The 57,671-nt window shown below is 37.9% G+C and carries 62 protein-coding genes, 1 tRNA gene, 1 pseudogene and 1 other annotated feature (2 of these 65 cut by a window edge); of the genes and pseudogenes, 24 read left to right on the forward strand and 40 right to left on the reverse strand.

Annotated features, from left to right (window positions below; all coding sequences use genetic code 11):
- Positions 1 to 2,797, reverse strand: the 5' portion of a protein-coding gene (locus IEV52_RS12585) for a S8 family serine peptidase (RefSeq protein ID WP_188402870.1). It extends 623 nt beyond the left edge of the window; only the first 2,797 of its 3,420 coding nucleotides appear in the window; the start codon lies at positions 2,795 to 2,797; its stop codon lies beyond the left edge, outside the window.
- A gap of 1,035 nt (positions 2,798 to 3,832) precedes the next feature.
- Between IEV52_RS12585 and IEV52_RS12590 the strand changes: the two genes are divergently transcribed.
- A complete protein-coding gene (locus IEV52_RS12590; RefSeq protein WP_188402871.1) occupies positions 3,833 to 4,120 on the forward strand; it encodes a tyrosine-type recombinase/integrase in 288 nt (95 codons plus the stop codon).
- A gap of 167 nt (positions 4,121 to 4,287) precedes the next feature.
- On the opposite strand, the gene IEV52_RS12595 is transcribed toward IEV52_RS12590, so the two are convergent.
- Both IEV52_RS12595 and IEV52_RS12600 read right to left on the reverse strand, forming a co-directional pair.
- Positions 4,288 to 4,363 (reverse strand) — tRNA-Val (locus IEV52_RS12595).
- A 151-nt stretch (positions 4,364 to 4,514) separates the two neighbouring features.
- Entirely contained in the window at positions 4,515 to 5,072 is a 558-nt protein-coding gene (locus IEV52_RS12600) for a phosphatidylglycerophosphatase A family protein (protein WP_188402872.1), read from the reverse strand.
- 140 nt (positions 5,073 to 5,212) lie between these two features.
- Here IEV52_RS12600 and IEV52_RS12605 point away from each other — a divergent pair, with 140 nt between their 5' ends.
- From IEV52_RS12605 to IEV52_RS12620, 4 genes are all read left to right on the forward strand, one after another.
- Positions 5,213 to 5,944, forward strand: coding sequence for an alpha/beta hydrolase (locus IEV52_RS12605; RefSeq protein ID WP_188402873.1), 732 nt, complete (start codon positions 5,213 to 5,215; stop codon positions 5,942 to 5,944).
- Positions 5,945 to 6,003: 59 nt separating this feature from the next.
- On the forward strand, positions 6,004 to 6,519 hold the full coding sequence (locus IEV52_RS12610) for a YjcG family protein (RefSeq protein WP_188402874.1): 516 nt from the start codon (positions 6,004 to 6,006) through the stop codon (positions 6,517 to 6,519).
- A 5-nt stretch (positions 6,520 to 6,524) separates the two neighbouring features.
- Entirely contained in the window at positions 6,525 to 6,959 is a 435-nt protein-coding gene (locus IEV52_RS12615) for a GNAT family N-acetyltransferase (protein ID WP_188402875.1), read from the forward strand.
- 89 nt (positions 6,960 to 7,048) lie between these two features.
- Positions 7,049 to 7,744, forward strand: a complete 696-nt coding sequence (locus IEV52_RS12620; RefSeq protein WP_188402876.1) for a DUF421 domain-containing protein — start codon at positions 7,049 to 7,051, stop codon at positions 7,742 to 7,744.
- Here the strand turns inward: IEV52_RS12620 and IEV52_RS12625 are convergent.
- The 5 genes from IEV52_RS12625 to IEV52_RS12645 form a co-directional block, all read right to left on the reverse strand.
- Positions 7,728 to 8,630, reverse strand: a complete 903-nt coding sequence (locus tag IEV52_RS12625; RefSeq protein WP_188402877.1) for an MBL fold metallo-hydrolase — start codon at positions 8,628 to 8,630, stop codon at positions 7,728 to 7,730. The two genes, IEV52_RS12620 and IEV52_RS12625, sit on opposite strands and share 17 nt — an antisense overlap.
- Positions 8,631 to 8,672: 42 nt before the next feature.
- Positions 8,673 to 8,903, reverse strand: coding sequence for a hypothetical protein (locus IEV52_RS12630; protein WP_188402878.1), 231 nt, complete (start codon positions 8,901 to 8,903; stop codon positions 8,673 to 8,675).
- A gap of 118 nt (positions 8,904 to 9,021) precedes the next feature.
- Complete coding sequence (locus IEV52_RS12635) at positions 9,022 to 9,300, reverse strand: hypothetical protein (protein WP_188402879.1); 279 nt, start codon at positions 9,298 to 9,300, stop codon at positions 9,022 to 9,024.
- Positions 9,301 to 9,363: 63 nt separating this feature from the next.
- A complete protein-coding gene (locus IEV52_RS12640; protein WP_188402880.1) occupies positions 9,364 to 10,254 on the reverse strand; it encodes a hypothetical protein in 891 nt (296 codons plus the stop codon).
- 134 nt (positions 10,255 to 10,388) lie between these two features.
- Complete coding sequence (locus tag IEV52_RS12645) at positions 10,389 to 11,498, reverse strand: BMQ_0737 family morphogenetic spore coat protein (protein WP_188402881.1); 1,110 nt, start codon at positions 11,496 to 11,498, stop codon at positions 10,389 to 10,391.
- Between the two features lie 119 nt (positions 11,499 to 11,617).
- On the opposite strand from IEV52_RS12645, the gene IEV52_RS12650 reads away from it, so the two are divergent.
- Together IEV52_RS12650 and IEV52_RS12655 are read left to right on the forward strand one after the other, a co-directional pair.
- Positions 11,618 to 12,649, forward strand: a complete 1,032-nt coding sequence (locus tag IEV52_RS12650) for a hypothetical protein (protein WP_188402882.1) — start codon at positions 11,618 to 11,620, stop codon at positions 12,647 to 12,649.
- On the forward strand, positions 12,646 to 12,795 hold the full coding sequence (locus tag IEV52_RS12655; protein ID WP_188402883.1) for a hypothetical protein: 150 nt from the start codon (positions 12,646 to 12,648) through the stop codon (positions 12,793 to 12,795). The genes IEV52_RS12650 and IEV52_RS12655 overlap by 4 nt, the downstream gene beginning before the upstream one ends.
- Positions 12,796 to 12,830: 35 nt before the next feature.
- Here the strand turns inward: IEV52_RS12655 and cysC are convergent, their stop codons facing one another.
- The 3 genes and pseudogenes from cysC to sat all read right to left on the reverse strand — a co-directional run.
- Positions 12,831 to 13,436, reverse strand: a complete 606-nt coding sequence (gene cysC / locus IEV52_RS12660; protein WP_188402884.1) for an adenylyl-sulfate kinase — start codon at positions 13,434 to 13,436, stop codon at positions 12,831 to 12,833.
- A gap of 41 nt (positions 13,437 to 13,477) precedes the next feature.
- Positions 13,478 to 13,717 carry a hypothetical protein gene (locus IEV52_RS12665; RefSeq protein WP_188402885.1) on the reverse strand — a complete coding sequence of 80 codons (240 nt, stop codon included), beginning with the start codon at positions 13,715 to 13,717 and terminating at the stop codon, positions 13,478 to 13,480.
- A 33-nt stretch (positions 13,718 to 13,750) separates the two neighbouring features.
- Positions 13,751 to 14,158, reverse strand: a pseudogene (sat, locus tag IEV52_RS12670) (sulfate adenylyltransferase); the annotation flags it as partial.
- A 241-nt stretch (positions 14,159 to 14,399) separates the two neighbouring features.
- Here sat and IEV52_RS12675 point away from each other — a divergent pair.
- Together IEV52_RS12675 and IEV52_RS12680 are read left to right on the forward strand one after the other, a co-directional pair.
- Positions 14,400 to 15,146, forward strand: a complete 747-nt coding sequence (locus tag IEV52_RS12675) for a sulfotransferase domain-containing protein (protein WP_268234788.1) — start codon at positions 14,400 to 14,402, stop codon at positions 15,144 to 15,146.
- Between the two features lie 134 nt (positions 15,147 to 15,280).
- Positions 15,281 to 16,606, forward strand: a complete 1,326-nt coding sequence (locus IEV52_RS12680) for a glycosyltransferase family 2 protein (protein ID WP_188402888.1) — start codon at positions 15,281 to 15,283, stop codon at positions 16,604 to 16,606.
- Between the two features lie 168 nt (positions 16,607 to 16,774).
- Here IEV52_RS12680 and IEV52_RS12685 read toward each other — a convergent pair whose 3' ends face one another.
- Genes IEV52_RS12685 through wecB form a run of 4 tightly spaced genes read right to left on the reverse strand, consistent with a single transcriptional unit; the run spans position 16,775 to position 20,532 of the window.
- The gene (locus IEV52_RS12685) at positions 16,775 to 17,653 is read right to left on the reverse strand and encodes an NAD-dependent epimerase/dehydratase family protein (protein ID WP_188402889.1); all 879 of its coding nucleotides are present in this window, start codon (positions 17,651 to 17,653) and stop codon (positions 16,775 to 16,777) included.
- Entirely contained in the window at positions 17,650 to 18,456 is an 807-nt protein-coding gene (locus tag IEV52_RS12690) for a dTDP-4-dehydrorhamnose reductase family protein (protein ID WP_308464580.1), read from the reverse strand. Before IEV52_RS12690 ends, IEV52_RS12685 begins: the two co-directional genes overlap by 4 nt.
- A 5-nt stretch (positions 18,457 to 18,461) precedes the next feature.
- The gene (locus IEV52_RS12695; protein ID WP_188402891.1) at positions 18,462 to 19,448 is read right to left on the reverse strand and encodes a polysaccharide biosynthesis protein; all 987 of its coding nucleotides are present in this window, start codon (positions 19,446 to 19,448) and stop codon (positions 18,462 to 18,464) included.
- Positions 19,441 to 20,532: a non-hydrolyzing UDP-N-acetylglucosamine 2-epimerase gene (gene wecB / locus IEV52_RS12700; protein WP_188402892.1), complete on the reverse strand. Its 1,092-nt coding sequence runs from the start codon at positions 20,530 to 20,532 to the stop codon at positions 19,441 to 19,443. The genes IEV52_RS12695 and wecB overlap by 8 nt, the downstream gene beginning before the upstream one ends.
- 179 nt (positions 20,533 to 20,711) lie before the next feature.
- Here wecB and IEV52_RS12705 point away from each other — a divergent pair, with 179 nt between their 5' ends.
- Positions 20,712 to 21,770, forward strand: coding sequence for a glycosyltransferase family 4 protein (locus IEV52_RS12705; protein WP_188402893.1), 1,059 nt, complete (start codon positions 20,712 to 20,714; stop codon positions 21,768 to 21,770).
- Between the two features lie 32 nt (positions 21,771 to 21,802).
- Here IEV52_RS12705 and IEV52_RS12710 read toward each other — a convergent pair whose 3' ends face one another.
- The 3 genes from IEV52_RS12710 to IEV52_RS12720 are packed head-to-tail and all read right to left on the reverse strand — an operon-like array spanning position 21,803 to position 23,766.
- A complete protein-coding gene (locus IEV52_RS12710; RefSeq protein WP_188402894.1) occupies positions 21,803 to 22,531 on the reverse strand; it encodes a glycosyltransferase in 729 nt (242 codons plus the stop codon).
- 15 nt (positions 22,532 to 22,546) lie between these two features.
- The gene (locus tag IEV52_RS12715; protein ID WP_188402895.1) at positions 22,547 to 23,470 is read right to left on the reverse strand and encodes a glycosyltransferase; all 924 of its coding nucleotides are present in this window, start codon (positions 23,468 to 23,470) and stop codon (positions 22,547 to 22,549) included.
- Between the two features lie 59 nt (positions 23,471 to 23,529).
- Complete coding sequence (locus tag IEV52_RS12720; RefSeq protein ID WP_188402896.1) at positions 23,530 to 23,766, reverse strand: hypothetical protein; 237 nt, start codon at positions 23,764 to 23,766, stop codon at positions 23,530 to 23,532.
- Positions 23,767 to 24,008: 242 nt separating this feature from the next.
- Between IEV52_RS12720 and IEV52_RS12725 the strand changes: the two genes are divergently transcribed.
- Complete coding sequence (locus tag IEV52_RS12725; protein WP_188402897.1) at positions 24,009 to 24,392, forward strand: hypothetical protein; 384 nt, start codon at positions 24,009 to 24,011, stop codon at positions 24,390 to 24,392.
- Between the two features lie 117 nt (positions 24,393 to 24,509).
- Here the strand turns inward: IEV52_RS12725 and fabI are convergent, their stop codons facing one another.
- The 3 genes from fabI to IEV52_RS12740 form a co-directional block, all read right to left on the reverse strand.
- Entirely contained in the window at positions 24,510 to 25,289 is a 780-nt protein-coding gene (gene fabI, locus IEV52_RS12730) for an enoyl-ACP reductase FabI (protein ID WP_188402898.1), read from the reverse strand.
- 107 nt (positions 25,290 to 25,396) lie between these two features.
- Positions 25,397 to 25,543 carry a hypothetical protein gene (locus tag IEV52_RS12735; protein ID WP_188402899.1) on the reverse strand — a complete coding sequence of 49 codons (147 nt, stop codon included), beginning with the start codon at positions 25,541 to 25,543 and terminating at the stop codon, positions 25,397 to 25,399.
- Positions 25,544 to 25,631: 88 nt separating this feature from the next.
- Positions 25,632 to 27,476: a monovalent cation:proton antiporter family protein gene (locus IEV52_RS12740; protein WP_188402900.1), complete on the reverse strand. Its 1,845-nt coding sequence runs from the start codon at positions 27,474 to 27,476 to the stop codon at positions 25,632 to 25,634.
- Between the two features lie 149 nt (positions 27,477 to 27,625).
- Here IEV52_RS12740 and IEV52_RS12745 point away from each other — a divergent pair, with 149 nt between their 5' ends.
- Both IEV52_RS12745 and prpE read left to right on the forward strand, forming a co-directional pair.
- The gene (locus IEV52_RS12745) at positions 27,626 to 28,783 is read left to right on the forward strand and encodes an FtsW/RodA/SpoVE family cell cycle protein (RefSeq protein ID WP_188402901.1); all 1,158 of its coding nucleotides are present in this window, start codon (positions 27,626 to 27,628) and stop codon (positions 28,781 to 28,783) included.
- A 64-nt stretch (positions 28,784 to 28,847) separates the two neighbouring features.
- On the forward strand, positions 28,848 to 29,588 hold the full coding sequence (prpE, locus tag IEV52_RS12750; protein ID WP_188402902.1) for a bis(5'-nucleosyl)-tetraphosphatase PrpE: 741 nt from the start codon (positions 28,848 to 28,850) through the stop codon (positions 29,586 to 29,588).
- Positions 29,589 to 29,606: 18 nt separating this feature from the next.
- On the opposite strand, the gene IEV52_RS12755 is transcribed toward prpE, so the two are convergent.
- The 4 genes from IEV52_RS12755 to IEV52_RS12770 are packed head-to-tail and all read right to left on the reverse strand — an operon-like array spanning position 29,607 to position 32,356.
- Positions 29,607 to 30,503 (reverse strand): RluA family pseudouridine synthase, encoded by an 897-nt coding sequence (locus IEV52_RS12755; RefSeq protein WP_188402903.1) that lies wholly within the window; start codon positions 30,501 to 30,503, stop codon positions 29,607 to 29,609.
- A 1-nt stretch (position 30,504) separates the two neighbouring features.
- Positions 30,505 to 31,299 (reverse strand): NAD kinase, encoded by a 795-nt coding sequence (locus IEV52_RS12760; protein WP_188402904.1) that lies wholly within the window; start codon positions 31,297 to 31,299, stop codon positions 30,505 to 30,507.
- Between the two features lie 14 nt (positions 31,300 to 31,313).
- Positions 31,314 to 31,961 carry a GTP diphosphokinase gene (yjbM, locus tag IEV52_RS12765; RefSeq protein WP_276208330.1) on the reverse strand — a complete coding sequence of 216 codons (648 nt, stop codon included), beginning with the start codon at positions 31,959 to 31,961 and terminating at the stop codon, positions 31,314 to 31,316.
- Positions 31,958 to 32,356 carry a UPF0738 family protein gene (locus IEV52_RS12770; protein ID WP_188402906.1) on the reverse strand — a complete coding sequence of 133 codons (399 nt, stop codon included), beginning with the start codon at positions 32,354 to 32,356 and terminating at the stop codon, positions 31,958 to 31,960. The genes yjbM and IEV52_RS12770 overlap by 4 nt, the downstream gene beginning before the upstream one ends.
- Before the next feature lie 124 nt (positions 32,357 to 32,480).
- Between IEV52_RS12770 and IEV52_RS12775 the strand changes: the two genes are divergently transcribed.
- The 4 genes from IEV52_RS12775 to IEV52_RS12790 all read left to right on the forward strand — a co-directional run bounded on the left by IEV52_RS12775 (position 32,481) and on the right by IEV52_RS12790 (position 35,361).
- Positions 32,481 to 33,062, forward strand: a complete 582-nt coding sequence (locus IEV52_RS12775) for a CYTH domain-containing protein (RefSeq protein ID WP_188402907.1) — start codon at positions 32,481 to 32,483, stop codon at positions 33,060 to 33,062.
- A 164-nt stretch (positions 33,063 to 33,226) separates the two neighbouring features.
- Positions 33,227 to 33,898, forward strand: coding sequence for a lytic transglycosylase domain-containing protein (locus IEV52_RS22575; RefSeq protein WP_268234773.1), 672 nt, complete (start codon positions 33,227 to 33,229; stop codon positions 33,896 to 33,898).
- 163 nt (positions 33,899 to 34,061) lie between these two features.
- The gene (locus IEV52_RS12785; RefSeq protein ID WP_188402908.1) at positions 34,062 to 34,475 is read left to right on the forward strand and encodes a globin domain-containing protein; all 414 of its coding nucleotides are present in this window, start codon (positions 34,062 to 34,064) and stop codon (positions 34,473 to 34,475) included.
- On the forward strand, positions 34,459 to 35,361 hold the full coding sequence (locus IEV52_RS12790) for a ClpXP adapter SpxH family protein (RefSeq protein WP_188402909.1): 903 nt from the start codon (positions 34,459 to 34,461) through the stop codon (positions 35,359 to 35,361). Before IEV52_RS12785 ends, IEV52_RS12790 begins: the two co-directional genes overlap by 17 nt.
- A gap of 330 nt (positions 35,362 to 35,691) precedes the next feature.
- On the opposite strand, the gene pepF is transcribed toward IEV52_RS12790, so the two are convergent.
- From pepF to mecA, 3 genes are all read right to left on the reverse strand, one after another.
- Positions 35,692 to 37,509 carry an oligoendopeptidase F gene (pepF, locus tag IEV52_RS12795; RefSeq protein ID WP_188402910.1) on the reverse strand — a complete coding sequence of 606 codons (1,818 nt, stop codon included), beginning with the start codon at positions 37,507 to 37,509 and terminating at the stop codon, positions 35,692 to 35,694.
- Positions 37,510 to 37,605: 96 nt separating this feature from the next.
- The gene (locus tag IEV52_RS12800) at positions 37,606 to 38,772 is read right to left on the reverse strand and encodes a competence protein CoiA (protein ID WP_188402911.1); all 1,167 of its coding nucleotides are present in this window, start codon (positions 38,770 to 38,772) and stop codon (positions 37,606 to 37,608) included.
- Between the two features lie 163 nt (positions 38,773 to 38,935).
- Positions 38,936 to 39,604, reverse strand: a complete 669-nt coding sequence (gene mecA, locus IEV52_RS12805; RefSeq protein WP_188402912.1) for an adaptor protein MecA — start codon at positions 39,602 to 39,604, stop codon at positions 38,936 to 38,938.
- A gap of 321 nt (positions 39,605 to 39,925) precedes the next feature.
- Here mecA and IEV52_RS12810 point away from each other — a divergent pair, with 321 nt between their 5' ends.
- Positions 39,926 to 40,591: a TerC family protein gene (locus IEV52_RS12810; RefSeq protein WP_188402913.1), complete on the forward strand. Its 666-nt coding sequence runs from the start codon at positions 39,926 to 39,928 to the stop codon at positions 40,589 to 40,591.
- A 91-nt stretch (positions 40,592 to 40,682) separates the two neighbouring features.
- On the opposite strand, the gene spxA is transcribed toward IEV52_RS12810, so the two are convergent.
- From spxA to IEV52_RS12820, 3 genes are all read right to left on the reverse strand, one after another.
- Entirely contained in the window at positions 40,683 to 41,081 is a 399-nt protein-coding gene (gene spxA, locus IEV52_RS12815; protein WP_066245987.1) for a transcriptional regulator SpxA, read from the reverse strand.
- Between the two features lie 265 nt (positions 41,082 to 41,346).
- On the reverse strand, positions 41,347 to 41,481 hold the full coding sequence (locus IEV52_RS22580) for a hypothetical protein (RefSeq protein WP_268234774.1): 135 nt from the start codon (positions 41,479 to 41,481) through the stop codon (positions 41,347 to 41,349).
- Positions 41,482 to 41,514: 33 nt separating this feature from the next.
- A complete protein-coding gene (locus IEV52_RS12820) occupies positions 41,515 to 42,129 on the reverse strand; it encodes a GNAT family N-acetyltransferase (protein ID WP_188402914.1) in 615 nt (204 codons plus the stop codon).
- Positions 42,130 to 42,258: 129 nt separating this feature from the next.
- On the opposite strand from IEV52_RS12820, the gene IEV52_RS12825 reads away from it, so the two are divergent.
- From IEV52_RS12825 to IEV52_RS12835, 3 genes are all read left to right on the forward strand, one after another.
- A complete protein-coding gene (locus tag IEV52_RS12825) occupies positions 42,259 to 42,438 on the forward strand; it encodes a hypothetical protein (RefSeq protein WP_188402915.1) in 180 nt (59 codons plus the stop codon).
- Positions 42,439 to 42,536: 98 nt separating this feature from the next.
- Complete coding sequence (locus tag IEV52_RS12830) at positions 42,537 to 44,297, forward strand: UbiD family decarboxylase (RefSeq protein WP_188402916.1); 1,761 nt, start codon at positions 42,537 to 42,539, stop codon at positions 44,295 to 44,297.
- Between the two features lie 104 nt (positions 44,298 to 44,401).
- Entirely contained in the window at positions 44,402 to 44,941 is a 540-nt protein-coding gene (locus IEV52_RS12835) for an HD domain-containing protein (RefSeq protein ID WP_188402917.1), read from the forward strand.
- Between the two features lie 33 nt (positions 44,942 to 44,974).
- On the opposite strand, the gene IEV52_RS12840 is transcribed toward IEV52_RS12835, so the two are convergent.
- The 6 genes from IEV52_RS12840 to IEV52_RS12865 form a co-directional block, all read right to left on the reverse strand.
- The gene (locus IEV52_RS12840) at positions 44,975 to 45,829 is read right to left on the reverse strand and encodes a DegV family protein (RefSeq protein ID WP_188402918.1); all 855 of its coding nucleotides are present in this window, start codon (positions 45,827 to 45,829) and stop codon (positions 44,975 to 44,977) included.
- Positions 45,830 to 45,971: 142 nt separating this feature from the next.
- A complete protein-coding gene (locus tag IEV52_RS12845) occupies positions 45,972 to 46,970 on the reverse strand; it encodes an ABC transporter ATP-binding protein (RefSeq protein ID WP_188402919.1) in 999 nt (332 codons plus the stop codon).
- Positions 46,970 to 47,989 (reverse strand): ABC transporter ATP-binding protein, encoded by a 1,020-nt coding sequence (locus IEV52_RS12850; RefSeq protein ID WP_188402920.1) that lies wholly within the window; start codon positions 47,987 to 47,989, stop codon positions 46,970 to 46,972. The genes IEV52_RS12845 and IEV52_RS12850 overlap by 1 nt, the downstream gene beginning before the upstream one ends.
- Before the next feature lie 15 nt (positions 47,990 to 48,004).
- Positions 48,005 to 49,027 (reverse strand): oligopeptide ABC transporter permease, encoded by a 1,023-nt coding sequence (gene opp3C, locus IEV52_RS12855; RefSeq protein ID WP_188402921.1) that lies wholly within the window; start codon positions 49,025 to 49,027, stop codon positions 48,005 to 48,007.
- On the reverse strand, positions 49,027 to 49,956 hold the full coding sequence (gene opp3b, locus IEV52_RS12860) for an oligopeptide ABC transporter permease (protein ID WP_188402922.1): 930 nt from the start codon (positions 49,954 to 49,956) through the stop codon (positions 49,027 to 49,029). Before opp3b ends, opp3C begins: the two co-directional genes overlap by 1 nt.
- 240 nt (positions 49,957 to 50,196) lie before the next feature.
- Positions 50,197 to 51,873 (reverse strand): peptide ABC transporter substrate-binding protein, encoded by a 1,677-nt coding sequence (locus IEV52_RS12865; RefSeq protein ID WP_188402923.1) that lies wholly within the window; start codon positions 51,871 to 51,873, stop codon positions 50,197 to 50,199.
- A gap of 430 nt (positions 51,874 to 52,303) precedes the next feature.
- Here IEV52_RS12865 and IEV52_RS12870 point away from each other — a divergent pair, with 430 nt between their 5' ends.
- Together IEV52_RS12870 and trpS are read left to right on the forward strand one after the other, a co-directional pair.
- Positions 52,304 to 52,675, forward strand: a complete 372-nt coding sequence (locus IEV52_RS12870; RefSeq protein WP_188402924.1) for a DUF3899 domain-containing protein — start codon at positions 52,304 to 52,306, stop codon at positions 52,673 to 52,675.
- A gap of 26 nt (positions 52,676 to 52,701) precedes the next feature.
- Positions 52,702 to 52,950, forward strand: a binding site (T-box leader).
- 57 nt (positions 52,951 to 53,007) lie between these two features.
- Positions 53,008 to 53,997 carry a tryptophan--tRNA ligase gene (gene trpS / locus IEV52_RS12875; RefSeq protein ID WP_188402925.1) on the forward strand — a complete coding sequence of 330 codons (990 nt, stop codon included), beginning with the start codon at positions 53,008 to 53,010 and terminating at the stop codon, positions 53,995 to 53,997.
- A 126-nt stretch (positions 53,998 to 54,123) separates the two neighbouring features.
- Here trpS and IEV52_RS12880 read toward each other — a convergent pair whose 3' ends face one another.
- The 3 genes from IEV52_RS12880 to IEV52_RS12890 form a co-directional block, all read right to left on the reverse strand.
- Positions 54,124 to 54,870, reverse strand: coding sequence for a YjbA family protein (locus tag IEV52_RS12880; protein ID WP_188402926.1), 747 nt, complete (start codon positions 54,868 to 54,870; stop codon positions 54,124 to 54,126).
- A gap of 138 nt (positions 54,871 to 55,008) precedes the next feature.
- Positions 55,009 to 56,247, reverse strand: a complete 1,239-nt coding sequence (gene fabF, locus IEV52_RS12885; protein WP_188402927.1) for a beta-ketoacyl-ACP synthase II — start codon at positions 56,245 to 56,247, stop codon at positions 55,009 to 55,011.
- 44 nt (positions 56,248 to 56,291) lie between these two features.
- Positions 56,292 to 57,224 (reverse strand): beta-ketoacyl-ACP synthase III, encoded by a 933-nt coding sequence (locus IEV52_RS12890; protein WP_188402928.1) that lies wholly within the window; start codon positions 57,222 to 57,224, stop codon positions 56,292 to 56,294.
- A 191-nt stretch (positions 57,225 to 57,415) separates the two neighbouring features.
- Here IEV52_RS12890 and IEV52_RS12895 point away from each other — a divergent pair, with 191 nt between their 5' ends.
- On the forward strand, positions 57,416 to 57,671 hold the 5' portion of the coding sequence (locus IEV52_RS12895) for a YppG family protein (RefSeq protein ID WP_188402929.1). 44 nt of this gene lie beyond the right edge of the window; the window shows 256 of its 300 coding nt (coding positions 1-256); the start codon lies at positions 57,416 to 57,418; the stop codon falls past the right edge of the window.

Raw genomic sequence — 57,671 nt, forward strand, 5'->3', positions numbered from 1 at the left:
CATAATTGTTCTTGAAAACATGTAACGTATAGGTACCTTCAAAGGCTGTAAGTGTAAATCTTCCTTTACTATCTGTTTTCACAGGAGTAATGGCAGGATCCTCTATTAAAGAGATGATGGCATCTGGTATTGGTTTCCCTGTCGTTTGATCCTTGACTACTCCTTCTACTGTTCCTTTCCCTAAAGGTTTAAGATTAAAGTTTGCTTCGACAATCCCGTCTTTTGGAATTGAAACAGCTTGGTCTTTGAAATGAAAGCCATAGGCTTCAGCCCGAAGTGTGAATTCCCCTGCCTTATGTGTCATGGAGAACCTTCCATCTGCTGGATTAGTTGCAACTGAGTATCCAGAGTCTACTAGCGTTACCTTTGCACCGATTGGCAATACATTGGGTTGACTAGAAGTATTCTGAACCATTGTAGCTGTCGGAGCTAATACACTATTTTTAGATTGTTTTTTTGTATGGATTTCTCCTGTTTTCTTTTCAATATTATTTTCCTTATTATCTACTAGAGATTTATCAGTTAATGCTATGTCATCCAAGTACCAGCCATAATAAGGGTCCCAATCAAATCCTGTTTGCCATGCAAACATATAGAAACAGATATAAATCCGCTGTCCAGCGTAAGCAGAAAGATTCACTTCTGCATCAACCCAACCATCTGTAGAATACTCAAGTGGTACTCCATTTTCAGCAAATTTAGTGCCTTCTGTCCTAGTAAGCATCTCCCAATTCTGGTGGTCGGTTGAGACAAGAACAGCTCCGAAATCTGTTGAACCGTCGACTCCATCTGGACTAAAGTCATACCACTGCTTATATTGCAGATATGAATTTCCGCTTTCAGGAATGTCGATAGGAGGCATATTGAGATAAGAATACGTATTAGGAGCGTGAGGACCCTCCAAATTGGTTCCATATACTTTTTGTCCTGAATAAGCTTGTCCAGGTCCCGCTGCTGGACTGCCCCATTTCCAATCGTTATTCCATCCTTCTGAATACCATCCTTCAGGAACAGCTTCTAAATCTTGAAAATAACCAATTGTGATCGCTGGCTTAACTTCTACATTAAACTCAGGAGAAGTTACTTGATTATCTCCATAATCAACCATTTTCCATTTATAAGTAAATGTACCTTTCCTTATATCTTCACCTGGAACTACTGCTTGATATGTCCCTTTTCTAAAATCACCAGCTGTTCTTGCTGCTTTTACAGTCTTCCATTGTTGACCTTCTAAATACTGAATTTCTACAGTCTCTACACTGATGTTATCTTGCACTTCCACAGTTATTGGTAAAACTACTTGTTCATATACAAAGTCAGGAGAGGTATGCTGATAGGTTGGATTTGCCGTATCTTTTCCATCATATACAACTAAACCTTCAATCTTCCCATTTCCATTATTTAATGTTTTTATTGCGTTAAAAGCATTAACAAACCCATGCCCATAACCGTAATTAGGTGAGGATGAAAATTCTGAGTCTGTCAACGGGATGGCCGATTTGAACAGTATTTCCTCAATTTGGTCAATTGAGAGGGATGCATTTGCTTGCTTTAACAACGCTACGACTCCGGTTATATGAGGTGTTGCCATTGATGTACCACTCATCAGTTCATAATCATTGGTAGGTATGGCTGAGCGGATATCGACACCTGGTGCCGATACATCTGGTTTAATTTCGTCATATGGAGCTGGTCCACGGGAAGAGAACCAAGCTAAGGCATTATCATGATCCGTTGCCGCTACTGCAAAAGATTCTGGATAGTTCGCTGGGGAGGAAACCCATCCTTCCCCATAAGAACCGGTATTGCCAGCTGCAAATACAGGGAAGATATTGGCAGCCCGCCAATTTTGAACCATTGGGCGATACCATTCGTCCAGACCTGGCCCGCCGCCCCAGGAGTTGTTTACTACATCCGGAGCTAACTCGGGATGTGGATTACCTTCAGCATCTTTTGGCGCTAATATCCACTCTCCAGCTTCGAGCAAATCGACATCCTGACCACCACTATTAGAAAATGCTTTAACAGCGATCCATTTTGCACCTGGGGCAACACCAATTTGGTTTCTTCCATCAGGCTCTGAACCAACCATTGTCCCAACCGTATGCGTACCATGTTTATTATCATCATACGGAGTTTCTTTTCCTCCGACGGCATCAAACCAGTTTAATTGATGATCTGTCTGATTTGGATTCGCTGGATTGTACCCACGGTATTTTTCCATTAAAGCAGGATGTTCCCACTGAACACCTGTATCAATACTGGCTACCACGATTCCTGCTCCATCGATTCCCATATCCCATACTTGAGGGGCTCCGACTTTTTCAACTCCCCATTCAACCGTTGATGAATTTAGATTGGTCGTTTTTACTTTAGGTTGGATCGGTGTAATTATTTGCCGCGTTTCATTCGGAAGAATTTTTGCTACCTCCGGATATGTTGCCAATTTGTCCATCACATCTTTTGTTGCTGTTACTGCTACTGCATTTACAACATAGAACGATTGGATATTTTTCACTTTGCCTTTTAGCTTTGCTTGCTCTAGATAATCAATCACTCCAGTTTGAGTCTCCATTGCAGTATTTCGTAATGTGGAAACAACGGAAGAACGGACCTGAAGTTTTGTACTTGCAGCTGTTTGTTTCTGTTTCTTCGCCTTTTCTGCTGCTTCGATCGCTACTCGATTAGTATCAACTTGCTCTATGAACTTCACTATGAATGTAACCTGATTTTGATCCTTAAATTGTTTGATTAGTTTAGAATCTACTTTTTTGGTAACCAAAGTAGTCTTACCCATAGACACTGGCTTTCTATCTTTGGGATTTCCTTCTGCTATTGTGTTAATTGGTAGGACAAGGTTGATTAAGAGAATGAAAGATATTAGTAAACTTAATTGTAGATGATAACCGCTTATCTTTTTGGCCAAAATGGGGTGAACTCCTCTCAATTTTTAATTTGTTAAATCTACTAAAGTTGTATAGTTTACACCTTGATTAAAATCCCTCCTTTAGATTTTATAAACTACTAGACACAATAGTATTAGTATTCTGAAAACTTAACAATACAACTTTTTTGATCGTATCGATTAAAAATATAAATGGATAATACAGGAAGAGCAGTCAAAAGGAGAAATTGTTACTATTACTAACGATCTGCTTTTTTGTCTCTTAACAATTACAGAGAAGCGCCTTTGCTGGTGGAATTTAAACCTCCAGCATGTACTTCATCATTATTAGGCAATAATTACACACAAAAAAAGTAGTCGAATATTTCGGCTACTTAGCATTGCTGTTGACTTAGTTATAAATAACTTGAAGCACTTAAAAAGCACCACTTTTGATACTTGGTATGTTTAAAATTCGTTGTTCGTTAAAACATAGGATATGTAAACGCTACCATTACTTTAAGTCAATTCTTTACAATCTCCCCATACAATTAACATAACTATCCATTTATCTTTTAAAGTGAGTTACTCAACAATCGGGCCCGTTTGTTGAAATAAAGACTTTTCACCTTTTTAAATAATTACATTTTATACTTGTTCCTTTGCTATATACCCGTCATCCGTAATTAACGATATAAATAATCTCAACTAATTTCTTATTAATTTACATTTTAATAAGAGGGTTATTCTGAATTTCTAATAACCCTTATTAAATAAGACTTATTTATTCTTAATTCACCTGAATATACTCAGTTTTATTTCTAGATTTCCTCTGGCAGCCAAAAGGTCAACGGTTCGATCCCGCTAGTCTACACCATATAAAAGTTAAAAAACCCTTGAGAAATCAAGGGTTCATAAATTATTTAAGGTTGTATATTTGCGATTTTTTTGAAAGATCTTCTACAAAAACAGTGGCAAGATCGGTTTAACGATCTTTATTTTGATCAGGACTTGGTGATTTGTACAGAGACAGGCACCATACAAGATCCACAGAACGTTTTACGTGTGATGAACAGAATAAGTGCTACAGCAAAAATCCCTCGAATTCGGTTTCACGATATCCGACACACCCATGCATCAATTCTTATTTCAAAAGTTGACAAAGTATCACATCGATTAGGACATTCTAATGCTAAGATCACGTTAGAATATTATGCTCATTTAATTACCGAATGACAATAACGAAGTAGCAGATATATTTAACGATGCCATTGAACAGTCTCGTTAGCAAAATGTTAGTATTTTTCACTCTTCGAAATAACTTAAGTATTGTCCAAAACAATCAAAAAGCCTGTAACCCTTGTTATATAAAGGATTACAGGCATTAATATCTAAGTAAGTTATGGTGACCCGAGAGGGGTTCGAACCCACGACCTCTACCCTGTCAAGGTAGCGCTCTCCCAGCTGAGCTATCGGATCTAAGTTATTTCGGACAATTTAAAATATACGACACGGCTTTGGCTCTGTCAATAAAAATTTCCCAAAAAGCTTTATGTGCCCCCAAATTTTTCTGCGCTTTCAGGTCATTTACAAACGAAAAAAACCTCCACCAAAGCGGAGGTTCTATTTATCAACCAATCTTCTCTTCATTTTCATGCTGCGCGATCTCTTCTGCAGTTAACCGCTCTTGTTTATCGCGAAGTCTGTGTGCCAGTCTGCTTGAGGCATTAGCTGCTATGCTAGCGACCAGGTCATCTAAAAAAGTATGAACCTTACCGTTAGCAATCTTTGTATCTAATTTTTGAATGATACCCATTTTAAACTTATCTAGATGACCAAATGTTGTAACGGCTATGCTTCCATATCCGAAAACTGCTCCAAGTGCAATCGTCTCGTCTACACCAAAGAGCCCTTCATCTTGTTCGACGATGCTCTGCAATGGTTCTGATAGTTTTCTTTGCTCAGCTAGGATATCTAGTTCTACCCCTACTAAAATAGCGTGCTGAATCTCTCTTTTCATTAATACTGCATCAACACTTTCAATGCATTCTTCTATTGTTAGTCCAGGTGAAAAAGGAATTTGCATTTCGTAGACAATCTCCGCAATCTCAGGTATGGTGACGCCTCTTTCATTCAGCAGCCTTCTTGCAGCCGCTTCAACTTCCCGACTGTGCACTCTATTTTTCAACAGACTTCACCTCATTTTTATGGTCACTGTATAACGAATTCGAATTGATTCTTTCATTATATCATTATGTGGTACAATTATACGAGTCGAATGAAAACGCTTTTAACTATACGATGAATGTCAGCAAAGGAGGTCCTTTTATGGCCATACTTAAAGGTTCCATTACAGATGATAAGATATACAGCAATTACTTGGAAGAAGAGATCGATTTACTCATTTATACGCCTTCCAAGTTTACACCTCTAGTTAAATACCCTGTTTTAATTGCCCAAGATGGCAGAGATTACTTCCAACTTGGTAAATTGGCAAAAACAGCTGATCGGCTTATGGAAGAAGAGCTGATGCAGAGTTGCATCATCGTTGGGGTTAACCATAAAGGGATTGAAGACCGTAAAGCAAAATATGATCCAACTGGTGAAAAGCATGAGAACTATATTCGTTTTATGGCGATTGAATTAACATCCTATTTAAACGAAAAGTTTAATACACTCCAATTAGGTGCTGGAATGGGCTTAATCGGTGATTCACTAGGCGGGTATGTTGCTTTCAAGCTTAGTCTACTCTATCCTAATACCTTTGGTAAAGTGATCTTGCAGTCACCATACATTCCCGATAGCCTGATTCAAACAGTTGAGTCGATCGAACAGATGCAAACATTGACGATCTATCATTCTATTGGTGATGAGGAAGAACAATTTAAAAATCCAGAAGGTGTTATACGGGACTTTTTGACGCCCAATCGTCAAATGAACAAACTATTGACTAATCTTGCTCTCGATTATGAATACACAGAGTTTCAAGGAAATCACCTTTGGGTAAACTGGCAGAAGGATATAGTCCCTGCATTAATCTTTCTTTACAGCAACCACTAACTGTGGGAAATAAAAAGAATATTTGATATACTTATTCAAAAGATGAGGGAGGAAGAATTATGAAATATGGTATTGCTATTTTTCCATCAAAAAATCTGCAAGATAAAGTAAATTCCTACCGAAAAAGGTATGATCCACATTATGCCCTTATCGCACCTCACATCACGTTAAAGGAGCCTTATGAGGCAACTGAAGAAGAACTTCAAGAACAACTTTCTTATATTTCTTCAATCGCAAAAAGCATGGATCCTTTTTCAATCATGATTAATAAAGTTGGTTCATTCCATCCTGTTAATAATGTTATCTATTTAAAAGTAAATGAAGCGGGTGAAATTAAAGCCTTACATGATCAGCTTTATTCAGGACCTCTTGATCATCAGCAGCCTTATAATTTTGTACCACATCTAACACTCGGCCAAAAGCTTTCTGACGAAGAGCATTCAGATGTATTAGAACGTCTTCGTATGATTGATATTGAACATGAAGAGAGAATTGATCGCTTTCAATTGCTTTATCAACTAGATAACGGATCTTGGACGGTTTATGAAACGTTCAGACTCGGAAAGGGAGTTTAAGCAGATTGATTAAAACGTATAAAACCAGCGAACAAGGCTTCCAGGATGCTTTGGCTGTCAGAAAAGATGTATTTGTTCGTGAACAAGAGATTGATGAAAGTGAAGAAATTGACGAAAATGAAGATATTTCCCTTCATTTTGTGCTTTACGATAACGATAAACCAGTAGGAGCTTCTAGACTCCGTGAAGTAAATGGTGAAGGCAAAGTAGAACGAGTGTGTATTTTGTCTTCGCATCGAAAAAAAGGTTTGGGGGAAGAGCTGATGATGGCTATGGAACAAGCTGCCATTGATAAGTCACTTCCTAGCCTTATATTATATGCACAAACTAAAGCAGAAGACTTTTATAAAAAACTTGGGTATCAGACTACTTCAAAAGAACCGTTTTTAGATGCGAACATACCACATGTAGCAATGAAAAAAGTATTGAAATCGTCCTAGTGGCGAATTCAATACTTTTTTCCGTTTATAAACTAATATTCTCGTCAAAACTGATTCCTAATACGTATTTTATGAGGAGATAATGGTTAATGAACCTTAATGTTGGACAATTAACGACCGAATTGATCGTAGGTTTTCTTGCTCTTTTTATCCTTACCAAGATTTTAGGTAAAACACAAATCTCACAAATTACACCCTTTGATTTCATCTCGTCAATCTTTTTAGGGGAACTAGTAGGTAATGCTATGTATGACGACGAAACATCAGTTTGGGTTATTTTATACGCTATCCTGATCTGGGGATCACTTATCTATATTATAGAGATCGTGTCACAAAAATTTAAAGGCACCCGAAAGTTTTTAGAAGGCGCCCCTACTATTGTTATACGAAAAGGCATGATCGACAGAGACATGTTAAAAAAAAGCAAGCTTGATATTAATCAGCTGCAAAACTTAGTCAGACAAAAAGGATATTTTGGGTTGAAAGAAGTAGAATATGCCATTCTAGAAACCAATGGAACATTAAGTGTTATGCCGAAATATGAATACGGTTCTCCAAATAGACAAGATATGAAGATATACAGCCAAGAGCAGCCTGAACTGCCAGTTACCTTAATTCTAGATGGCGAACTTAACCATGATAACCTTTCAACAGCAGGGCTATCAAAAAAGAAATTGATGGAAGAGCTTCATAAACAAGGCTATTCCGCCATAAAAGAAGTTGTTTATGCTGAAATGTCAGAAGGAGAGCTGTTAGTCATGCCTTTTTCTAAACCGAAAAAATAACCGGTCTTCCTTCTTGGATCTTATATTCAGCTTTTTCCTCTTCTAAGAGTTGAATCATATAAGCGGTAACAGCTGTTCGAAACAAGGTATACATTCCTATATTAAGCGGAGTAATTTCATACTGCATAAGCATTTGTGCAACCAAAGTCTCAAACGAAACTCCTTTGGTGCCAGCAATGACTATGGTTTCATATACCTTGTTTGCGATATTCTCATGTACATCCATGTTATTTTGAATCGCCAGATTATAATCTTTAACATAATAGCCGTGACCTGGCACCATTCCTTTAAGGTTCATTGCTTTAAGTTTGTTTAACGTTGCTAGATTTTCGGTGGCATCTACTATAAAAGGGATTTTGTGTTTATCTAATACATCATCACCTAAGAAGGCATCTGCAGCGTACAAGATTCCATCTGATAAGACTCCAAATTGGTTATGACTGTGACCTGGCAAATGAATAAACTCAACGCTAAAGGGTTCTTCCCAATCCCCTTCTGTGCAGATCTCATCAATACGTATAGAAGGGGCTTCTAAAAACTTATTTCTCATCTCTTGTAATGGTGAATTTCCGTGAAACAGGTACATAGGTTCAAACACTGGGTATCTCATGACTGCTTCCTCTAATGAAGGAGCAATAGTATGTACCTTATAGTTTTTTTGGATATACTGAGCTCCTCCGAAATGATCGGCATGTGCGTGAGTAATAAAGAGATGAGTGATAGGCAGATTTTCTTCTTTCAGATGTTTTATAGCCTTTTTAGCTGAAGATGCCTCCAGACCTGCATCAATTAACATACCTTTGCTTTTATCCCCGTTTACTATATACCCAATGTTTACAGCACTCTTAAAATAGTAACATCCTGATGCTATATGAATAAATTCCATTCTGAACACTCCGAATCAATAAAAAATAAAAAAAGAAACCTTCTAAACGGTTTCGTTAAAGAACAATCCTTTTCCTTCTAGTTCACTTAATAATTGATCGAACCTTCTATTCTCTTCTAGACTATATCTTTTTATCTGAATATAAAAATTGTGTACATGATTGTTTTGTATAGGAGGAACACTCGAAATAACAGGCAAGCCTTGCTCAGCCTTCTCCATCCGACTGGCATATTGCATCCTTTGAATAGGTATTAACGGCAAAATATAACCCATATGCAGCACTCCTTTATACTTATATTCCTCTTCCTATTCCCATTTCCTTCTACTTCTAGACATTAAAAAAGAAAGAGTGCTCAAAGTTGAGCACTCTAAGAAGATGTTTATATGCAGCTTATACCCAAGGGTCGTAGCAGCCATGATTTGAGCTGGAGCTAGAGCTAGAAGAAGATTCATGCTTTTTGTAGCTGGATTCGTGTTTTTTGCTGGATTCGTACTTGCTGGATTCATGCTTGCTGGATTCATACTTGCTCGAACTTGAGCTTGAAGATTCACAATCATGTTTCTTTTTATGAATTATAACTTTATCTGTTTTGATGACTACTTTATCAGCATAGATCTTCTTGAACTTCTTCTTCTTATTCTTCTTCCTATTGTAAAAACTATCTTCCATGTTTCAACCTCCTCGTATACTACATCATATGCATATCATACGAGTTGGTTATTGGCTGTCTCACTAAAAATTGATGGCGATATGATTTACAGCTTTTGACCGATAGTTTTGTTTATGGAAATATACAAAGGCTTCTACCGTTATGTTTTCATCAATCTTACTTTTGAAAGGAATTTGAAAATCTTCAAGCGTCAGTTTGTCACCGCTTTTAAATTTTGTTTCACGCAATGGACAAATCCACATTTCCCCCCGGTCTTTTGCTTTTTCAGCCCAATCGTTATCCATATACATCCAAATAGATTTAGACATTTCATCCTGAGTGGGCGAAGCGATCAAAGATATGATTTTCCCTTTAAGCGCACAAGCTTCAGCTGGCTGGAACCTAAAGCAAATATATGGATTTTCTAGTGTCTCTGTCCCAGTGTTCTCTAAATAAAATGAACCCCGAACAAAACCTTTTTTATCTTTTGTGAAAATAACAGAGTAATCAAAATAACTAATACAATTAAATCCTTCTTTTTTTTGCATTTCAGTTTTCGCTGTTTCAGTTTCTGTTTCCTCGAATACGGGTTCAGACGTTCGATTGATATTAATACGTTTTTCCATGCTCTTTATCCGCTGCTGATATAAATCGATCTGTTGATCTTTATCATTCATCTCTTGTTGTATGCTTTTTAAAAGTTCTTCATAACTCTTCATTCTCTTTTCCATTTCATGTTCTTCTAACCGTTTTACCTTTTTAGTCAGCTCCTCTACTTGGGTTCTTAATAATTGAAGTTCCTTTTCCTTTTCTTCAATAATCTGAAGGGATTGATCTGAGTTCGCTTCATTCTCCAGCCGCTCGATGGTTTCCTCAGCAAAAACCAGCTTTTTTTCTAGATCAAGTGCTTTTTCTTTGTAATAGTCAACCCTCGAAATGAGCCGCTCATAACTTAGTTTGTCTTTAGTCCCCATGCATCTTCCCCCTTGAAAATAGGCTCTTTTCTTATTGTATGTAGCGCCAAACCAATCGTTCACTTTTTTTTCAAACAACAAAAAAGACCAGCTGGTCAATTCCAGCAGTCTTTTCTGTTCTTCAGATCTATTCTTTAATGATGCTGTAAGCAATTTTCAACCGAGATCTCACCTGTGTCAGCAGAGACTACGCCAGTTGAAAATACCTTCTTGCCTTTTTTAATAAGTTCAACCTCAAACTGGTTTCCATCTGTTGTTTGAACAAGAGCAAGGTTAAAGTCATAGTGTTCTCCTGAAGAATCCATTGTACCTCTTCCGGAAACGGTTAACTTTAATCCGCCATGATATTCATCACAGCATAGTGTATCTTGTGTGAACTCAGTTGCTGTATAACCTGTTTCATTTAAAGTGAATCTGAATTTGCTGCCAGACAGCTGATCATTCGGGCATAGGTTAACTATTACACCAGCACGACCAGTTTCTGTTGCACCATCATCTTCGTTCGTTAATCCGCTTGCTTCTCCAGATGCTCTACACAGACATCCTGGCCTGGGATATATGTCTGGGCATTGTTGTGGAAACACTACCTCAGGACAATATTCTCCCCCGCTTTCCTCGGCATTTAGGTCATTCTCACGAGGTGAGCAGAATTTAGCCAATACCTCTAATTTCACTTCAGCTTCAACTTGGATGTCGACGCAGAAAGTAATATCTATTGGAAACGAAGTTGGTGCTGGACTGTTTAACAGAACTGTACCAGATGGCACACGGGACAAGATTTTTGTGATACGGCAGTATAGGTCTGTTCCGTCCGGATAGCAAAGTACAAATGATTCAAATACAGAAGCGTTTACCAACATCTCAGTTACGATCACCCCATTACGGTCTACAACTTGAACTTTAATATCTGTTGTAAACAGGAGATCAACAAGCTGAGCCTCTGTAAATCCTCCGTTAAGAGCTACTGTTACATTTCTCTTTTCTCCAACTTGCTCGCATAGAAAATGTTCAGCGCATGCATCGTTCGTTTCGTTTGAAAGCGGGAATGCTGGCGGAGTTTTAGGTACTTTTGTTACGATCCTTACTGGACGTCTGGATGGGTCATCCAACGCGTCTTCAATTGCAGCGATTTGTTCAGGAGTAAAAGAAACGGTTTTTCTTACGTTTAGCGCATCCGTCACCCAGTCGTAAACTTTCTGTACGCGGATACACTCATCCTGCAAGTGTTTATGATTGTTTCCCATTGTTTCCCTTCCTTTCCTCATCATGATCTGAAGATTCCATACATACTATGGGAATAGAGTGGGTTATGACACAAAACGAAAGCCTATTTTTATAGATATGAGTTTAAGGAGGAGCAATCATGAGAGCAGTAAGGTATAACGAACGCAAAGTATGTGATTTAACATCAACTGAATACGATGGCCTTTGTCTTTTACTGCCTTACTGGGGCTTACAGATCTCAGATGATGGAGAGACCATAACTGGGGCTCTTTCCACATTTATGTTAGGAATCCAAGGTCTGTCACAAGAAAGGGTAAAAGAGCTAGATCAGCTTCTAATGCATACTGGTATTAAGATCACTTCAGATGATCATGTTAAATGCGATCAGCGTTTTTATGTAGCATTTCATTCCGGCCACCCTATGCCGCTTGCACTCAACACGCCGGATAAACAGCTCTACTATCTAAATCCATCGCCTTCTTTCAGGCTGCCCATTCAGTCAGGCATACACAGAGGAATAACATTAAAAAGAAAAGATGGCCCTCTCTTTTTAGCCGTACAGCCTTCTTTTGAAGATCAGATCGCCGAATGGATAAGTTATTTAGTCATTCAAACATTTTTGCGTTTTTCGTTCGAATCATTATCGTCAATCTCTGAATCCACTTTTTTTGCATGTGCTGATAAGGTATTGAAAGAGATCAATACTAGTTTTGCCTCCATACAAATTCCTTTAAGTCATCATAAAGATGTAATAACATCGAGATCTGAGGAAAAAGCAGATCATTCAATTATCACTCCTACTAAAAAGAAGGAAGATGAAAAATTTATTGAAGCTGCTGATAAAGCTCCTGTTAAACATTATCTGGATGGAAACAATGTTTCCGTTCCCCAGATCAGACCTTTTTCGTCTGCTGGATCACTCATAACCAATCATGTACCTAAGCCTTATGAACATGGCCAATTTTTGTCTCAAAATGCAAAGCCTATAAATCCGTTCAAACCTAACAACAGAAAAGAAAAGCCAATACAGCCGTTCAATACGAATCCATCAGATCCTTATAAAAAATCCGTCATACGTCCATTTCATCCAAATCAAAACACTCCGTCCGCAGGTCAAGAATATACTGACAAGACATCTAGGATATTTAGACAGAGGAGAGATGGAAAGTGAATAAAGATGATCTTCAGAAACTTTATTCTGAAATAAAAACAAATAAATACAAGGATGCGGGTAAGAATAAATCTCTTATCAAGCCTCCTAAAAAGGGCTGCGGCTCTTGCGGCAAGGTTACTTGGAAGCCTAATAAATCAAAATAAAAGAAAAGCTGCCACTAAATAGGTGGCGGCTTCTTTTATGAAATGAACTGATTTATAATCAAGTATTCTATAACCCTATCAGCACATTCTCTAATATCCATTGACTCTGTAGGAATAACAATTTCTGCGTTCACAGGAACTTCATATGGATCTGAAATACCTGTAAAGTTAGCAATTAAACCTTTTCGAACTTTCTTATAAAGACCTTTTGGATCACGTTTTTCACACTCGGAAAGACTGCAATCTACATAAACTTCGATAAATTCATCAGCACCAAGCATATTTCTGACCGCTTGGCGATCTGCTGCAATAGGTGAAATGGCAGCGACTAGCACGATAATGCCGCTTTCCACAAATAGTTTTGAAACCTCACCCAGTCTTCTAATGTTTTCTCTTCTGTCTTTTTCGGAAAATGATAGATCGTGATTCAATCCATGACGAACATTATCGCCATCAAGAAGCATGGTAGAAAATCCTCTTTTATATAACATACCTTCTATTTCTGATGCTACAGTGGATTTGCCTGATCCTGATAACCCCGTAAACCATAATACAAAGCTTTTATGGCCATGAAGTTTTTCTCTCATTTCTTTTGATACACTTACTCTTTGCCATGTTAAATTTTTTTCCTCTTGATTCAATACATTTAAACCTCCTGCTAAAAAATTACTCAGAATAATGTTTACGTAATATGGAAATAACCTCTGGTCTGCTGAATTGTAAAGGGATGTATACGTTTTTTCTGAGCATCTCTCTTACTCTGCTTCGGATAAGATAAGTCTGTCCCGTTCTTCGAGTGGGCATGTTTCAGTGATTCATAGGATTTCATTCTCACTGGGATATCATCTTGCTTGGTTTCTCCGACTAATGGATGAAGCAATAGCCCGTCCATTTGCACAAGAGCTGGTTTCTGAAGATGCAAGGCAGAGACTTTTTCCCATCCCTTTGTTATGAATTATTCGCGAGTAGTCAAAGGGTCTAAATAATAAAAAGGTGCCACTTTACGAGGAGGTTGATCCACCATGGTAATACGTCCTCCAACGTACCAGTTTCCTCTTTTCTTTAAGTTTTGTACATCGGGGTGTGAAGAATTTTCTGTTCGGTACACCAGCCGAGATTCTAGTAGATGATCTGGTTGGTAAATATCTGTAATTTCTATTCTTCCATAAACTACATTTTCATAAATTAATTTAGCCTCGCTTATTTTAATTAATTCTTTCGCTTTTTGTTCAGATACAGGCAAAGTTATAGGCGAAGACCAAGGAAGACGGCTGGTTAGTCGCATATGATAAAGAACAGACAAATAATCTTTTTGATCCATAAAAGAATCTAAAGGGCTAAAAGCACCATTTGCCATACATTCTAAGTCCGATAACTAATCGGATGTAATTCTATTTGATGCTTTATTTGTTTGTAATCGGCATCGGAACGAATCCTATTAATTAGACTTCCACCATGAGGAAGAAGGGTCATCGTTTTTAACCTCTAATTTAAGTGCATTAGCATTTGCTAACTATTAGATAGTGTATGTCGATCTAGAAGGTTCTGTGAGCCAAAATTAAAGGAGTGTTAATTTGAATAAATCTTTTAATAATGAAGAAAACGTGAAGTTGGCTCCCTTTTTCTTTAATTCGTTCCCCAAGAGCGGGACGCACCTGATGTTTCAAATATTAACCGGACTGCCTTCTGTCAAGCATGATCAGTTACTCCATTTATATGAGGGTTTTCCATATCAGTTTACTCACCATGAACAAGCATTGAGAGGGATTAAAGAAAACGAATTTATCTCAGGTCATATTTATTATTCAAAGTCGTGGGAAGATAAACTTAAAGAGTTGAATATGAAACAAATCTTTCTGTACCGTGACCTTCGTGACATAATTGTTTCCTACAACCATTATGTTGAGAAAGTTGACGCACCTCTGTTCCACGTCTTCAGAGAACAAAATCTTTCACAAAAAGAACGTTTATTAGCCATTATAAATGGTGTTGAATCATCATCATTCAACCACCCAGGGATCAAAGAGTGGTTTTCATTTTTTATTAATTGGATGCATATTCCACATGTATTATCTGTGAGATTTGAAGACTTAATTTCAAATGAACAATCACAAACAAAAACCCTTTCTACCATTATTAAGTACCTCTATAACGATCATCTTCCACTTCCAATAGATCAAATGTTATCTTCCATAAAAAGAAACATTGATCCCTCTCAATCTGCCACATTTCGAAAAGGTAAGATTGGAAGTTGGCAAGAAGAATTTGATCAAGAACTGAAAGATGCCTTTAAAAGATCAACTGGTGACCTTTTAATTCAATTGGGCTATGAACAAAATAATAATTGGTAATAAATTCTGTTTTTTTAACAAAGGTTTTCTAAATTCTTACCGTAATAACCATGTCCAATCTTCACCAGCCCACATATACTACTAATATCGCACTATGATACTCATAGAGTAGTTGATTTTTAGGAGGAAACTTAGTGAAAGTAGGAGTTGTGCTCCCTGTGTATCACCAAGAGAGGGAGTATATTTTTGAATGTATTCAATCAATGGAAAAGCAAACCTTCCGAGACTATAAGCTCGTCATTGTATTGGATGGTCCAAATCAAGAAACAGTGAATGCTGTTAAAGAAGCTAGTCAGCTGTTAACCATACCATTTCAAATTATTGACAGGAAAGAAAATCGTGGAATATCCCCCACATTGAATGAGGGATTTGAACTTTTACAAGATTGCCCATATTTCACATGGATCTCAAGTGACAACCGCCATGATCCAAACTTCTTGGAACGATTAGTTGCTACAATGGATCATGCCAAGCCAGGTACTGTTTTAGTTTATTCTTTCTATAGAAGGATAGATCAACACGGTACGCCCATTACCTATACAAAAGCTTGGTATGAATATGTAGAACACTTTATGACAAGAAAGAGAGAAGAAATTTTTCAAAATTGTTTTATTGGAGCTTCATTTCTATTTACTAGAGATGCATTTAATAAAGCTGGAGGATATCGTGATAAGTTCCCCAATGTCCAGGATCACGATTTTTGGATTCGATTATTACAGCACGGGGATTTTGTACTATTACGAGAATATATAATGGAATATCGTTTCAATGGACGGTATGCCCTTACGACTAACATTCCTCCTGAACAACTAACCATGGAAAGTATGGCAAGCAGCGTTGATGTTAGAAAGTTAACAGGTAAATTTCCTAAAGTGAGTGTCATTCTTTATACACATAATCATGTGAAAACCATTAATTTTGCCGTAGAGAGTCTCATTCAGCAAACCTTTAAAGATTTCCAGCTTATTGCAGTAGACGACGGTTCAACTGATCTTACGCCAGATGCAATCCACAAGATCCACGAATCAAGAATGGTTCCACTGTTATTAAACCACAGAGGCAAAGCAAAAACATTAGAGATTGCTCTTGATTATTGTATTGGTGAATACGTTCTTTTCATGAACGGTGATGATTGGCTTGATCCCCAGGCGCTTGAAATTATGGTTCAACAAATGGAATCATTGCCTGGATATATCGACATGTTAATCACTAACCATAAGAACTGGATTGAAAAACAGAGCAGGTTACGACCAAGTTCTATTATAATCGGACAAAATTACGGTAAATCAGAATTAAAGACTCATTTGCCATATGCTGTGCTTTATAAATTCAACTCCTTGTTCAAGGATTTAAATGCTATAGAAGAACCACTTGAATTACATCTCTTTCAAAAAAATCGTAAACAAGGAAACTCACATTGGGTGAACATGGCTCTTTATCATAAACGAATACAACGATAACAAAAAGGCGTCCCGTATTCGGGACACCTTTTTTAATATCTTACTGCCATACAAGAGAAACTTTTAGGTCAAACACGAGTAACACCAATCAAGTTAACCTAAACATAAATAGAATACGTAAGCTCTTTTGCTGCAGGAGGATTGTTATTCATACATTACTGTAATCCTTTAGTTCGTTATATCATGATTTCTATAAAAAGAGATTGTTTCGCTTAAAGAATCACTTAGCAAATACGTTGGTTTCCAACCTAGGTTTCTCATTCTGTTGCTTTGCATTAATTCAGGTGAAGAGTCTGGTTTAGATTCAATTGACGAATATGATAATTGTATAGAAGTTAAGGATTGATATATTGATAAAATTTTTACTAAGGATGTCTTTCTTCCGGATCCGATTTCATAAATGGAATATGATTCTCCTTTATTAAAGAGAATGTCATAACAAGCTACAGCATCCCTGACATCTAAAAATTCACGTTCATTAAGTACATGACTTAGCTCAATAGGTTCCCCTTTTTCTTTAATTTCCATATCAACGATCCTTTTTGCCAATAACGAAACTATACCTGAAGAATGACCAGGTCCAATTAAGTTGCATAACCTTACGGATAAAACCTGAAGATTAAATACTTTTGCCCAGTCTATACATAGTTGTTGTTGTAAATTCTTACTTATTGCATAAGGGTGGTTGGAACCTGACAGAGCAGATCCTGCAATAATAATTTTACAAGATGGACTGTATAAACGAATCCCTTCAAGGAGATGGAATGTACCTATTACATTGCTTTGAATGACCGATAACGGATCTGACCATGAATGTGCTACAGAATTAATTCCAGCAAGATGTAAGCAAAGATCTGGTTTATGTTTTTTTACGACGCTTAGGGTTTGTTCTAAGTTTGAAAGATCACAGTTCTCCATAACACAATAGGAAGAATGAACTTTTCGTCGAGAGGTACCTATGACTCGGTACCCTCTCTCAGAAAAGTATTTTACAGCATGACTTCCTGTAAATCCTGAAGCACCAGTAATAAGGATGCATTTGCTCATTTCAACCAGTCTTTTAGTTCTTGCAGCTGTTTTTCATAGGGTGACACTTGATATTTTGAATCTAGACGAGAGTTAAATAGGGTTCTGTCTAATCGAGGTTCAGTGTGAGGAATGATATCAACATCATCTTTTTGAAAGATATTTTTTATAAGGTTAAGCAATTCATATTTCGAAAGAGTTTCTGGAGCTGTTAGATGATACAGCCCCGTTATTGGGTTATCGATCGTATAATCTATAAATTTTGCTAGTTCTAACGTTGTAACCCCGTTCCATTTCACATGTGTAAATCCTTTAATAATTCCTCTCTGATGAATAAACCAATGATACAAACCAATTCCATTTTTTAATTCAGGCCCAATGATCGATGTTCGAATGGTCAGGTGAGGACTGGTTTTAATTTCGCCAAGTTGTTTTGTTTTTGCATACATCGTTAATCCATCTGGAATAGACTCTTCATTGTAGTTGCCTTCATGTCCGCTAAATACACAGTCTGTACTGATGTGTATCAGCTTTCCTCCATATACATTGAGCTGTTTTGCTAGTTCGTGAGGCAGCAAGCTATTAACAAGAATAGCGTCCCTTTGATTGATAGCTGCAAATTCGTTCAAAAGGCCGATGCAGTTAATAACAAGATTCGGCTTATGGAGTTGAATAACTTCTTCAATTTGATTTAGGTTCGTGGCATCCAGCATGATATGTCCATCTGTTCCATCTCTGGATGTCAAAACGAGCTGATGCACTGTATTTCTTTGGAAATAGGAGGCGATCATATGACCTGCCATCCCATTAGCCCCTAGTATCATTATTTTCAAAACAGAAAACCGCCCTCAACTAACATTTGGTGGATCTCTTCTTTTGTCATCAAATCTTTTTCCGAACTATAGCTTTCAAGCTCGACTTTCTCATATGAAGCGTAATGTTGGTTTAAACCTTCAATATCGATCGTAGGCAGAATGACAAAGTACTCATTATCGAAATAAACAGTTGTTGCACTCTCATACTCTGATAGAAGGATCTCGTGTAACTTTTCACCTGGACGTTTCCCAAGTTCAACCATCGTTACTCCTTTTTTACCAGAAGCATCAATTAACACTTGTGCTAAATCTGTAATCTTGCAAGTAGGCATCTTCATAACAAAGATCTCGCCTCCAACGCTTTCATAAGTAGCTTTAAACAATAAGCTGATCGCTTCTTCTAAGGTTAAAAAGAACCGAGTCATCTCAAAATCTGTTATACCAACTTGGCCTTTATTTTGGATCTGGCTTTTAAAAACGTGGATTACACTTCCGTTCGTTCCTAATACATTTCCGCCTCTTACACATACAAAACGGGTATGCTTGCTTAAAAGATTTGCATGGATGATCAGCTTCTCACCGATTGCTTTTGTCATTCCATATAGATTTGAAGGGTTTGCTGCTTTGTCAGTTGAAATATAAATTACTTTTGTCACTTTATGATAAATGGCCGTTTCAATTACGTTTTGTGTTCCTTGAATGTTGCTTTTAAGTGCCTCATATGGCTGAAGTTCACAGATTGGAACATGCTTTAACGCTGCAAGATGATAAATATAATCTACACCCTCAGTTGCTCTCATCAAGGAATCTTTGTCCCTTATATCACCAATCATGAAAGTTAGCTTGGGATTATAATCAAATTGTCTTTGCATCGCCACTTGGCTTGCTTCATTACGTGAGAGAATGATGATCTCTTTAGGCTCTTTCGGCAGAAGCTGTTTTACAAGTTCATGACCCCAAGAACCTGTGCCCCCCGTAATTAATATTCTTTTATTAAACAATACTATTTCCTCCTAAAATAAACTTCACGACTCGATCCGAAACATCCAAATCATCATATCCTTCTGGAATCGACCATTGCTTTTCTTGATAGGTCATTACCTTGACTGATGATAGTATCTGTTTAGCTGATACACCAGAAACGCAGTTACTTCCACATTCAACCGTTTCTGGCCGTTCAGTACTGTTTCGCATCGTTACAGTTGGAACCTGGAATAAACAGCATTCCTCCTGAACCGTACCACTGTCTGTTAATACACAAAATGCGTTTTGTTCTAATTTTACAAAGTCAAAAAATCCGAATGGTTCATGGAATTGTACAAGCGGGTGCATCTGCAGCTTGTCGTTTTCCAAAATTCTAGATTTTGTTCTAGGGTGGATCGAACAGATAACAGGAAATCCAAAATACTCAGCGACTAAGTTTAATCCTGTTAGTATTTCCTTTAAATGAACGTGATTGTCCACATTTTCTGCACGATGAGCAGTGACGAGCATATATTTTCCAGGTGCAATCATTAGCTTTTCTAATATCATGCTGCTATCAATTGAACTCTTAAACTCGGTTAATACTTCATATATAGGGTTACCTGAAACCATGATTCGGTTCAAAGGAACTCCTTCTCTTATTAAATTTTCTCTACTGTATTTGGTATAGGGCAGATTGAATGTAGAAATAGCATCAATAACTTTTCTGTTTTTCTCTTCTGGTACACTTAGGTCAAAACAACGATTACCTGCCTCCATATGAACTACAGGTATGTTCAGCCTTTCAGTAACAATGGAAGATAGAGCACTGTTTGTATCTCCCAATACAAGCACCTTATCTGGTTTCTCATGCAACAATATTTTTTCAAGCTCTGAAAACAGATGAGCAATTTGATTTCCGAAAGAAAATTGCTGTTTCATCAAAATATAGTCAGGCTTACGAAGTTGAAACTCTTGGAAGAAGACATCATTTAATGAATGTGTAAAGTTTTGGCCCGTATGAATTAAAATGTGCTGATCAGCTAATTGATCCAGTTTTTTTATGATCAAACTCAAACGGATGATCTCTGGTCGAGTTCCAAGAATGGTTACTATTTTCAATGAAACTCTCCTTTCTTAAATTAAATTAAGACTATATATTAAACTATGATTCTGCCCTTTATATGGACTAGACCACTACCCTATTCAATAAAAAAAGGCGGCCTTTAAAAAGGACGCGCTTAGAACAACTTCACATTTCATTCATACTATGGCTTATAAGGATTTAAAGGAGCCAAAGTATGTCTAAAGCTAAAATTCTATTTGTTTTTTATTTACCGAGCGGTGGAATGGAAACCTTAAACCGCCAGCGCTGTAAAGCATTAACCAAATACGGTATAGAGTGTCACCTCTTATACTTGCAAAATGGAACAGGCATGCAAAACATTTCGCAGATTCCTACTTATATCACTAATAATGATGCAGAGATAAAATCAATCGTATTAAATCATTTTGATGCGATCTTTGTATGCTCAGACTACCCAATGCTTCAAAGGATCCGAAACTTTGGGTATACTGGTAAACTCATTTATGAGATACAAGGATTGGGAAGTTATAAAAATGCGGAGAAGATTCTTTCACAAGCTAAATCCATTATTTTAAAGCACGCAAACGGGATCCTCATTCCGAAAACTGAACACTTATTGAGTCTGGTAAATCAACTCTTCCCAAGCATGGATAAGCATTGCTTCCATAATTGTTTTGATTCAACAGAGTTCGGATATCGCATAAAACCTCGGTTACCCTACCCGGTAATTGGCTGGATAGGAAGATTAGAGCTAAATAAAAACTGGGATGATTTTCTAATGATTGCGATGCGTTTTATTAAGCAAAAGCCAGAGACAAAATTTTGGATGTTTATAGATGATACGTTAAGCAATCCTCATGAGAAAACCAGATTTAATAACTTATTAAATAGATATAAATTAACTAATCATGTGACCATCCATGCAAACATCCCTCATAATCAAATGGCAGACTATCTTTCGATGATCGGTGACAGCGGAGGATTCTTATTATCTACTTCAAAAGTGGAAGGGTTCGGTTACGCAGTTATTGAAGCGATGAGCTGCAGATGCCCTGTGCTTTCATCTGATTCAGATGGGGTAAAGGCATTTATTACGCATGATGTTACAGGCAAGTTTTATATAAATGAGAATATTGGATCAGCTGTAGCACAAGGAATGGAGTTAACTGAGGATCTTGAGCTTAGAAATAAGATTATTAACAATGCATTAAACCATTTAGCATTGTTTAATTTAGACACTTATGCCATGGAATTCTCAAGAATATTAAAATAAAAAAAGCCTCTAGTATAGCGGCTTTTTCTATTTTATAAAAGTTTTAACCTACCTTGAACTGCCCTTTTGACTAAATCATTCATATTGCTGCTGTGCCGTTGAATCGTAAATTGAAGTTCTTTTCTAATATCGCCCTTGAATTTTTTTGTGCCCATATTTTCGTGCACACGATAACGAACGAGTGGTTCAGAATAATAATGAAAATGATATTTGGCAAGGATTCTCAACCAATAATCATAGTCTTGGGTAAAACGCAGGCTTTCATCGAATAATCCGAACTCGTTAAAGATACTCATCTTTAACATAACCGTGCAGCCGTTTATTACACATCCTCTGCGCATTCGCTTTAAAAACTGAATCTGGTCTTTAAAAGCTATCGACTGTGGCTGTGACACAATCTTTCCTTTTTCGTTGATCAGATAGAAGTTTGAATAGCTGGCTGCAGCATTTTTAGCTTTCATAAAATGAAGCTGTTTTTCGATTTTTGCAGGATGAAACAAATCATCAGAACTCAACCAGGCAAAGTAATCACCTGTAGCATTCTGAATTCCAACATTTAGTGCTGATGCTGTCCCACCATTCCCTTTTTTAATATATTTTATTCTATTTAAATAAGGAGTAATTTTTTCATTGTGCCATATTGATCCATCGTTAACGACGATAATTTCAATGTTCTTGTAAGTTTGGTCTAATGCACTTTCAATCGCTTCATTAATATATGGACAATTAAAAAAAGGAATGATTACGGATACTTTGTTCAATGAAAGAAAACCTCCTTATCTCCCGTTATTTTGCAAAAACTGTTGTATAGTTTGGACCATCTCTTGAGCTCTTATAGCCGTTGTATGTCTTTGATGTATTAATTCTATACCGTTTTGAACGATGGGATCACGAAGGCTTTCATTATTTAGGTATTCATTTATCTTCTCTTTGAAGTTCACTTCATTTATAGCAACAAACGTCTCTCCATCAATAAAACCTAGGTCGGTTAATTCAAGAGATGCAGGAGCCGCAAGCAACGTGCCGCAAGCTAGAACTTCAAAGTACTTTAACAGCGGAAAGTGATGAATGGAATCACATGTTAGAAAAATTTTTGCTTTACTAATTTCTTTTGCGTAACGTTCTCCCGTAAGTCCTTTTTTTACCACTCCATACCCCGGATGCGAGTATTGGACAAAACGTGGATCTCGGGAAAGTTGTTGGCTGATCACATGACGAAACGGATAGATATGGGGATATGTTGCTCCAATAAGGAGCATCGGTATCGTCTTAGGTACTTGATATGGTCTAAATATCTCTGCTGGTACATGATGGGGAAACCAAACCAAACGGTTAATATGATCAGGCAGCCATTTTTTAAATGCGTCTCTATAATGACAAAAAATTAAAGCTGGTTTCTCCTGATGGATTAAAAAGTTTCGTTTTGAAAGTTTATAATGAAGGTCATGCATTAAGATGCCATGCGGGATAGTTAAATCCTTTAATCCTCTTATAAAGGGGCGGTATTCTGGTTTGTAATCATTTAAAAGGATAAAATCAGGCTTAATCGGAAGCTGATTGACGATACCTTGGATGTTGCCGTCATGCTCCCATCTTATTAAATTTGTTCGTTTAGCAAGTTCTTTCTCTAAATAAAAACTGCTTCTTTCAAGCTGCTGTGAACGATCTCTTGTAATAAAAAGAAGATTAATTCTTTCCATTTCCCTCTCCTTTTTTAGCTATTTAAATAACTCCATGCTTTCGCATGGAGTTCTGATGTTTAAAGCTCAACTAGTAATATTTTGTCTAGAGGTACAACATATAAACCAGCACCAGCAGAACCAGCTTGTGAAAAAACTACAAAATCTCCGCCGACTTCAACAACTCTTACACCTGTTAGGTCAGGTGTGCCTGGAGGCTGATTGGAATTCATAAGAAACACTTCTGCTATTACATATTGTTCTCTCAAATATTTAATAAAGAAATCACGGTATAAACCAAAATGTACTAACGCCATTGATTAAACACTCCTTTAAAACTTTGGGCAATAGATAAGCCCTACTTTAATATATGCCACTCCTTTATTTTGGTTTGGACAAACGTCTTTTTTTGAAGAATATTAATCATCATTTCAAATGCCTATTTAAAGAAAAATGGTTTATTACCCTATTCCATATTTGTACGACTATCCATATAGTATATTAACCTGATAAACGAGAGAAATCAGGTACATGTATCTATTTCAAAGGAGGAAATACCTTGAGTTTATTCAATAATGACTCATGTTGTGGTGGTGACACTGCTGGTAAGACTAGAGAAAAGTCAAAGTGCAGTGGCTGTGTTTGTGAAATTTTAGACCAGCTGGCTAACCACAGATTTAAAGGCAACTTATGTACAATGGGCGGGCAACAAAGAGTTAGGCTTGTACTAAAAGGTGCTGATGAAGGGCTTGACGTTACAGGTGGAGGCGGCCCTGCAACAGATTTTACGATCGTAAGTTTCGATCCAAGAACTTGTTGTTTAGTTGTAACTCACGAAGAGGGCAACGATACTCTTACATCTGTATTTGACTGCCGTTGCATCTGTGGAATCATCTGTGTTCCAAACGGCAAGGGCGGCTCAGGCGGCTCTGTACTAGGCTGATAAGTAAAGGATACAGCCACAACTTTTAATAGGACTGAAGAGTATAGGATACAGTCCGAGACGCGAAAAAACCCCGAATCCCATTGAGAGCATTCGGGGTTTTGTCTATTGGTTTAATTAGCGCGCGATAATATTATAACCGCTGTCTACGTGAAGAATTTCTCCAGTAATCCCACGAGCTAAGTCACTCATCAAGAATAAGGCAGCATCTCCTACTTCTTCCTGTGTGTTTGCTTTTCTGAGCGGAGATCTTTCTTCGATTTCTTTTAGAACAGAGTTGAAGTCGCCAATACCTTTTGCTGCTAATGTACGGATCGGACCTGCTGAGATCGCATTAACGCGGATTCCGTCTTTCCCAACATCGCTAGCAAGGTATTTAACACTCGCATCCAATGAAGCTTTTGCAACTCCCATCACATTGTAGTTAGAGACTACTCTTTCTCCTCCAAGGTATGTTAAAGTCACGATGCTTCCGCCCTCAGTCATTAATGGACGAGCTTCTTTTACAACAGCTGTAAGAGAATAAGAAGAAATGTTATGAGCAAGAAGGAACCCTTCACGCGTTGTGTTTAAGTATTCTCCTTTTAACTCTTCTGTATTTGCAAAAGCGATACAGTGTGCAAGACCGTGGATCACACCCACTTCTTCTTTTAATTGTGCAAAAGTCTTTTTAATTTCATCATCATTAGTAATATCACAAGGAAGAACGATAGAATCTTTTCTTTCAAGTGACTCTGCTAAATCTCGTACATTCTTTTCTAGTCTTTCACCTGCATATGTAAATACTAGACGTGCGCCTGCTTTTGATAGTGATTGTGCAATTCCCCATGCGATACTTCTTTTATTCGCAACACCCATTACAACAAACGTTTTGTTTTCTAATGATAGTTGATACATATAAGTATTCCTCCCAATCGTTCTGATTCATCGTTTTTTATCAATTAGTAATTGTTATTAGTACCAAGTCCTAATTATTATAACAGAAATCAGAAGGAAATTCACTATTAACCTTTACTTGTTTGAATATCTTTCACTTCATAACCACACGAATCACAGCGATAGATCACGTTCTGGTTTGATTGTGCGATCAGCACTTCATGATTCAGGTCATGGTCCCTTCCGCATTTTGGACAATGAACAACAGGTATCATCGATTCCAACCACCTTTTTTAATTAGTTACATTTAGCATGCACAATTTCATAAAAAATAAAAAGCGCTGGTATTAACCAGCACTTTAATTAACCCAGTATTTGCCTCATTTGCAGTATCTGCTGCTTACTTCCTGTTACAACCATTTTATCTCCTACCATGATTTCCGTATCACCGTGAGGAACGATGGATTCTTTTCCTCTATAGATACGAACAATAATACTGTCTCCCAAGAATGGGAAATTTCGGAGCGCTGTACGATGGTAAGAATGGTTTGATACGATGATCTCACTCAAACTATTATCAGAGGTGGTCAAGATATCGACGACAGCAGGATTTTCTATTAATGCTTTCAATAAAACCTGTGAGGAGAAGTATACAGAATACACTTCAATTCCTTCTTCCTTTAGTGCACCTCTCTTAACAGGATCCTCAATTCTGGCAACGATTCTAGCTACACCTTCTTCTTTAGCCAGAAATGCAAGTTTTTGGTTTGTTTCATCATTTCCTGTCGCAAGCACAATAACATCTGTCTGGAATACGTCTGCCTCTCTTAATGTGTCTGCTTCATAATCTTCAAGTTCACGAATATTGAAACTCTCCAACTGTTTCTGATCTTTCTCTTCTTGCCTCGTGTGAAAAAGCCTGTATTCAAAACGAGTTAGATCCAGCTCTGTTGTTAATGGAAGAGTAAATTGGTTTGCCCCAACGAAGACAAGCTGTTCTTTCACAGCTTCTTCTTCCTTTTTCATGGGGAAAAGCTTCTTGAAAAATATAGGTGTGATGATGGCGCTGATCACCGCTGTTAAGATTAAAGCAGATGACGTACGTGCATCGATAATCTCGATTCGTTCACCGATTTTTGCTGCTGCAATGACTAGAGAAAGGGTTGAAGTTAACAAGAACCCGGATGCCGCTACTGTTCTCCAGTCATACCATTTTCTAAGGTATAATATAGGTAGGAATTTGGAAATCAGTAAGGCTAAAAGCAAGAGCGGAATTAGCCCTAAAGCTTTTGGATCCGAAAAAATGGAACGAATATCAAGCTCAACCCCAACCATGACGAAGAAGATCGGAATTAAGAATCCATAGCCAAACGAGTCCAATTTGTGCACAAGCTGCTTATTTGGTGACAGAAGTGAAACTAAGACCCCTGCCAAGAAAGCACCAAGTATATTCTCTGCTCCGACCGATTCTGAAAGTCCTACTAAAACAATGATTAAAGTAAACACGGCTCTAGTATCAAGCTGAATGGTTCCTTTTGACATCGTATCAAGAAAAGAGCGGTGTCTTAATTGTTTTCCGACAAAATACAGAAAGACGCCTGCAGCGAAGAGAATAAGCAATAGCCACATTCTTCCAGGATCACCTGATTCAAACGACACGAATAGCGCAAGAAGGATCATTGTAACAAGATCTGCTATAACGGCGACTAATAATATGATCTGTCCGATTGTTGTTTTAGATAATTTCTCTTCTTTTAATGTCGGCACGACAACACCAAGAGAAATCGTAGAGATGACAAGAGTCATAAAGAAAGCACTTTCTGTAAATCCGCCCCATACGAATAGAAGTGATAAACCGTATGATAGGATCAATATAAATAGAAAGATTACACTGGCTACAACAATTCGATTAGGTTCTTTCTTTTCGTTATTCTTTATCTTTGAGTTAGATCCACCAGCAAAAATACTAAAATCAATTTCAAGACCACTAAGGAACATTAAAAAGATAAAACCAAGAACGGATAATATTTCGAGCCAAGCATCAGAATGAACGATATCAAATCCGCTCTTCCCAAGGATGATTCCAACAATAATTTCTGCTACAACTACCGGTATAACATTTAATCGGAATTTGTTTAACAAGATAGGAACAAAAAATGCTGTAAGAATGACCAATACTAATGAGGTAAAAGATGCATGTTCTTCCATAGTCCCTCCGAAATTCTTAATATTATTGGTTTACTATAGTAAAGCGGAAAAAGAAATGTCAAACGATTGTGCTCAAAATGATTTGCAAACCTTGTGATTTTCGGTAAGATAATACATGTTATTGTTTTACTTTAAGGAGTCGATTCCACATGCAAAATAACCATAAATCTCCATGGCAACAACTTGATTACAATTTATTGTTTATTCTTTTCTTAATGGTCATTACAAGCTGTATTGCGATCTATAGTGCACAAATGATGGATCAATACGGCAGCAACTTCGTCATAAAACAATTAGTATGGTACTTTATCGGTGGAATTGCTGTATTTGGGGTCATGGTATTAGACTTTGATCAGTTTAGAAAATTATCCTGGTACTTATACGGGCTCGGCATTCTCTTGCTGCTTGGTATTCTTGCAGCTCCTGAAAGCATTGTCCCGAATATTAACGGTGCTCAAAGCTGGTACAGATTTGGTCCTTTCGCTCTTCAGCCGTCGGAACTTGTTAAAGTATCACTTGTCATTGCGATAGCTAATACGATTGCCACACACAATGAGAAGTATATTATTCGAACGATGCATGAAGACCTATTATTACTTGGGAAAATCGCTTTGATCGCCGGTTTTCCAACTCTTCTTGTTCTAATGCAGCCAGATCTTGGTACGAGTTTGGTCTTTATGGCAATAACGGGAAGTCTTTTACTTGTCTCAGGTATAAGATGGAGAATCATTCTTTTCCTTATTCTTTCCTTTATCCTGTTCATATCAATCCTGGTTTGGATATATTTTACCTTTCCACAATTTTTCGTGGATCATATCCTGGATCAATATCAGCTAAACCGTTTCTATGCTTGGCTTGAGCCTTATGAACATAAAGATGCTGGATATCATACAAGAAACGCTTTACTTGCGATCGGCAGCGGAATGCTTTTTGGAAAAGGGTTCACAGAAGGGTCTGTTTACCTTCCTGAAGCTCAAACCGACTTTATTTTCTCCATTATTGGTGAAGAATTTGGCTTTTTAGGTACAAGTATCGTTATCTCACTCTTCTTCTTAATGGTATATAGAATGATCAATACAGCCCTTGAAAGTAACGAAGCTTTCGGCAGCTACCTTTGTGCAGGGGTTATCGGAATGCTGACGTTCCAAGTGTTCCAGAACATCGGAATGAATATCCAAGTTATGCCGATTACCGGAATCCCCCTTCCCTTCATTAGTTACGGAGGAAGTTCGATACTCGCGTACATGATTGCATTTGGACTTGTACTCAATGTACGTTCAAGAACTGTAAAATATATGTTTGAATAACACCTGATTTTCAGGTGTTTTTCTTTTACCTTTGAAGTATCCTATTATATATGAGGTGAAAATGATGAAATACGATATTATCGGTGATATTCATGGCTGTTACGACGAATATAGTGAGCTTGTTTCCAAATTGGGCTATGAGTGGAAGGATGGACTTCCTATACATAAAGAAAGACGAAAGCTCGTTTTCTTAGGAGATCTTATGGATCGAGGTCCTGAATCCATTAAAGTAATGGAACATGTCTATAAGCTTGTTCAGAATGACTTAGCTCTGTATAGTCCCGGAAACCATTGCAACAAACTCTATCGTTACTTCTTAGGAAGAAACGTGCAGATTAAACACGGGTTGGAAACAACAGTAGCTGAACTGAATGAACTTAGTCAGGAGCAGAGAAAAGCAGTTAGAGACCATTTTTGTACCCTATATGAAAATGCCCCATTATATTTACATCTGGACAATGGCAAATTAGTTGTTGCACATGCTGGTATACGTGAAGATTATGTAGGGCAAACGCACAATAAAGTAAAAACATTTGTCTTATATGGTGACATTACAGGCGAAAACAATCCTGATGGTACGCCTGTCCGAAGAGACTGGGCTAAAAAACATTCAGGCAAGATCACGATTGTTTATGGACATACACCAGTTGAAGAAGTCCGTCATGTTCAAAACACGTGGAATATTGATACGGGATGCGTTTTTGGCGGCAAATTGAGTGCATTGCGGTATCCAGAGCTTGAATCAGTAAGTGTTCCCTCATCACAAGCCTATGTACCAGAAAAATTTCGATCTTTTGATGATTAAAACAAAAAAGGATTTGTGTTATTTCCACAAATCCTTCATATCCTTTGGACAATCCACTTTTAATTTAATTTTTTCCCCTGTAAACGGGTGTGTAAATATTGTTTCTTCACTATGAAGGGCTTGGCGATCCAAAAGCCCCATTTTCCCTCCATACAAATCATCACCTAAAAGAGGGTGACCGATAGATGACATGTGCACCCTTATCTGATGCGTTCTCCCCGTCTCCAGTTTAAGTCGTACCACCGAAAAATCATACGCAGAACAATAGTCTATTTTTTTGAAGTGAGTAATAGAAGGCTGCCCGTCATCACGAACCATTCTTTCTATAATACTATCCGGATTCCTGCCTATCGGACTGTTTATTGTAAGTTCTGCTTTCTCTACATGTCCATGAACAAAAGCAATATATCCCCGCTTTATGGATTTATTAATCTGTTGTTTTGACATAAGAGAATGAGCAAACCGGTGTTTAGCAATCAAAACGAGTCCTGAAGTATCTTTATCCAAACGGTTTACGGCATGAAAAGTTGCTGGAATTCCTTTTTCTTGATAATAGAATAATACTGCTGCTGCAAGGGACCCTTTTGGTTGATAGAGGGACGGGATTGTTGGCATTCTTGGAGGTTTATTCACCACCAGAAAATGTTCATCCTCAAACAGGATTTCTAATGGAATATCTTCCGCATCCATCGATTCACTTTTTTGCTCTGGAGGAAAGCAAACTTGCACTTCGTCACCAGCTGATAGGGACTTTCTCACTGTTACTTCTTCTTTGTTTACAAAAAGAGCGCCGCCGTGAAACTTAATATCGGTCAGCGCTGCTTTTGATATCTGCTTTTCTTTTAGATACTCTCGTAAAAGCACAGGTGCCTCTTCATCTTGGACGACCCATGTGATGGTAAACAAATTATCCATGTCATTCTCCAACAAACGATTCTTTAACCCTTTTCCAAAAAGGAAAAGGACGAAAACGAGCAAAGCGGATCTTTTCTTCTGCTACACGATACTGAATGGATTTTACTTTTTTCTGAACTAAAAATCGGTGATCAATCGTAATATGGAAATCAACATCATTCACCGGCTTTAAAATACAAGTATGATGCTGAGGCAGCACAAGCGGTGAACCAATCGTACGGAAGACACGGTTATTGATAGAAGCCATCTCTGAAAGTTGAATGGATGCAAGGGACGGATGTATGATGGCTCCGCCTAAGGCTTTGTTATAAGCTGTACTCCCAGATGGAGTAGAAATACATAGACCGTCTCCACGGAACGTCTCAAATTTCTCCCCCTTGATCTCTACGTCCATAACAAGAGATCCTTCAACACTTTTAACCGTACACTCATTAACAGCCAAATACCTTTTTTCATCAATTCCATCAATGTACCTAACTGTTACTTCCAAAAGCGGATACTCCACGATTTGAAAGGGTGTCTTTGCGATATGTATGACAAGTTTCTCTACTTCTTCAGGGAGCCAATCAGCAAAAAATCCAAGATGACCTGTATGCACACCAACGAACGCAGTCTGATCAATTCGGTGTACATAATGATGAAACGCATGGAGCAAGGTTCCGTCTCCGCCAACAGTTATAACAATCTCAGGTTCCTTCTCTTCATATACGAGCTCGAACTCTTCTAAATAAGATCGGATTTTTTCCGTTAGAATATTGGATTTGCTATCGCCTTTTGATATGATCGCAAATTTCATTCTCTCTCCATCCTTTATGATCCCAGATTTGTTTCATTGGATTTATCGTTTCTTTCTAAAAACACCAGCTGTGCTTCTTGAATTTCGCCTTTGATCTGAGACATCTCCTCATCCAGTCTATTGGCCGCTTCTGCAGCTCTCTGCAACCGCTGACGAATATCTTCAGGAATCTGCCCATGATACTTATAGTTCATAGAGTGTTCGATTGTTGCCCAAAAATTCATTGCGAGTGTTCTGATTTGCACCTCAACCAAAATCTTCTTTTCACCCTCTAAAACCTGCACAGGGTATTCAATCACTAGATGATAAGATCGATATCCACTGGGCTTTTTGTGCGTAATATAATCTCTTTCTTCCACAATCGTAAAATCATTACGCTGGCGAAGAAGATTAATAACGGTTTTGATATCGTCAGTGAATTGACACATGATCCGAAGCCCTGCTAGATCCTGAATCTCTCTCTCTAACTGGTTATCCGGAATGTTCTTTTGATAAGCTTTGTTAACGATTGACTTGATGGGTTTCACTCTTCCTGTAACAAACTCGATCGGACAGTGCTGATTTGATTTTTCGAATTGTTCCCGAATTCCTCTAAACTTAATCTTCAACTCATCTACAGCCTGCTTGTACGGTGTTAGTAGTGCTTCCCAATCCATGCTCATTGCGCTTGTTCCTCAGTTCCAAAAATCTTGATGACTTCATCTTCCATCTGTTGACCATAGTTTGCGTTGCCTTGAATATTATCAGTCAAAAATTCCATTTCTCTGGAGAAAGCAGTAAGTTCTAGCTCATCCCCTTCTTCGTTCTGAATAACGAAAGTCGCTTCTTTTTGCAGAGCGTTTTTTATTTCACTCCAATGATTGTTATCAATTGAGATATAAATAAATCCTTCAGCATTCTCTAACACATAAATAAATGCTAAACCATCGGAATCCACCAGCATTCTTTCGCTATCTTTCCAGTTTGGCATATCTTTGCTTGATTCACTTGGTAAAAGTAAATTCAGCTTATTTTCTTCCCATGCAGTTGACTGCACATTCAATCGTAGTGGCATCATGTTAAAAACCTCCTGTTTCTTCCCTTTTAGTGTAACACAAATTCGGGATTTATTAAGAAATTGAGTAGCTTGTTTGCCTATGAGATAATGACTTTACCTAAAAAAAGCATTGGGGGATAATCGTGTGTCTCAAGAAATAGAAATCGAGTTTAAGAATTTATTAACATATCATGAATTTGTAAGACTTACTGATGAGTTTGGCATCAGTCAAAATGATTTTAAAGAACAAACCAATTATTATTTTGATTCCCTTGATTTTAAACTTAAACAACATAAGAGTGCGCTAAGGGTTCGTATTAAAGGCGAAACGTATACACTTACGTTAAAACAACAGTATGATCAACACATTTTAGAAACTCATCAAGTCATTACAAAAGATATTTTTACTGAAATGATCGAGGGACAGCCACTACCTTCAGGTGAGGTTGCTGAAGCTATCAAAAAGTTAGATATTGATGGTACGGAAATCACGTTTCTAGGAGAATTAATGACCCTTCGAGTTGAACTTCCCTATAAAGATGGCTTGCTTGTTTTAGATGAGAATCATTATTTAGGTAAAATCGACTATGAAATTGAATACGAATCTGCCGATTATAAGGTTGGACTGAAAAGTTTTGATGAGTTATTGCATTCAATGCAAATACCGAGAAGAGAAACAGCGAGTAAAGTTGCTCGATTCTTTGCTGAAAAGAACGTTAGAAAGTAAAACGAGCCGCTTCAGCATTTCTTCTTGTCTAGCTTCAGCGGCTAAAAGCTCGAGGTCGCAACCGTTTCCTCGCGAAACACAAAAAACGTGTTCACGCTCAAAAACTTTTGCGCTTGTCGCTTTTTATCGAGCCGCTTCAGCATTTATTTATAGGAGGAACCTCTTTGAATATTCAATCATATAAAGCACTAATGGAAATACAGGCTCTGCAGCAACTGAATGTTAATCCATCAACTTCTGCAAGTACTTTGCCAACTAATGAAAGCCCTTTTTCGGCTTTATTACAGGAAGCTTATTCTAAGGCAGGTCTAAACAATCATATAACCGGAACGTTAGACATGAGCAGTTCAGGTAACACGTTCCTGCCCTTATCTGCTAGTACATCTTATTCTCTACCAGACTCATCTTCTTTTCCTGTGACGACTGTTTCTTATGAGAAGTTATCGATTCCTTCAAAAAATCTCGATGGACTGATCGAAAACACGGCAAAGAAGTTTGGTGTTGATCCAAATCTAATCCGTTCTGTAATTAAACATGAGTCTAATTTTAAAACCACCGCTCAGAGTCATGCAGGGGCTCAAGGACTGATGCAGCTGATGCCTGCTACTGCTAGATCACTTGGTGTAACAAATGCATTTGATCCAGTTCAGAACGTTGAAGCAGGCACAAAATACTTAAAGATGATGCTGGATCGATACGATGGCAACAAACAACTTGCTCTTGCCGCTTATAACGCAGGACCGGGCAATGTAGAAAAATATGACGGGATTCCTCCATTTAAGGAAACAATAGCTTATGTTAAGAAAATCATGAACACGTATCAAACTTTGGCATAACCCTCATGTATTGAGGGTTATTCTTTTTTTAGATACTTAAATGATTCCCTGTATCAAACGTTCATCCTGTTGTTAAATACCTCTTATCATTCATATTGTTTGCTTAGTATTCATGAACCTTGCTACAATAAAATTACAAATTGACACAAGGAGCTTTTGCACCATGTTTGACGAAACAAAATCACCATATTACCTTTTGGGAGAAAGAGAAGGAATTCAAAAGCTTGTTACCACTTTTTACAGTTTGGTAAGTCAAGATTCTTTGCTGTCCCCTCTATTTCCGAAGGATCTAACGGAGACTGCCCACAAACAAACTCAATTTTTAAGTCAGTTTTTTGGCGGACCTCCACTATATACCGAGGAACATGGACATCCTATGCTCAGAGCGCGTCACATGCCGTTTCCTATTACTGATTCTCATGCAAAAGCCTGGCTTGCCTGTATGGAACGAGCGATGACGGCTCATAAACTAGAGCCTGAATTACAAAACTTCCTGTTAAGCCGATTAAAAATGACTGCTTATCATATGGTGAATACTAAGGATTCAGAAAGGGGCGAGAATGCTGACACTGTATAATTCCAATTCTTTTTACAACGATCACAAGAACATTAAAAACCAAACTTGTCAAAAGCCATTGGAAATCTATTCTGTCATCGATCCGCTATGTCCAGAATGCTGGTCATTAGAGCCTATTCTTAAAAAACTTCAAGTTCAATATGGACAATATTTTACGTTGCGTCACTTTGTAAGTGGCAGCCTTGAATCATTAAATACGTATATTCCTCGTAAAAAAGGAGTAAAAACTGCTGAACAGATCGCTGAGAAATGGGAGAAAACAGCTTCAATTTCAGGGATGAGCTGTGATGGTGATGTATGGTTAGAGAATCCAATCTCTTCTCCACACAAAGCCACTTTAGCTATAAAAGCCGCCGAGCTTCAGGGAAAGCAGCAGGGCATGAAGTTTTTAAGAAAACTTCGGGAGAATTTATTTCTAAATAAGCAGAATATAGGAAATGATGATGTGCTAATTGAAATCGCACGTTCAGTTGGTTTAGATGAAGAGGAATTCCTAAATGACTTGTCGTCTGAAGCAGCAATAAAAGCATTGCGATGTGATTTAAAGTTTTCGCAGGAAATGGATGTTACACAAATTCCCACCCTTATTGTTTTTAACGATAAAACTGACGATGACGGAATTAAAATATCCGGCTGCTATTCGTACGATGTGTATGTTGAGATTCTAAAAGAGATGTCTGACATCACATTGGAGCCTTCTCTTCTTCCGGAGCTAGAAGAATTTTTGGCCATGTATTCGTTTGTTGCAACTAAAGAGGTTTCAGTAGTTTATTCCATTAGTTGTGAAGAAGCAGAAAAAAGATTAAAGCGTTTAGTTCTGCAGCAAAAAGTTGAACGAGTCCCAGTAAAATACGGAACATTTTGGAGATATATTCAAACCCGCTGATCTAGAAGCAGCGGGTTTTTTTTATGGTCAAGGATAAAACAAATCTCATAAGGACGTGCTTGCATATCCTCCATCAGCGTGAATAAACATGTACAAAGGAGGGAGAATTCAATGTATCTCATTATGATTATTGTAAGCCTAATTTCATTAGCGGGGAGTTTTTACTATTTTGTGCTCTCTCTATTAAATATGGCGCCAAAGATCCTGGCTATTCCTAGCCTTTTTATTGCTATACTCTTAACAACCCTTTGTTACAACTACCGGTCAAAGCTTAAACGCATTGGTTAAACAATTACAAAATCCTGTCCGAATCGGACAGGATTTTTGTGTTTATTTTTCAAAAAGCAGTTCTTCCATCTCGTCAAGAATGGATTCGAATACTTTAAGTGCGTTTTCAATCGGTTCAGGTGTCGTCATATCAACACCAGCCTTCTTCAAAACTTCAATTGGATAATCAGAGCTTCCCGCTTTTAAGAAGTCTAGATAACGATCAACCGCAGGCTTTCCTTCTTCTAAAATCTGCTGTGATAAGGAAGCAGCTGCACTGAAGCCCGTAGCATATTGATACACATAGAAATTGTAATAGAAGTGAGGGATCCTTGCCCACTCTATTCCGATTTCCTTATCGATCACAAGGTCATCTCCAAAATATTTAACGTTTAGATCGTAATAGATCTTCGTTAACAATTCAGGAGTCAAAGGCTCCCCGTTAGCAGCTCTCACATGGATTTCCTGTTCGAATTCAGCAAACATCGTTTGACGGAAAACAGTGCCTCTGAAACCTTCTAAGTGATGGTTTAGTAAGTATAACTTCTCTTTCTTATCAGAAGTCTTTTCAAGCATGTAGTGATTTAATAAAGCTTCATTACAAGTTGATGCGACTTCTGCCACGAAGATCGAATAATCTGCATATGGATATGGCTGATTATCACGTGTATAGTAGCTATGAACCGAATGTCCAATTTCATGTGTTAATGTAAATAAGTTATTTACGTTATCCTGCCAGTTCATTAAGATGTATGGCATTGTTCCATACGCACCGGATGAATAGGCACCGCTTCTTTTTCCTGCATTCTCGTGAACATCGATCCAACGCTTCTCATAGCCTTCTTTTACGATGTTCTTATACTCTTCACCCATAGGATCTAAACTGTCTAATACAAGCTGTTGTGCTTCTTTGAAGCTAACTTCCATTTTGGCATCCTTAACAAGCGGTGTATATAAATCATACATGTGAAGCTCATCAAGGCCAAGTGCCTTTTTACGAAGACGTACATAACGGTGTAACAAATCTAAATTATCATTCACCGTTTTTACTAAATTATCGTATACAGCTTCCGGAATGTTATTGTTGTTTAATGCTGCTTCACGAGCAGATTTGAACTTTCTTGTTTTGGCGAAGAAATTGTCACGCTTCACAGTTCCTGCAAGCGTGCTTGCAAAAGTATTCTTATAAGAATCATAAGTGCCGTAGACCGCTTTAAAAGCATCTTCCCTTACTCTTCGGTCAGAGCTTTCCAGGAAACGGATGTAACGACCGTGTGTTACCTCGATCTCTTCCCCATTCTCATCTTTAATGACTGGAAATTTAAGATCAGCGTTATTTAACATACCAAACGTATTGCTGGATGTATTTGCAACTTCTCTTACATCTGCTAATAGGGCTTCTTCTTCTTTAGAAAGAACATGTGGACGCTGACGGTTAATTTCGTCTAGGGCGTGCTTATAAAGTTTTAAAGGCTCATAGCTTTGTAAGAATTGAAGCAGTGAATCTTCAGATAGAGATAGAATTTCGGGAACTGCAAATGATACTGTGCTGCTGACTTGTGTCGCGAGATTAGAAGCCCGATCATTCAACCCTTGGTAAAAAGAGTTTGTTGTATCCTGGTCATATCTCATATGAGCATATGTATAAAGCTTACCAAGCTTTTTTGTAACTTCATCCTGCTTTTGCAAATAAGAGTAAATTGTTTCTGCTGATTCTCCAAGCTTTCCTTGGAAGGATTTTAATTCAGGCAAAAGCTCTTTTGTTTCTTTAAATTCTTTTTCCCATACTTCATCTGTCGCATATATTGCTTCTAAATCCCATGTGTCTGCAACAGGGACTTCATTACGTTTAGGCAATGATTTCGTTTTCGTTTGAGACATAGTACACCTCCAAATAAATTAAAGAAAATGCAGTACAGCACATTTTCCTTATGTATATCTTCATATTACCAGAAAATGCTTATACAAAGTTAAAAATTACATCTTTTCACAGAAAATTTTGTCAAGTTTCAATGCCTCATCAAGGGTTTTTGGATAATGAGTTTTCCATACTTTTTTATAGGTTCCATCCGTCACTTTTATAATGTAGCCTGCTTCTTCTAGAAAATTGAGGTACCCATCAAGAGCTTCCACAAAGCTTTCTTCTAGGTATGGAAATTGTCTGACCACAAAAATCCGCTTTTCCATTAATCGTCTACACTCATTAATCAGAAATTCAATACGGAATGACTGAGTTTGCGTTTTCTCAATAAAAAATAAGAGATAAGTTTGCCACAGATATGGGGAGGTTTCAAATAAAAAATAGTCTTTAGAAGGTACACCTGCTATGGAAGGAAATAATGTTAAAGAGTGGTGATTAAAATACAGAACCTTTTTAACGTACATTACAGCAGGAGATATGTTCTTAAAAGCTGTCATTCTCCAGGTTGTCTTCTGTTTTAACCATAAATCATTATGATGATTGGTTGATTCATTACCAAAAGTCTTTGAAAGCCAATCAGCCTGTGGAACATTCTTTATTGAAAATACATAAGAATCAGCAGCTGCTTTTTTTTGAGAAAGCGGGAGTATGTTTCTTAGCAGCACAAATTGTTGTTGAAGCGGGCAAAAGTAATTGAGATACAAATTACCATCGTGATCTTTCTTTGCTGATGCAAGATCTGTGCTATGAATATAATAGAGTGATCCACCTTTTTGCCTTAAACGTTTTAAACCAAATATCCAATCAGATTGAATGTTAAGAGATTGATAACCCATAATTCGACTTCTTAAAAGATCTGGACTCATAGTTGCGCATTGAAATTCAATAGCTTGGTTATTTTGAGCAAGGAACAAATCAGGACGCTGAGCAATATCACGCAGATAGAATTCTATTATCGGTTCTTGCTGTAACTGGACAAGCCACTTATATAGCCCCTTTTTTCCAAGTAAATGATAATTTGTTTCTGTTTCATGTAATCCTGTACATTGTTCATAAGACTGATGAGCGAAGTGCCATGTCTTTTTTGTACCGCATTTTGGAATTACATTATTTTTGCAAACCGGGCATACCAATTTCCCTGTTTTTCTTTTTGAATCCCATTCTTCCTTTGTAATTTTCCCCACCATATCTACAAACTGATTATTAAAAAGCGCTACAAGCAAAATGTCACCTCTTTTCATCTCTCACTTTAATGATGAAAGAAGATGAATCAAATGTCATATGTTCTAATTGTGATTTCTGAATAATAAACACTTTAATTTTAAGAAAAATACTCTCGTAAAAAAACAAAAAACCGATTTCAATGTAGCTGAAATCGGTTATATCTTATAATTTAAAATATTTTTGTACGTCTTCTAAAGCACCTTCAGCAACAATTGTTTTTCCATACTCTTGTATACGGTATACAGATAGGTCTGAATCGTTGCCATATTCCAGAAGCTGTGCTAATAAATCATCTTGTTCACGATCTGAAGTATCTACATTAAATGTGACGTACAAATAATATTTACCCTCGAAGTGATAAAGCGAATTTTCAAATGATGAAGAATCAATCGTATGACTTAAAGAAATAACATCTTCAAAGTCGCCAAAAGAAATCAGGAAAGATAGATAATCCTCTTCTGTTTCTTCCAGTTCATCATATTCATCTTCTGCTTGAAATTGTTGATCCAACATCTTTTCAATGTTTTGATCAACTGGTAAATCCAATTTATCTTCGCCTATAGGCAGCTCAATCTTTTTACCGTCTTTAGACATCTGAGCACGGGTTACAATGATTTCAAGACCTTTATCCAGAGCCTGTACTTGAATCCACAGAGGACCTTCTAATGGAAACTGTTCTTGCTGATGTGCTTCGTCCATCATTTCCCAAAAAAGTTCTTCTCCTCTTTCGCGATCAGACCATATTTCTTCACGGTCGAAACCGCGATCTTCAATATCTCTGTACGTAATGAAAAATTTAATGGTGAACTCATTCACTCTTTCAATTTCCATTCTGCTTCTCTCCCTTCTCTCCGGTTTGTTCGTGAAGGGATAAATACCCCTAGAAAAAAGCAAATCATATTTCCTTTATTCTCCATCGAAAAATACATCAATCACAATTAAACCTCTTGTACCTTATTCTATGACAAAACGGAAAATATGGAAATAAAAAAGGCCTGTATAAACTGCCCTTTTTTACACCTAAAAGATATTGAAAGAAATGCTCTCAACTTGACTCGACAGGCCAAGCTGGACTATAATTCAATGGTCTTTAAGGTTAACATATTGTACCATAATACAACTGAAATTTCATTACAAACGGGGGGTTTACGTTTGGAAACAGAATTTTTGATATCTTTATTGCAAATTATTGCAATCGATATCCTTCTTGGCGGAGACAATGCTATTGTAATTGCTCTTGCCAGCAGAAATTTACCAGAAAAACAAAGAAATAAAGCCATCTTCTTAGGAACTGGACTTGCTATCGTTGTACGAGTAGTACTAACCATTGTAGCGGTTTACTTGTTAAATATTCCTTTCTTGTATCTTGCAGGCGGTATTCTTCTTCTTATTATTGCTTACAAGCTGATCTTAGAAGAAGATGAGGAACTGGATGTTAAAGCTGGAAAAAACTTATCAGATGCAGTAAAAACAATTGTTTTTGCCGATATTGCAATGGGACTTGATAATGTACTGGCTGTTGCTGGTGCAGCACATGGAAATATTATTTTAGTAGTCATAGGCCTATTAGTTTCTGTTCCCATTATTATATGGGGAAGTAAAATTATATTGCACTTTATGGAGAGATTCCCTGTATTAATTTACATTGGGGCCGGAGTTCTGGCATTTACAGCAGCAGGTATGATCATCGAAGAAAAAATGATCCACTCCTTTTTTGAAGGAAACGACTTCTTGAAATACGGTATATATATCTTTTTAATCATTGGGGTTATACTTGCAGGAGTTCTTACAAATTCATTTAAAAAGCGTTCAAGATAGATAAAAAAACCAAAAAAGTCCTACAATAAGCAGGACTTTTTATTATCAGGCATAAAAAAACTTCCGCCTTAAAAAAGGGGAAGTTTTTTCTTTATTCATTTACAAGACGCTGTGCTTCCATAAGCTGAAACGTGCGCACTCTTCTTGGCAGAAAACGGCGAATTTCGTCTTCATTATAACCAACTTGTAGACGCTTTTCATCAAGGATAATCGGTCTTCGCAATAATCCAGGATGATCTGCAATCAATTGGTATAAATCTTGCAAAGGCATGGATTCAAGATTAATGTTAAGTTCCTGGAACGTTTTAGAACGAGTAGAAATAATCTCGTCTGTCCCGTCCTCTGTCATTCTCAAGATTTGCTTAACTTCTTCTATTGATAAAGGTTCTGAAAAAATATTTCTTTCTTGATAAGGAATGTCATTCTCTTTTAACCATGCTTTTGCTTTACGGCATGATGTACAGCTCGGCGAAGTAAATAATGTGACCATAGTGGATCTCTCCTTCCCCTCTCTCTGATTTAGGTACTTTAAAAAAGTTATTAAATCATCATTCATAGTATACTACACATTTTACATTTTCGGTAGAGGTTATACAGACTTTTGTACATTTTTACGAATTTGTCATACAAATGTAATACGTATACAAGTCACCTTACATAACGTTCCGATTCTCTACATATATATAGACGTATTACCCAAAGATAAGTTTCATAAAACATAAAAAAATAAAAGAGTGGCGTAAGGCCACTCTTTTTTATGCGATTGTTTTCTTCACTTGTGATGCAGGACCTTTCCTAGCGATGTTTGGTTTGAAATTCTTTAGATTCTTCTTAAGCATTTCTTTCCATAACTCCCGCTTCGTTTTCTTCTTTTTGTCTTTTTGTTTCACAATGCCTCATCCTCCTTTAACAAGGAAAATAAATTACTCAGAAGCTGGTTTGCCTGTCGGATCTGATGTTTCATCTTGTATCAGCTCAGGTTTTGGAACCGCATTCTCTTGATCAAGAGTTAATACTTCACTTGCGGGCTGATAAGATTTACCGTACAATTCACTATCTTTGTACGTGTGTATTTCATTATACGTCTTTTTCATGTTTTCATAAATAGTTTCTTCTGATTCTTCAGTTGGCGACCAATACAAAATTTCCATCTCATTCACTTCATTTGTAGCGAGAGAACGTCTTCTATATCCGATACTCGATGCATGCTCAAATCCTTCACGCGTATAAAAACGAAGTCTTTTTTCAGTATCTGTGTCTTCGTAATTTACAGGCTCAACTTCAAGTATGATGGGCTTTCCTTTTGCCTTTAATTTTTCAATAAGTTTATGACCAAGCCCTTGTCCTCGTGCATCTTTAGATACAAACAAATAATCGATAAAAACAAAGTCAGGAAGCTCTACGTACATTAGAACGTGATGAGGTCCTTCATCCTTATGATAAATATCACTTTTCTCATCGAGTAAAAGTTCCATGTGTTCCTTTGATTTCATCTCTTCAATCGGAAAATATTGATTCAACTTCTCGTACCAATTCATTGTTTCCCCATCAGCTCCTTAAATTATGGTTATTAGTTATAGTTTTCCCTCTTTCTTCCTTTGTTATCATGAGATACAATAAAGAAAGAAGTACGTGATGAACCCGTTGTTAAAAGGAGGAGTCCTCATTTGATTTCATTCTTTACCGATTTAATGTTATTAGCTCTTTGTGTAGTTGGTATTACAGCACTGATGGGAACCATTTCCCAAGTCATCGCGGTTAAATTGTTCGGCGGTAAAAAAGTCTCACATTTTGTGGATAAATCGAAGTCTTTTCAAGAAAATTGGAGTCCTGTAAAAAGAAGATAAAGAAATCAAACAACCCGTGAATTTTGGGTTGTTTTTTTACATTTTCAGTTCGAACTGCTTTATAATACAAGGGTAACATACATAATAGAGGTGTACAAATGCATAGAAACCTTAGAACATTTATCGATCAGTTAAGACAAGAAAAAGATATTATTGAAATTCGAGCGGAAGTTGATCCATATTTAGAAATACCAGAAATCCACAGAAGAGTTATTTCAGAAGAAGGGCCAGCACTGCTTTTTACAAATGTAAAAGGAAAAAACATTCCTGTTGTAACCAATTTATTTGGTACTATAAAACGCGTGGATATGGCTTTTGGTCCGAAACCCGAACAGCTAGTAAAAGACCTTGTAGGATCAATCGATGAGCTAATGCCTCCATCTCCATCTGTATTATGGAAGAAAAAAGGGATGATCAAGGACGTATTATCACTCGGAACAAAAAAGGTCAGCAAAAATAAAGCTCCTTTATTGGAGACATTTACAACAAAGGTAAATATGAAAGAGCTGCCAGCGTTAACCGGCTGGCATTTAGACAGTAATCCGTTCGTTACTCTTCCGCTTGTCTATACAGAACATCCCGACAAGCATGAACACAATCTTGGTATGTACAGAATAGAAATTAAGGAAGAAAACAAAACGGGCATTCACTGGCAGATTCATAAAGGTGGCGGATTCCATCATTATGCAGCTGAACAAAAGAACCAAGCTCTGCCTGTAACACTATTTTTGGGCGGGCCTCCTTCATTGATGATCAGTGCCATAGCACCACTTCCTGAAGCTGTACCTGAACTGATGTTTTCATCTATGCTGATGGGTGAAAAATTAAGTCTCGCCCATGTAGAAGGATATCCGCATCCGTTAATCGCAGAAGCTGAATTTGCTTTTGGAGGTGTTGTGCCGCCTCATGTCCGAGAACCTGAAGGACCGTTCGGTGATCATTATGGCTATTATTCTTGGGCTCACGACTTCCCTGTTTTCAATGTTGATAAAATGTGGAAAAGAAAAGATGCTATCTATCCAGCTACAGTTGTAGGAAAACCCAAACAGGAAGATTATTTTATCGGTGAGTATTTGCAGCGTTTGATGAGCCCGTTGTTCCCTGTAGTAATGAACGGTGTACGTGATCTATGGACATATGCTGAAACTGGATTTCATGCACTAGCAGGCGCAGTAGTACGTGAATCCTATTATAAGGAAGGCTTAGCACATGCATTCCGTATTATGGGAGAAGGTCAGCTAACACTCACAAAATTTTTAATGGTAACGAACAAACCTGTAAATCTGCAAAATTTTGCAGAGCTTGCTGAAGGTGTTCTAGAACGCTTCTTACCAGAAAGAGATCTTTTGATCATTCATGATACTTCCATGGATACTCTTGATTATACTGGCCGAAAATTCAATACAGGTTCTAAAGCCATTATGACAGGACTTGGTGAACCGGTTCGTGAACTAAAACGAGTATATGATGGAGGAACGATTTCTGGCATTGACAATGTTGGTGTCTTTTGCGGCGGCTGCTTAACTGTTAGCGGGCCATCATTTGACGAAGCACCTGACTTTGCTGAACACTTGCTAACAAACAGCCATGATGCATTTAAAGATTGGCTATTAGTCTTTTTAGTTGATGATGCTTCAATTGCTTCTTCTCAAGCAGAGTTTCTATGGACGACTTTTACGCGATTCGATCCTGCCTATGATGTTTACGCAAAAAGCACGATAGATCGAAACCGTATTAAATATGAAGGAACTATTATCATTGATGCGAGAATGAAGCCGTTTTATCCGGATGTTGTTGAAACAAGGGAAGATATTGATAAAAAAGTAACCGATCGGTGGAATGAATATTTTAAAAACTAAAAGAAGCGTTAATTCGCTTCTTTTTTATATTTTTAAGTTGATATATTGTCCAAACGGTGGTAAAGTATTTAACAATATACATTTTTACAGAAAGGAGAATTCTTATGCGAAACATTACTTTATTAGACTTATATAAACACCCTCATGTACAGAAGTATGTAAAACGTTCTGGTATGGTTCATGCAATTTCAGCTGCTTACCACGCCTATCGTCTTGCACTTAAGTATGGTGTGAATCCTGATTTGGCTACAAAAGCTGCATTCCTTCATGATATTGGACATTATACATGGTATAAAAATGGCCACTGGGACTATGACATGTATAAAGAAAACGATATTCATGCCATTAAAGGAGCAGAGCGGGCACATCGTATTTTAGTTTCATTAGGCGAGGACCGTAAGAGTGCTAAAGAAATTGCACTGGCTATTTTACTTCACACAGACTCATACTTACCAGCAGGATCTCTAAATTTAAATCCACTCCAGCGAGTTGTGGCTCTAGCCGATGAAGCTGACGAGGAACCAGGTGGAAGTCACCATTATCGCACCGTTAATGATAGCAAAGCAATAACCATGATCAAAAAATTAGATGAAATGGTAGATGAATATCATGAAGAAGAAAAAGTAAAACACTCTGTTTCCTAAGAAGGAAAAGAGTGTTTTAATAATATTCTTATTTTATTTATAATAGATAAACCCTATTGCATTTTCACTTGCATATGTCCCAATCGTACTACCGAAACGTGTAAAATTTATTTCTGGAAATTTTGAGAATGAAAACAATTCTTCAAATTCTTGCTTTACTCTTTCAACTGAGGGATAACTATGAAGCAAGTACAACGTTTTGTCTGGGTTTTCGCTTCTCCAATCATCAATCATTTCTTTAACCTTCAGGACGCCTTTTTTACTTCCTCTAAACTTACCGATCGTTTCAACAATTCCATCGTGTATAGAAAGCATTGGCTTTATGTTCAGCATCCCCGCAATCGCACTTTGAACAGCAGAAATTCTTCCACCTTTTTTTACATTCTCGATCGTTTCTAGCAATACATAAGCTGTTACATCTTTCTTCATATCCTCTAAACGCTCAAGAATTTCAGAAATTGTATACCCTTTATTAGCCATTTCAACAGCAGCATGAAGCAAAACTTGCATGCCTCCTGAAGCAGTTCCTGAGTTAACAATCGATACTCTTGCTTGTTCCTCATCGGCAAGCATCCCTTTTCCGATTGTTGCACTTTGAACAGTGCCACTTAAGTTATCAGATATCCCGATATAGATAACATGATAACCCTTCTCTACCTCTTTTTGGAACGCTTCAAAAAAAGATTGAGGAGACGGCTGGCTTGTCTTCGGCAACTCAGGCTCTCTTGCCATTCGGTTATAAAATTCATCTTCTGTGATAGTAACGCCGTCTAAATAATGATCGTCACCAAATTGAACATTTAAGGGTACAACTGTTAAAGGAGCTTCTAATTTTTCCTGATCTATTTTAATATCACTTGCACTATCCACTACAAAACTAAGTTTCACCTTTTAACCCCATTTCTACCGCTGCTAAAATTATTAGGGATGTGTAAAATCTCGTTATAGCATCAATGTATCCGCTTTACACACTTTTATTAGTTTAACATAAAAACGACCTCCTGTAATAAAGGAGATCGTTTAAAATGTGTTAATTCTGTTGCTTTACAGCTTCTTCGTCATACAGGTGACAAGCTACCCAATGTCCTTCTCTTGCTTCTTGCCATTTAGGCTTAACTGCAGCACATACATCCATTGCGTGCGGGCAACGTGTACGGAATCTGCATCCGCTAGGAGGGTTGATCGGACTTGGTACATCGCCTTCAAGGATGATACGCTCACGGCTTCTTTCTAATTCAGGGTCCGGAACTGGAATCGCTGATAAAAGTGCTTGCGTATATGGGTGAAGAGGCTCTTCATAAAGCTCATCACTAGTTGTCAGCTCAACGATATTACCAAGATACATTACACCTACACGATCAGAAATATGTTTAACCATAGATAGATCATGGGCAATAAATAGATACGTAAGCCCTCGTTCTTTTTGAAGTTCCATCATCAAGTTTACAACTTGGGCTTGGATAGAAACGTCTAGTGCTGAAATCGGCTCATCAGCAATAATAAAGTCTGGATCTACCGCCAAGGCACGTGCGATCCCGATACGCTGACGCTGCCCACCTGAAAATTCATGCGGATAGCGGTTTGCGTGCTCTCTATTCAAACCAACTGTTTCAAGAAGTTCGTAAACACGGTTGTCACGATCCTTATTTGTTTTTGCCAAACCGTGGATATCAATTCCTTCAGCAATGATATCTTTTACGGTCATACGCGGATTTAATGAAGCGTACGGATCTTGGAAGATCATCTGCATTTTACGGTTGAATTTCTTTAATTCAGAACGAGATTTTTTATCGTGTACATCTACGCCTTCATATAATACTTCACCTTCAGTAGCATCATACAAGCGAATAATAGTACGTCCAGTCGTAGATTTACCACACCCGGATTCGCCTACAAGTCCAAGTGTTTCACCTTTGTAAATATCAAAAGAAACATCATCTACTGCTTTCAGTACGCCCTTTTTTCCAGCTGGGAAATATTTTCTTAGATTTTTAACTTCAAGTAATTTTTCTCTTTCCACTACTGCCATTATCGCGCACCCCCAACTACTGCCTCTTCCGGCGGTTCTACTTTTGGCGCTCGCTCATCTAGTAACCAGCAAGCTGCTTTGTGTGTAGAAGAAACATCAGTCGCATCAGGCATGTTTTCCACACAAACTTCCATTGCATATGGACAACGCGCTGCAAACGGACATCCTTTTGGAGGATTCATCAAATCAGGCGGTGTACCAGGAATCGCCAATAATTCTTTTGATTCAGCGTTTAGTTTTGGCATTGAAGCCAGAAGTCCCCAAGTATATGGATGCTTTGGTTTATAAAAGATTTCGTCTACCGTTCCAGTCTCAACGATCATACCGCCATACATGACAGCAACACGTTGAGCCAAGTTCGCAACAACACCCAGGTCATGTGTAATTAAGATAATAGCCGTACCCGTTTTATCTTGCAGGTCACGCATTAGATCCAGAATTTGTGCCTGGATCGTTACATCCAATGCAGTTGTAGGTTCGTCAGCGATTAACACTTTAGGGTTACACGCAAGTGCAATTGCGATAACTACACGCTGACGCATACCACCTGAGAATTGGTGAGGATATTCATCCACACGCAGCTCAGGGTTAGGAATGCCTACTAATTTTAATAAATTAATAGAACGTTCTTTCGCTTCACTCTTACTCATGTTTTGGTGCTTACGAAGACCCTCCATGATCTGCTTGCCGATTGTCATCGTCGGATTAAGAGATGTCATCGGATCCTGGAAGATCATTGAGATCTCAGCCCCACGAATTTTTTCCATCTCACGCTCAGACGCTTTAGCAAGATCTTTTCCTTGGAAGCGAATTGCGCCTTCTTTAATAAAACCAATTTTGTTAGGTAATAATCTCATTACTGACTTAGAAGTAACGGATTTTCCGGAACCTGATTCACCAACGATTGCAAGTGATTCACCTTTTTCTAATGTAAAGCTAACGCCGCGGACGGCCTTAACTTCTCCCCCATACGTCTGGAAGGAGACATGTAGGTTATCTAATTCTAGTAATTTTTCCATTATAAAATCTCCTTCCTATCTTCTCATCTTCGGATCAAGCGCGTCACGCAAACCATCACCAAGCAAGTTAAAGCTGATCATGAGAATACACATGATCGATGCTGGATAGATCGCTAAGTGAGGGTATATTCTTAAAGATCTAAACCCATCTGAAATTAAAGCCCCTAGTGAAGCTGTTGGCGGCTGAATTCCAAGTCCGATAAAGCTTAGAAATGCTTCAAAGAAAATAGCTCCCGGAATAGTAAACGTACTTGTAATAATAATTGCACCTAATGTGTTTGGTAAAAGGTGTTTAGTAATCAATCGTCCATTTGATGAACCTAGTGTTTTAGAGGCTAAAACAAACTCACGGCTCTTTAATGAAAGGATTTGCGCACGGACGATTCGTGACATTCCTATCCAACCGGTTATTACGAGTGCCAGTGTAATGGATAGTATCCCTGGGTCAAGTATGATAATGAACAAGATGATAACTACCAGGTTCGGTATACCAACTAACACCTCAACGATACGCTGCATCACATTGTCTAATCTTCCGCCATAAAATGCAGAAATTCCACCGTATGCCACACCTACAATTAAATCGATTGTTGCTGCAAGAAACGCGATATATAAAGAGATTTGAGTTCCTTTCCAAACACGAACCCATTGGTCACGGCCCAGCGTATCTGTACCAAACCAAAAGTTTTGATCTTTTGGAACATTTTTCATCTCATATTGATCGACTCCACGAATATCAACACCATCTACTCCTAAAAAACCTACTTTTTCAAGTCCAGGAATCTTTGGAGGCAAATTTGCTCTCATTAGTTCTTGATCATCCATGCCATATTTACTAAGCGATGGAGCAATTAGTGAAAATACAATGATAAAGACGATTGCAAACAGGCCAATCATAGCACCTTTATTTTTTCTTAAACGTCTAAATGCATCTTGCCAAAAACTTAAACTTGGTTTTGATATTTCCTCACTCTTCCCTGAATCTAAATTTGCAGGGCGAAATAAATCAGGTGTAAGTTTTCTTTCTGACATGCTCATTATGATTTACCTCCTGCCACGCGAATTCGAGGGTCAATAATTCCATATAGAATATCAACGATTAGAATGATGACAACGATTAGGAAACTATAGAATAAAGTAGTTCCCATGATCACTGGATAGTCATTTAAGTTGATACTCTTAACAAACTGTTCACCGATACCAGGAATTGCAAAAATGTTTTCTATTACTAAAGACCCCGTAATTAGCGCGATAGCCATAGGTCCAAGGATCGTAATAATTGGAATCATACTGTTACGTACACAGTGTTTAATGATAACTGCGTTTTTGCTGATACCCTTAGAGCGTGCCATTAGAATATAGTCAGTACCTAAAATCTCAAGCATTTCAGTACGCATAAAACGTGCCACAGTAGCAATAACTCCTACGGATAGAGAGAATGCCGGCAGAATGTGATACTCAGGACCATTCCAGAAGGCTACTGGCAGCCATTCAAGTTTAACCCCAACGTAATACTGCAAAAGTCCTGCAAATACGAATGAAGGAATTGCAATACCGAAAACAGCCAAGATCATCGCTCCATAATCAATGAATGAATTATGTCTGAGTGCTGCTACAATACCTAATACCAAGCCAACAAGGGTTCCAAATAGTAATGCTTCAAATCCTACTGTAGCGGATGGGCCCATACCATTTACAATCATAGAATTAACGGTACGTCCATCAAACTGAAACGTATATCCTAAATCACCCTGTGCCAATTTTCCTAAATAGTTAATATATTGAACAGGCACCGGGTCATTTAACCCGTATTTTTCGTTTAGAGCGTAACGCTGGGACTCACTTAACTTCTCTTGGTTGTTAAAAGGAGAACCCGGTAATAATTTCATTAAAAAGAATGTAATCGTTGCAATGATCAGCAGTGTTAACAACATAGCGAAAACACGCTTCGTTATATAGCGCAACATTACAAACACCTCCCCCAATTGTTTCAAACTTAAATATTTTGAAATCTTTCTGTAATATCTATCTTAAGGGACAAAATATTTTATATCAATAGAAAATATTTTTTTTTCGACATTTTCTGATATCTTTCAATATTACATATATATTTCCAGTCTTCTGTTTACAGGCAAAAAAGAGAGTACATGTCAGGAACACATGTACTCTCCTGAGAAAAACTATTTACTATTTTTCAATAAAACTAATTATTGTTTTCCTTCGATATAAGCCCACTTGTAAGAAACATCAGCTCCGAATAAGTGATGAGCTAAGCCTTTTACATACGGCTTTTGAAGTCCAGTTACACCACGTTGGTATAGTGGAGAGATCGCTTGGTCTTCGAAAAGAACTTTCTCAGCTTCAAGCATCATTTCCCAACGCTTCTTCTGATCCATTTCTTTCTTAGCATCGTTGATCAACTTGTCATATTCAGGGTTAGAGTATGCCATTTGGTTATGAGCTCCATCAGTTACGAACATATCAAGGAACGTCATTGGATCTTGGTAGTCAGGACCCCAACCAGCATAAGAGAAGTCATACTCACCTTTAGATTCAAGTTCAAGCTTTTGCTTGAATGGTTGTGCTTTAATGTTAACTTTGATTCCTGGAAGGTTCTTTTCAAGTTGGTTCTTGAAGAACTCACCCATTTTCTTAGCGCCATCAGAATCGTAGTTCAATAGTTCAAGTTCTACAGAATCTTTTCCGAGTTCTTTAAGACCAGCAGCCCAAAGCTCTTTCGCTTTTTCAACGTTATATTCACCAAAGTTTCCGTTAGTCTTACGGAAGTCTTCTTTATCAGGGCTAGATGCTAGATCACTTGGAACTAGGTAGTAAGCAGGTACAGATCCATTGTTAAGAAGTACATCTACCATAGATTGCTTGTCGTAAGCCATGTCGATCGCCTTACGGATATTAGCGTTCTTAAGAGCTTCTGATTTTTGGTTTAAACGTAGGAAGAATACTGTTGCTTCTCCACGAGTGTAAAGATCTTCGTTATCTTTGTACTGATCTACATATTCCATGCTCAGACCAGTGATATCTGTTTGACCTGTTTCGTAAAGGTTAACCATTGTAGCTTGGTCTTTAACGATTTTTACGTTAATTTCGTCTAACTTAACATTTTCTTTATCCCAGTATTGATCGTTTTTCTTATATTGCCATCCTTCGTTGTGTTTCCACTCATTAAGTACGAAAGGACCGTTGTATAAAAGTGTGTTAGCTTCTAAAGCATACTTATCTGCTTGAGACTTAACATACTCTTCTTTTTGCGGATAGAAAGTTGCGAATCCAGTTAGTCCTAGGAAATAAGGAGCTGGAGCTTCAAGAGTTACTTCAAGAGTTGTGTCATCAACAGCTTTAACACCTAGCTCTTCAACTTTACCGTATAATGGGTCACCATCAGTTTGGATCGCGTTAGCGTTCTTAATAGGTCCCATGATGTAAGCATACTCAGAAAGAGTGTCAGGGTGTAATGCTTTTCTCCAAGAGTAAACGAAGTCTTTTGCTGTTACTTGAGACCCGTCACTCCATTTAGCTTCAGGGTTTAGTTTAAATGTATAAACTGTTCCATCTTCGTTAGTTTCATGGCTTAATGCAACACCTGGAGTTGGTTTGTTGTCTTTATCAAGACGGTATAAACCTTCCATTACGTTGTTAAGTACTTCGAATGATACAGCGTCCGTTGCAAGAGATGAATCCATTGAAGGAATTTCTTCTCCATCAAGGATGTTAAGTACTTGCGGTTCTGCTGGCTTTTCAGATGTTGTACCTTCGCCGTCTTTGCTGTCGCCAGCTTTTTCTTTCTCTCCACCACTACATGCAGCTAAGAACATGCTTAGTGCAAGTACTAGCGTAAGAAGCAATGACCATTTTGACTTCTTCATGAGTCGACCTCCCCTTTTTATCCTGTTAATTTGTTAGCAGATGAAAGCATCAAGAATTATCAGACAGTTTCATCTACAAGTTCGATTATACAAGTTTTCAAACAATTGTGCATTTATTTTTTTTAAGAGTTTTACAAAAAGCCCATGATATTTACTTTTCTTTAACAAAAAATAGGTATTAAGACCTATATTGTGTGAGGACTTATTTTCTGATAATTCTACATATTTTACCAAAAATATGTGTAAACTAGCATGAATATTACATTCTCGATTTTTAACGATGATATAAACAGTGTGGTTTAATAAGATAATTCGTCAATTTTATATTTCATTTGTTACAATAGGAGTATAGTCTGACGGTATATTTGAAAAACTGTGGTACATTTTTAAATGTTTATGGTGTAATTTTTACTATGTGGAGGCATTTTTGATGAACTTATATGTAAAAAGGATTCTAGTGATATCAGCTTTCCCTATTTTTATAGCTTTAGGAGTCGCTGGCTACACCCCTGGACCTTTTACCCTTGAAAAATACATTAACACCCTTTTCTATTTTGCAGTTTCTATAGCACTGATCGGAATTGCCCTATATGTTGTCAGAGAAGGATTCTTTGATTTCTTCACGTACAGTTTTAAAAAAGTATCTAAAGCACTTTCACGTGCACCTGAGATTGATGAACAAATTTCGTTTAAAACCAATTTTCATTTATCAGAACGTGTAAACGTTTCTTATATGAGATCGTTTCTGTACAGCGGATTGTTTTTAACTTTTGTATCCATTGCCGTTGCATATCTTTTATAATTTGTGTATACTACTTAAAAATAATGATGCATGCGATGATAAAGAAGAGTACATGGTGAGAAGCTTTCAGAGAGCCTGTGGCTGGTGCAAACAGGCAGTGGATCATGATGGAATGGGCTTTTGAGCATTCTGACCGAACCTTTAGTAGGCTCAGACGTGTAGATGTCCGCACGATATAAAGGACAGCGTATCGGTTATTCCTGTACGTATTTGAGTGATTTTCATTTTTAATATGAGAATTATAAGGGTGGCACCGCGGTCCATTCGTCCCTTGCAATAGGCGACGAGTGGGCCTTTTTATATTGATTTTAAGAAAAAAGGAGAGATGAACCATGTCTGTTATCTTCTCAGGCATACAGCCGAGCGGAAATATTACGATCGGCAACTACATTGGAGCTTTAAGACATTTTGTTGAACTGCAGCATGAACATGAATGCTACTTTTGCGTTGTAAATCAGCATGCCATTACTGTTGCTCAAGATCCAGCTGCATTAAAAAAGAACAGCAGAAATTTAGCTGCTCTATACTTAGCCGCAGGAATCGATCCTGAGAAGTCCACACTTTTTATCCAATCAGATGTAACTGCACACACGAAGTTGGGTTGGATGCTGCAATGTGTTACGTATATTGGAGAATTAGAGCGCATGACACAGTTTAAGGATAAATCTACAGGTAAAGAAGCTGTATCAGCGGGGTTATTGACGTATCCTCCTTTAATGGCAGCTGATATCCTTCTCTATAACACTGGAATCGTTCCTGTTGGTGACGATCAGAAGCAGCATTTGGAACTAACACGTGACATTGCAGAACGTTTTAATAAGAAATATCGTGATATTTTTGTGATTCCAGAACCAAGAATTGCTTCAGAAGGTGCAAGAATCATGTCGCTAGTTGACCCTGAAAAGAAGATGAGTAAATCAGATCCGAACCAAAATGCTTTTATTTCCATGCTGGATGATGAGTCGGTCATCATGAAAAAGATTAAGCGTGCTACGACTGATTCTGATGGTGTTGTGGCATATGACAAAGAAAACAAACCAGGTATTTCCAACCTTCTGACGATCTATTCACAATTAACTGGAGAAAGCATCAGATCTCTTGTTGAGAAGTATGAAGGCAAAGGGTATGGTGACTTTAAACAAGGTGTAGCAGAGGCTATTATTAATACGTTAAAACCGATTCAAGAACGATATAAGGAATATGTAGAATCGTCTGATTTAGATGAGATTCTTGATCAAGGAGCTGAAAAAGCAAATCGTGTGGCGAATAAAACGTTGAATAAAGCAGAACGTGCCATGGGATTAGCTCGCAAACGCGTGTAATCTGTTTATAAGCTTTGAAGCTTTTTTTAACCATGTTTCCTTTCCTTCTCCCTCATAATCCAATTAATACTGTTACATGACAAGAAAAACCAGCGGTGATGATCTTCACGATCATCCGCTGGTTTTTTAATTTACTTGCGTTCCGTTTTCAAGCTCCCAAATCTTTTCGAAATAAGGCTGCCCTTTTACTAATCGCTCACACATATCCATGTGCTGCTTGGACCATCCGCTTTTCAACTCACAATAAAGTGCGTCCCATGCTTCATCAAAATCCATTCTTTGAATTTTTCCGTATTGCTCTGGCATCCACTCTGTGCACCAGTATCTCATTTCCGCAACATTTTTTGTCGAATGCAGTTGGTCCAGTGCCATAAATAGAAGCTGTTTTAACTGTCTTTCTTTACGTGTTAAACCTCTCATGCTGTCTGGATTCGGTGAAAGAATATGATATTCCTTGCTCATCTGTTTTGCGCTGAAGGTATACACTTTTGTTTCCGTCTGTTCTGCCATTTCAAATACAAGCTGTTCTTGTCTTGGGATGAGTCTGCTCTTACGGATTGGAATTCTATATCCCATTGTATCAACAATGAGAGACTTCTTTTCATCAGTAATGATAAAGCAGTGTTCTAGCTGTACGCGCTGGTTATTCTTTCTGACATAAGCTTTCTGGTGAACTTCTTCAAGAAGTGCATCTGGAAGATCATTCAAATCATTCTCAACGTAGTGAAAGAGTGTGGATTCTATTTTAATAATGGGTACTTGGTCCAACAACTCGATGTAGTCGTCTTTTCGCCATTCATGAAACTCACAAACGTTATAGCCATTCTCTTCTCCTTCAAACCAGTTGACCCAAACATCACGTAAGTATAACATCTGTACCCCTCACTTTTTACCGATTTGTATTTAAAATCAGTATAGTCAGAGGTTGTCCTTTTTATTCTAAAATTAGGTAATTAACTCGAAGCGTGAAAAACCCCGTTTCCACATTGAAACGGGGTTAATAAATATCGATTATTCTTCAATTTTCTTAAAAACAAGTGAAGCATTATGTCCGCCAAATCCAAGCGAGTTGCTTAGTACAGCTTTCACTTCCGCTTGTCTTGCTTTGTTTGGAACATAGTCTAGATCGCATTCTTCATCAGGTGTTTCATAGTTAATTGTTGGAGGCAGGATATTCTCTTGAATTGCTTTAACCGAGAAGATCGCTTCTATCCCTCCAGCAGCACCAAGTAAGTGTCCTGTCATAGATTTTGTAGAACTGACAGGAATCTTATAGGCATGTTCGTTAAATACAGCTTTTATCGCCGCAGTCTCGAATTTATCGTTAAAATCAGTACTAGTACCATGCGCGTTAATATAGGAGATATCTTCTGGAGCTAGGCCGCTGTCTTCAACTGCCTGGCGCATCGCACGTGCACCGCCTTCTCCGCCTGGAGCTGGCTGTGTAATATGATACGCATCCCCTGTTGCACCATAACCTACGATTTCTGCGTAGATTTTGGCACCACGTTTTTTCGCAAACTCATATTCTTCGAGTACTAGGATCCCAGCACCTTCCCCAATAATAAAACCGCTTCTGTTTTTATCGAACGGACGGCTTGCTGTATTTGGATCTGGATTAGTAGACAGCGCACCCGCTTGGCAGAATCCAGCAAGAGCCATATCCGTAATTGGCGCTTCCGTACCGCCTGTTACCATAACATCGGCATCACCGCGCTGGATTACTTTGAATGCATCTCCGATTGAGTTCGCACCAGATGCACATGCTGTAACCGTACAGGAGTTCATTCCTCGAGCTCCTAGCGTAATGGAAACTTGACCGGATGCCATATCAGGAATCATCATCGGTACGAAGAAAGGACTTACACGTCTTACACCCTTTTCTTCAAAAATACGGAACTGCTCTTCGTGAGTGTCCATACCGCCAATTCCTGAACCGATCCATACACCAACACGTGGAGCGATCTCTTCTGTGATCTCTAAGTTTGCGTCTTTTACCGCCATAATGGAAGCTGCTACAGCAAATTGAGTAAAGCGGTCCATTCTGCGTGCATCTCTTTTATCCATAAAGTCTGTTGGATCGAACTCAGTAGCTTCTGCTGCTACTTTTACAGGAAACTTTTCTGCGTTTCTTCTTGTAAGGGGACCTACCCCGCTTTGACCTTCAACGATTTTTTTCCATGTTTCTTCTACACTGTTTCCAAGAGGAGTTACGGCTCCTAAGCCTGTTACGACTACTCTTTTTTTCATTGTAAAACCAACTCTCCTTTTATTGACGATTGTTAGACCTTAGCTTATCTTCCCCAGCGAAGTGCTACTGCACCCCAGGTTAACCCGCCACCAAATCCAACAAGTACGATCGTGTGATCTTCTTTTATCTTACCATCTTTTAATGCTTCTTTTAATGCCATGGGTATTGATGCTGACGAAGTATTGCCAAACCGATCAATGGTAATGACCATTTTTTCTTTCGGAAGCTCCAATCTTTCCCTAGAGGCTTCCATAATTCTGATGTTTGCTTGATGAGGAATCAAAAAATCTACGTCTTCTTTAGACAGTCCTGCTTTCTGAACAACATTTAATGAAGTCTCACCCATTTGCCGTACAGCAAACTTGAATACTTCTCTACCGTTCATATGGATAAATTCATTTTGGTAAAGATGCTTTGCACCAGTACCGTCTGATCCAAGTTCGAACGAAAGAATTCCCCGTCCCTCACTTACTTGCGATAAAACGGCTGCTCCAGCTCCGTCGCCAAACAATACAGCGGTATTACGATCTTTCCAATCCGTAATTTTCGATAGTTTCTCTGCACCAATGACCAAAACATTTTTATAAGTGCCTGTTTCAATAAATTGTTTCGCGACAACCAAACCATAAATAAATCCTGCGCAAGCAGCACTTACATCCATAGCTACAGCATTCTTGGCACCCAAATAATCTTGTAATTGGCAGGCGACTGATGGAAACGGGTTATCTGGTGTAACGGTTGCAACTACAATCAAATCAATATCCTCAGCAGAAACTCCTGCATCTTTCAATGCTTCTTCTGCTGCATGTCTTGCCATATGAGATGTTGTCATTGATTCTTCTGCAATTCTACGCTCTACGATTCCTGTACGAGTTCTGATCCACTCATCATTTGTATCTACCATTTTTTCCAGGTCGGAGTTCGCTAGAATTTTTTCCGGGATATAGCTTCCCATCCCAATGATTCCTGCATTCATAACATTACCCCTTTGGCTTAGTTTTAATAAAATCTTTTTATATCAAATATTATGACCTGGTACTAATTTTATGATATTCAAAAGAATTTGTCTAGTTAAAGTTCTTTTCTTTCACCAATACAGAGCTTAGGGCATATCCTGTATAGAAGAAAATTGTAAGTTTGGTGAAATTGATATTAGGAGTGGTTCAAATGCACAATCCTCAGCATCAACAACAGCCAATGTATCCTCCGCAGTTTCCTGGACGTTTTCCGATGGGTCATAGCCAACATCAGCATATGCAGCAAGGTATGCCGCCTCAGCACATTGGGGGTCCTGGATTCAGAGGAATGCCAGTGCCCATTCAGCAACCTTTTCCACGCCCATTTTTACACTCCTTCAGGACGCAGGAAGGCTCACTTGACTATAATAAAATTTTTGCTGTTATCGACCAATCCGTAAAAGTCG

The sequence above is a fragment of the Fictibacillus barbaricus genome, assembly GCF_014635025.1.
Classification (GTDB): Bacteria; Bacillota; Bacilli; order Bacillales; family Fictibacillaceae; genus Fictibacillus; species Fictibacillus barbaricus.

Excerpts from the sequence above, each read along its gene's own strand:
- IEV52_RS12605 (WP_188402873.1), top strand. The coding sequence starts at position 5,213 with ATGGCCATACTTAAAGGTTCCATTACAGATGATAAGATATACAGCAAT.
- IEV52_RS12610 (WP_188402874.1), top strand. The coding sequence starts at position 6,004 with ATGAAATATGGTATTGCTATTTTTCCATCAAAAAATCTGCAAGATAAA.
- IEV52_RS12620 (WP_188402876.1), top strand. The coding sequence starts at position 7,049 with ATGAACCTTAATGTTGGACAATTAACGACCGAATTGATCGTAGGTTTT.
- IEV52_RS12625 (WP_188402877.1), bottom strand. The coding sequence starts at position 8,630 with ATGGAATTTATTCATATAGCATCAGGATGTTACTATTTTAAGAGTGCT.
- IEV52_RS12630 (WP_188402878.1), bottom strand. The coding sequence starts at position 8,903 with ATGGGTTATATTTTGCCGTTAATACCTATTCAAAGGATGCAATATGCC.
- IEV52_RS12635 (WP_188402879.1), bottom strand. The coding sequence starts at position 9,300 with ATGGAAGATAGTTTTTACAATAGGAAGAAGAATAAGAAGAAGAAGTTC.
- IEV52_RS12640 (WP_188402880.1), bottom strand. The coding sequence starts at position 10,254 with ATGGGGACTAAAGACAAACTAAGTTATGAGCGGCTCATTTCGAGGGTT.
- IEV52_RS12645 (WP_188402881.1), bottom strand. The coding sequence starts at position 11,498 with ATGGGAAACAATCATAAACACTTGCAGGATGAGTGTATCCGCGTACAG.
- IEV52_RS12650 (WP_188402882.1), top strand. The coding sequence starts at position 11,618 with ATGAGAGCAGTAAGGTATAACGAACGCAAAGTATGTGATTTAACATCA.
- IEV52_RS12685 (WP_188402889.1), bottom strand. The coding sequence starts at position 17,653 with ATGAGCAAATGCATCCTTATTACTGGTGCTTCAGGATTTACAGGAAGT.
- IEV52_RS12690 (WP_308464580.1), bottom strand. The coding sequence starts at position 18,456 with ATGATACTAGGGGCTAATGGGATGGCAGGTCATATGATCGCCTCCTAT.
- IEV52_RS12705 (WP_188402893.1), top strand. The coding sequence starts at position 20,712 with ATGTCTAAAGCTAAAATTCTATTTGTTTTTTATTTACCGAGCGGTGGA.
- IEV52_RS12715 (WP_188402895.1), bottom strand. The coding sequence starts at position 23,470 with ATGGAAAGAATTAATCTTCTTTTTATTACAAGAGATCGTTCACAGCAG.
- IEV52_RS12720 (WP_188402896.1), bottom strand. The coding sequence starts at position 23,766 with ATGGCGTTAGTACATTTTGGTTTATACCGTGATTTCTTTATTAAATAT.
- fabI (WP_188402898.1), bottom strand. The coding sequence starts at position 25,289 with ATGTATCAACTATCATTAGAAAACAAAACGTTTGTTGTAATGGGTGTT.
- IEV52_RS12735 (WP_188402899.1), bottom strand. The coding sequence starts at position 25,543 with ATGATACCTGTTGTTCATTGTCCAAAATGCGGAAGGGACCATGACCTG.
- IEV52_RS12740 (WP_188402900.1), bottom strand. The coding sequence starts at position 27,476 with ATGGAAGAACATGCATCTTTTACCTCATTAGTATTGGTCATTCTTACA.
- IEV52_RS12745 (WP_188402901.1), top strand. The coding sequence starts at position 27,626 with ATGCAAAATAACCATAAATCTCCATGGCAACAACTTGATTACAATTTA.
- prpE (WP_188402902.1), top strand. The coding sequence starts at position 28,848 with ATGAAATACGATATTATCGGTGATATTCATGGCTGTTACGACGAATAT.
- IEV52_RS12755 (WP_188402903.1), bottom strand. The coding sequence starts at position 30,503 with ATGGATAATTTGTTTACCATCACATGGGTCGTCCAAGATGAAGAGGCA.
- IEV52_RS12760 (WP_188402904.1), bottom strand. The coding sequence starts at position 31,299 with ATGAAATTTGCGATCATATCAAAAGGCGATAGCAAATCCAATATTCTA.
- yjbM (WP_276208330.1), bottom strand. The coding sequence starts at position 31,961 with ATGAGCATGGATTGGGAAGCACTACTAACACCGTACAAGCAGGCTGTA.
- IEV52_RS12770 (WP_188402906.1), bottom strand. The coding sequence starts at position 32,356 with ATGATGCCACTACGATTGAATGTGCAGTCAACTGCATGGGAAGAAAAT.
- IEV52_RS12785 (WP_188402908.1), top strand. The coding sequence starts at position 34,062 with ATGTTTGACGAAACAAAATCACCATATTACCTTTTGGGAGAAAGAGAA.
- IEV52_RS12790 (WP_188402909.1), top strand. The coding sequence starts at position 34,459 with ATGCTGACACTGTATAATTCCAATTCTTTTTACAACGATCACAAGAAC.
- pepF (WP_188402910.1), bottom strand. The coding sequence starts at position 37,509 with ATGTCTCAAACGAAAACGAAATCATTGCCTAAACGTAATGAAGTCCCT.
- mecA (WP_188402912.1), bottom strand. The coding sequence starts at position 39,604 with ATGGAAATTGAAAGAGTGAATGAGTTCACCATTAAATTTTTCATTACG.
- spxA (WP_066245987.1), bottom strand. The coding sequence starts at position 41,081 with ATGGTCACATTATTTACTTCGCCGAGCTGTACATCATGCCGTAAAGCA.
- IEV52_RS12820 (WP_188402914.1), bottom strand. The coding sequence starts at position 42,129 with ATGAATTGGTACGAGAAGTTGAATCAATATTTTCCGATTGAAGAGATG.
- IEV52_RS12830 (WP_188402916.1), top strand. The coding sequence starts at position 42,537 with ATGCATAGAAACCTTAGAACATTTATCGATCAGTTAAGACAAGAAAAA.
- IEV52_RS12835 (WP_188402917.1), top strand. The coding sequence starts at position 44,402 with ATGCGAAACATTACTTTATTAGACTTATATAAACACCCTCATGTACAG.
- IEV52_RS12845 (WP_188402919.1), bottom strand. The coding sequence starts at position 46,970 with ATGGCAGTAGTGGAAAGAGAAAAATTACTTGAAGTTAAAAATCTAAGA.
- IEV52_RS12850 (WP_188402920.1), bottom strand. The coding sequence starts at position 47,989 with ATGGAAAAATTACTAGAATTAGATAACCTACATGTCTCCTTCCAGACG.
- opp3C (WP_188402921.1), bottom strand. The coding sequence starts at position 49,027 with ATGAGCATGTCAGAAAGAAAACTTACACCTGATTTATTTCGCCCTGCA.
- opp3b (WP_188402922.1), bottom strand. The coding sequence starts at position 49,956 with ATGTTGCGCTATATAACGAAGCGTGTTTTCGCTATGTTGTTAACACTG.
- IEV52_RS12865 (WP_188402923.1), bottom strand. The coding sequence starts at position 51,873 with ATGAAGAAGTCAAAATGGTCATTGCTTCTTACGCTAGTACTTGCACTA.
- IEV52_RS12870 (WP_188402924.1), top strand. The coding sequence starts at position 52,304 with ATGAACTTATATGTAAAAAGGATTCTAGTGATATCAGCTTTCCCTATT.
- trpS (WP_188402925.1), top strand. The coding sequence starts at position 53,008 with ATGTCTGTTATCTTCTCAGGCATACAGCCGAGCGGAAATATTACGATC.
- IEV52_RS12880 (WP_188402926.1), bottom strand. The coding sequence starts at position 54,870 with ATGTTATACTTACGTGATGTTTGGGTCAACTGGTTTGAAGGAGAAGAG.
- fabF (WP_188402927.1), bottom strand. The coding sequence starts at position 56,247 with ATGAAAAAAAGAGTAGTCGTAACAGGCTTAGGAGCCGTAACTCCTCTT.
- IEV52_RS12890 (WP_188402928.1), bottom strand. The coding sequence starts at position 57,224 with ATGAATGCAGGAATCATTGGGATGGGAAGCTATATCCCGGAAAAAATT.